The sequence below is a fragment of the Pricia antarctica genome (assembly GCF_900101815.1).
In the GTDB taxonomy this organism is placed as follows: Bacteria; Bacteroidota; Bacteroidia; order Flavobacteriales; family Flavobacteriaceae; genus Pricia; species Pricia antarctica.
The window spans coordinates 1-57671 of sequence record NZ_FNAO01000008.1; the positions used below are offsets into that span (position 1 = coordinate 1).

The following is a 57671-nucleotide window of genomic DNA, read 5'->3' on the forward strand; positions in this document are numbered from 1 at the left end:
AGTATATCCAATCAAGACCGGTCCCCCTGAAGGCTCCGTAAAAACAGCCTACTCGGGTCAATATCTTACGCACAGAGCACTTCTGCAACGGCCACATTCGCTTCATTGAAATTTCCAAACCCAAGAATTCAAGCCTAAATTGGGGTAATAAAAACAACATTAATGATTTTGAACGTAGGTTTTGTTTATATCATAAATATTCATAATATTTGTTAATAATCTCTTAATGCTAGTGTTTCAAATTTGCTTATACTTTAAATAAGCGATAAAATTATTTTGAAAAGTGTTTTCTATGGGTTCAAATTGCACCAATGCAACGGAGTTATGGGCTGGCGTCCAAAGTGGTAACAAGAAAGCCCTTAGTGACCTATATGAAATGTACGCCGATGCTCTATACGAGTTCGGAAAGTCATATTCATCGGACAGTTGCCTAATTGAAGACTGCATCCACGACCTGTTCGTCGAACTATATATGCGCAGAAAAAGACTTCCCGTTGCCCGCAACGTTAAAAACTACTTGTTCACGATACTAAGGCGGAAAATAACGGAACTATCCAAAAGCAGGCCGCTTGTAATTTCCCCCGAAGATGACCATATCAGAAGAATCTACCGAAACCAAGAGGTTTCCAGGGAAACCGAAATAATTCATAAAGAGGAGAAAGAAGAACTGGGCCTACTCCTTACAAAAGCGATACATCGGTTGAGCCCAAAACAAAGAAAAGGGGTGACAATGCGGTTCTATGAGAACAAAACCTATGAAGAAATGGCCCTAAGCCTGGACATATCGATAGACACAGCGCGCACCTTGATCTATCGGTCCTTAAAAAGCATGAGGGGAAATTGGCCCTGATTACCTTGTTTTTTCGACTGCACCTCACAAAAATGTAAAATAATTCAATTTTTTTGTCTATAAAATCCTGTTTCGCCATACTATATAATACAACGGTTTGTTGAAATGTAGTTTTTGATTGAAATCATCCTCTCCGTCGATACTTTTTACAAACCTTAGAAAGACATTTTGAGCGATAATTTTGACCAAGACCGAAAACAGCGGTTGAACGATAGAATCCTTACCTCCATTGATAGGTACGATAGCCGTATGCGGATCAAAAGGATATGCTATATTTCATCCATAGCCGCAATTTTGGTCATGGGAATATTTACCTACGTCTACTTTGACGTGGCGGGCTCCCCATCAATGTCAATCCAAAAAACGGCTTCATCAACGAAGTTGTTTCCTTCCGGCAGCGACGTTCGGTTGATACTTAATAATCAGGAGGTGGTCAATATTGCCGAGGAAAAACCGGAACTGGTATACTCCAACACAGGTAAAACGGTCAACATCAACAATGGACGAAGTTTAACTCTCACCTCATACCAAACGGACAGAACAGGTTTCAATACCATAGTGGTCCCCTTGGGTAAAAAATCCCAGCTCACCCTTTCGGACGGGAGCAAGGTCTGGATCAATTCGGGTTCGAGACTTACGTATCCCACCATTTTTGCCAAAGGCATAAGAGAAGTGGTTCTGCAAGGGGAGGCGATCTTCGACGTTGCCCATGATGCCAAGAGCCCTTTTCACGTACTGACAGACGATAACGATATAAAAGTCCTGGGGACCATTTTCAATGTGAGTAGCTATGCTGATGACGATTACGTAAGCACGGCATTGCAGAGCGGGAGCGTTGAGATTACCTATACCGGTCAAAATCGATTCCTGAACACTAAGAAATCCATAAAAATAATTCCCGGCACCTTGGCATCCTACAATAAAAAGAAGCAGAAAATAAATACTAGAAAAACCGATCTCACTCCCTATTTCTCCTGGAGGAACGGAGAATTGATCTTTCAGAACAACGACCTGCAATCTATCATGAAGAGAATATCCCGACACTATGGAATCGATATCTCTATTGCGGACGGTGCATTGGCCCGGCAGACGTTTTCCGGAAATTTGGATATCAATACCGACTTGGATACAGTAATGGAGATCATGAAAAGGACTTCAAAATTCGAATTCGAAAAGAAAGACAATAGAATCATTATCACCAACCCTAATATCGAACGCCGATGAGGAACGAATGAGTAACAAAAAAAACCGGAAGATGCTCCAACATCCTCCGGCGGTTTCAACATTACGCTCACGTAACATTAAAAAACAAAATTATGAATAAAAAGGTTAACTCCCTTCTATCCCTATTTTTAGGTCGAACGAACAACATTTTTCTAATCGGCATGCGAGTATCCACGTTACTTTTATGTATAGGCTTGACTAGCGTTTACGCCCATACCTCAAATGCGCAAAATATTGATATCGACCTGAAAGACGTTCCCATCACAACTTTTTTCAAGGAAGTGCAGGAGAAGAGCGATTATGTGATCATCTATAGGGACGAGGTCATTGCGGATACTAAAAGAGTTACGGTACGGGCCAGCAGCGCTACGCTGGAAAAGATATTGACCGATGTGCTGGGGCCCCTCGGCCTAGGGTACGAAATTATCAACAGACAGATTATCATCAACAAAAAGGGGCCAAGCATCGATGATAACGGCGCGAATATTATAAAAACCCCTTTCCAGCAGTCCGTGAACGGCACAGTTACGGATACAGATGGCGTGCCCCTTCCAGGCGCGAACATAGTCGAAAAAGGGACATCAAACGGTGTAACCGCCGACTTTGACGGTAATTTTTCATTAAATATCGCAGACGAAAACGCCATCTTGGTGGTATCCTATATCGGGTTTTCGACAAAGGAAGTGGACGTTAACGGACAAAGTACAGTCAACGTTTCCCTTGAGGAAAGTGCCCAAGGGCTGGACGAAGTGGTTGTGGTGGGATACGGAACCCAAAAACGAAAGGATATTACCGGTTCAGTAGCATCGGTGTCTAGTGAAGATATAGCGGACATACCCATGACGAACATCAATGATGGTCTGGTCGGGCGTATACCAGGTCTGGACATCGTTTCATCAGGAGGTGGTCCAGGATCCACCAATCAATTGCAACTGCGCGGGCAGCGATCATTTACAGCTTCCAATGACCCGTTAATAATTTTGGACGGCTCGCCCTATTATGGTAGCCTAAATGATATAAGTCCCTATGATATAGAAAGTGTAGATGTTTTGAAAGATGCTTCTTCCACGGCCATATATGGTGCTAGGGGTGCGAACGGGGTCATCATCATTACCACAAAAAGGGGAGTTACCGGCGCGCCCAGATTTACCCTTGAGAGTTACACGGGCCCAATGATAGCATACGGAACAATTCCTTACGCGGACGCCCAACAGTATGCTGAAATCGGCAGGGAAGCCTATCGGGCTATAGACGGGTACCCCGAGGGCGGGACGAATGCAGAGGCGGATGAAATAATATTCGATGAGATAGAGATACAGGCGATCAAAAAAGGCGGCAAAGGATTAAATTACCAAGATTTGCTTTACCGTTCGGGTACGCAAAAAAAACATCAGCTGACCGTAACGGGAGGGTCAGAAAATGTAAAATACAACGTAAGCGGAAGTTACTTTAATAATGAGGGTATAATCCCTGGGGAATCTTTTGCCCGTTACAGTCTTCGAACCAATTTGGATTTTACCTTTTCCCCTATATTTACTGCAGGGACCTCCATTCTTCTAAACAATACTCTCAATCAGAGAAAGTCGAGTGGCGCATTATTCCAAGCTTTCCAATCCAGTCCTCTTGGAAAACTATACGAAGATGATGGTTCCCCAAGGTTCACGGCAACTGCCGACGGTCTAGTTCTAAATCCCTTTGCAGACTATTTATATGATTCATACCGTTGGGACAATAAAAGCTGGGGAGCGGTTTTGAACGTGTTCGGGGAAGCAAAGATTTTACCAGAATTGACCTACCGAATTAATCTGGGAACGAATTTTAAACTAAGGACCATAAAAGAATCCGCAGGGTTTTTCTCCCTGGAAAGAAACCTAGGTACCCCGACCGCGGAAGTTGCGAATTCGGTTGACAATCTCCTATTGTACGAAAGCATCCTAACCTACAACAAAACATTCAATGAGAAACATCAACTGACGGTAACCGCCATACAGGGATCACAATCAACAAGGATCGAAACGACTGGAGCTGGCGTCAGCGATCTGCCGTATGAAGAATCACGGTACCATAATTTGGGAAGCGCTACCTTGGTTAATTCTGTAAGTTCGGATTTGGTGGAGACCAACCTACTGTCCTATGCCGGTCGTTTGTTTTATGGCTATGACAGTAAATATTTGCTGACATTATCGATGCGGGCGGACGGGGCATCACAATTTTCGCCCGATCATAAATGGGGCTATTTTCCCTCAGCGGCCTTTGCCTATCGGCTTTCTGGAGAGAACTTCATGAAAAGTACCGAAAATTGGTTGAATGATCTAAAAATCAGACTTAGTTATGGGGCTACCGGAAACCAGGGAATAGGCCCCTATCAAACACAGGGGGGCGTTGCAAGAAGTGCATATTCATGGAACGAGGCTCCTGGATTTGGGTATTATCCAAACGAACTGCAAAACCGGGACTTAAAATGGGAAACCACGTCGGTCTATAATTTGGGTCTTGATTTCCGATTGTTCAAGGGGAGACTTTCCGGAAGTATGGATATTTATAAGACCGACACCTATGACCTGCTAATGTTTAGGAAGCTTCCGATAATCTCTGGGTATGACCAAGTCCTTCAGAATGTTGGGAAAACCAAAAATAACGGTTTCGAGTTGGCTTTGAGTTCCGTCAATGTCATTGGGGCCAATTTTAATTGGAAAACCGATTTTACCTTTTTCCGCAATCGAACCGAAATTGCGGAATTGTACAATGGAAAGGTGGATGATATAGGAAACAGATGGTTTATAGGTGAACCGATAGAGGTTTTTTACGACTATAAAAAAATAGGGATCTGGCAAGAAAATGAAAGAGCTGAGGCCGCTAGCTATGGCGAGGAACCAGGCCAGATCAAAGTGTTGGATGTGGACAATGATGGAGCCATAACGGACGAAGATAGGATGGTATTGGGTAGTCCCCAACCTGATTTTGTAAGCAATCTCACCAATAGTTTCAAATATAAAAATTTCGATTTATCCATTCAGACCTTTATACGCTGGGGAGGTATGGCATCCATCGGCGCATTCGAACCCTTCTCGAAAAAACGGTACAACAAGTTGGTGTTCGATTATTGGACGCCGTCCAATCCAACGAATAATTACCCCCGACCAAACCAGTTATACGAGGATGGTGGTCTGTATGGTACCACACTTACCTATAGGGATGCCAGTTTAATCAGTCTCCGACAGGTTTCGTTGGGATATCGTTTCCCCGCCTCGGTATTGGACAGGTTACCACTTACAAATTTAAGGCTCTATTTATCGGGTGAAAATTTGGCCTATTGGACCAAGTCCGAACTAAGGGAGTTTAATATGAAAGGGGATTTAGCGGGAACAGTCCCAGATGGGGGCGGTACCCGGGAAATATCTCCGTATCCTGCAACAAGAACGGTTATTTTAGGAATTAATCTTCAATTTTAAAATAATAATAATAATGAGAAAATTAATATATATTTTACTGTCTATCAGTCTGGGCTCTATTCTATTAAATGCCTGTTCTACCGATTTGGACGAGGAAAAAATCGTATCCCCTCCTGTCGATTCCTATTTCAAAACAGAAAAGGGATTTAACGATTTGGTGAATTCCAATTATACTTTTACAAGGTCTTTATTCCCTGGTGGAAACAACTATGCACCGTTGGTTTTTTTCGGAACCGATCTTTGGACCAATGGTTCGGATGGTACTTTCATTGAATTCAATGCTTATAATACGGGTATCCAACCAGCAAATCCAGTACTTTGGAATTTGTGGGCTCCTTTTTATCAGGGTATAGCTGCTTGCAACACCGCCATTTCTAGAGCCAGTGAGGTTAACGAATTGACGGAAAATGAGGTCAACGCTAAAGTTGCAGAATCCTATTTCCTAAGGGCGTGGTACTACCATATTTTGGTCGTACATTTTGGCGATCTGCCTTTGGTGACGGAAGAGGTTACTGAAGTAGTAACCACGGCGACCCGAAACTCTGTAGAAGAGGTCTATGCCCAAATAGAGAAAGACCTTTTGTTCGCTGAACAATATCTTCCCGCAACCCAATCCGATTTCGGTCGGGTTACAAAACCCGCGGCACAAGCATTGTTGGCAAGGGTCTATCTTACACTTGAACAGAACGATAAGGCAGCAGCGTATGCCAAAAAGGTTATTAATGATTATGATTTCGCTCTATTAGAAGACTTTTCAAGATTGTGGGATGTGGATAATAGAGTCAATTCGGAAGTAATTTGGTCTATTCAATTCTCCCAAGACGAGCGTTTGAACGGAGATGGCAACGCATACTTCTTATATTTTACACCACGTTATGATTTGCAGCCGGGAATGACCAGGGCATTGGAGAACGACCGGCCTTGGCCTCGCTTTGTGGCGACCCGTTATTATTTTGATTTGTTAGCCTCTAACAGGGATATTGATTCACGGTTCGCCAAATCATGGAAAACCGCTTGGATAGCAAACAATGAAGCGACTCTATTGCCCAACATGCAAATTGGCGACACCGCCTTTGTTTATGTACCATGGGATATCCCTGCAGAGGATGAGGCCGAACGAGAACTAAGATATGGCGTTTTCGATATCAATGATTTATATGACGGCGAAAATCCCATAGGTTCCCGCGAACTCTTTCCGCAAATGCGAAAATATAAAGATCCTCTGCGTTCCTCGATAAATAGTGGGGTGGGCACAAAGAATGTTATAGAAATCCGGTTGGCCGAAATGTATCTGATTGCTGCCGAAGCACTTATGAAAGATGGCAATATTGCGGAAGGGGTTGACTATATCAATACGGTACGGAAAAGGGCTGCTTGGCCCGGCCAAGAAGATAACATGGTCATTACCGACGATCAATTAGACCTTGATTTTGTTCTTGAGGAAAGAGCTTTGGAACTGGGAGGCGAAAGATTTCGCTGGTCCGATTTGAAACGAACAGGAAAACTTCTAGAAAGGGTAAAGTTGTACAATACCCTAGGACGCGACAATATTGAAGAAAAGCATTTGTTGCGACCGATTCCTAGCAATATGATAGATAGACTTACAAACCGTGACGAGTTCGAACAGAACCCCGGTTATTAATTTGCTAATTGAAATATAAAAATAAAGGCATGAAAAAACAATTGATTTTGAAATTCGCCTTAATACAGATAATCCTTCTGGTGTTTGGCTACAGTTCATTTTCTCAAAATATGGAAACCCCATGTAATGAGGCCAGTATCGCCAATTGGTACGAAACAGGTGCATGGTTAAACGGACTACAACTCGTTCCCCACATGTCCATTGATCAAGGTGAACTGGCCAGTCAGTATTGCAGGAATCCGGACTGGTGGAATAAAGCTTTTGAATTCTTGAGGTCACATGATTTGGACAATATGGAACCTGGAAAATATGTGATCGACGAGGGCAATGTCACCGCCTTCGTTTCCGAGACACCTACCAAAGAAAAAGAAGAAATCAAATGGGAGACCCATAAAAACTTTAATGATCTTCAGTATGTAATAAAAGGAAAAGCAAAAATGGGAGTTGCCTCCGCAACCGATTCCAAATTCACGTCAACAATGGCGTACGATTCCGAAAAGGACGTAGAGAATTATTCCGTTGAAAACGGGAAATATTTTGTTTCAACGCCTGGGACCTTTTTTATTTTCACTCCGCAGGACATTCATCGACCTGCCATTCACGTTGAGGGATACGATACAATAAAGAAAATATTGATTAAAGTAAGAGTCCCCTAAAAATCGAGTGATAGTAAAGTAATTTAAGTTAATAATTTAATAAGAGCATCATGAAAAAAACCGTTTTATCACTTTTTGCATTAAGCTGTGTAATTTTTTATTCCCACGCACAAAACGTGGTCTGGCAACCAGAAAACGTTAAGGCGTTAACTTCCGAATGGATAGGTGAACGTACACCGGATGGAAGGCCCAAGGTATCCGACGAGCTCCTGGAGCGGTTAAAAGCGCTCTCCATGGAGGAAGTTTGGGGAACTTTACGCAGAAATGGATATGAGAATCAATTTGAAAATTTCGCAAGTACACATCAAAACGGCTGGCAGATTCTGCATCCAGATCAAGTTATGACCGGCAGAGTGCTAACCGCCCAGTTCATGCCCTTAAGGGAAGATTTTAATAACTATGTTCAAAATCAGGCAAAAAAGGAAGGCACTCATACACCGATTACCAATTATGCGCCAATTACGGAATTGTTGGACGGGGATGTTTATGTGGCGGATAGTTATGGGAAAATGGCGGATGGTACCTTGATAGGAGACAATCTTGGAAACGCAATCTATAAAGCAGGGAAAAGAGGGATTATATTTAATGGTTCGGTGCGTGATGTTGAAGGCCTATCAAAAATCGAGGGGTTTAACGGTTGGATAAGAGGTTCGGACCCTTCGGCAATTAAGCAGATGATGACGGCGAGCGTCAATGCGCCGATTCGAATAGGTCGGGTTTCCGTTCTACCCGGTGATGTTGTTCTTGCTAAACCCACAGGTGTAGCCTTCATTCCCCCTCATCTGGTACAAAAAGTGGTAATAGCTGGCGAGTTTACAGCACTTCAGGATGAATTCAATCGATTTGCCATGGATACGAATAAATACAAATATGTTAATGAACGCTTTGATGTAGATGAAGCCGTTTTTGAAAAAGATTTTAAAGCATGGTTGAGCAGTTATTCAAATTTACCAATGTCCAAAAAGGAATTGGAAAACTATATGAAGGAGCGAGATGAAAGGAGAAAGGCTGCTGAAAACGAGGAGTGATAAAGACACCAGTAAGCTTTATTGAAAATTAACGGAAGGCTTTGAAAAGAAGAATAAATATTTGGCCAATCAGGCGATTTATTTAAGGCGATGCTTAGGTTATACTTTGTTTCCAAGAGAAATATGACGGCGTATTGATCCGTCCGGGTCTCGTCCATAAGATTTTTATCAAAACTGGATAGGTGGGGGGTAATTTTCTATGGATTTTTCACATGAATACGACTAAATCGGAAGTGGTATTCGGTGGATTCTCTTGAAAATCCAGCCCGTCTTGCGTATTTTGCCCCTGTAAAGCAGGCAAGATTAATATAAAATATCATCTCATGACAAAATTTATTCCTTTTGTTTTTACGTTAGCTTGCCTTTCATTTTTAGCGTGTAAGGATGAAAATAGAAATACCGTACCGCTTACTGCTGAAAGCGAAAAAGAAGCACCCGCGTTAACAAAAAGCGAAGTCGAAAATTCGGTCGTGGCCCTTAACGCTGCTTTGGTGGATGCGAAAAAAAACAGTCTGCAAGTCTTGACATCCGAATCCCTCACCTACGGACATTCAAGCGGAAAGGTCCAGGACAGGGAGGAGTTTATCGATGACGTAATAAACGGCCCCTTTGATTTCCTATCCATCGATACCTCTGATGAAAGCATCCATATTTCAGGTGAAACTGCCATAGCAAGGCACGTATTTTCGGCAAAAGGTATGAACAATGGTAAATCGGCCGACGTACACATCGGGGTTATACTGGTCTTTCAAAAGCAAAACGACAAACTGCATCTTTTGGCAAGACAGGCGTACAAATTGTGAAGCCTGAAGTTCCTTCCTTTTGGAAGAACAACCTTCCAAATAACTTTCCCAACAACCGATAAAGCAGACCATGAAGAAGATCAACCTGTATTCCCTGAGCCTAGGACTCGCAGCCTTACTTTTACTCGTTATATTTGGCATAATCCTTACGGGAAATATTGCTAGTGCCGGGCCATTTATCTTGGTATTTTTTGCCGTATTGGCCCTCGGTTTTAGCGGATATAAATCCTTGAACGGCCTGGTATTTACCACGATGATCTTTGCCGGGGTATCGGCGGCCTTGTACTATCCCCAACTTTTCACTTATATCGGGGATTTTAAGCTGACCATTTTGATCATTCCGCTGATCCAGATCATCATGTTCGGTATGGGCACCCAAATGGGCCTAAAGGATTTCGCCGCGGTCTTCAAGACCCCTAGGGGCGTTGTGATCGGTGTTGCCGCACAGCTGCTGATCATGCCCCTGGTCGGTTTTGCGTTGGCCAAGATGAGCAATTTTCCGCCCGAGATAGCGGCCGGCATCGTATTGATCGGATGTTCGCCCAGCGGGGTCGCCTCGAACGTCATGGCCTATCTGGCCAATGCGAATTTGGCGCTCTCCATTACCATAACCTCCATTGCCACGTTATTGGCGCCCTTCCTGACCCCCCTGTTGATGAAGTTGTTGGCCGGGGAATTCGTGCAGATCGATGTGCTCGATATGATGTGGAGCATTACAAAGATGATCATTATCCCCATCGGGGCGGGACTGTTGTTCAACCGTCTCTTTAAGACGAAATGGCTCGACAGGGCCATGCCGGTAGTGTCCATGCTGGCCATTGGCATTATTATTACCATTATCACGGCCGCGGGCAGGGACAGTCTTCTGGAGATCGGGGGGATTTTGATGCTATTGGTCCTTGTACACAATATATTCGGCTACACCCTCGGATATTGGTTCGCCCGTCTATTCAAAATGCCAGAACAGGATGCCCGCACCATCGCCATCGAGGTGGGCATGCAGAACGGCGGACTTGCCTCGGGCATCGCTAATTCCTTAGGGAAGATCGCCACCATGGGCCTTGCCCCGGCAGTTTTCGGACCCTTAATGAACGTTACGGGATCAATTCTGGCGTCCTACTGGCATAAAAGACCAACTGAAAAAATCGAAAACATTGAGGCCAACGAATTTAGTTGTACTTGAGGATATTTTGCTGTTTACTTTAGCTCTGATGATGACTACTGGGAAACCTGTGGCCATATATAACATACTGTGATGTGGTAAGTATAAGATTTTATGGGTTTCTTCCGTTATCAAGCGCCTTATCCTAAAGGTAGATTTAATCTTCAAATCCCAAAGCTCAGAAACTGGGTTCCATTACTTTTTAATGAGCGATTTACACTATTGGCAATAGTGTAAACCACGCCCTCCTCGATCGTTGTCGATTTGCCCGATAAATGGCCCCATTGTTGATAATTCCTTCAAAATAATCCCGTCTTAAATTCATTTGGTTGACAAAATCCTTTAAATTCGTCCCATATGGCCGAAATGAGGATTTTTGACAGGGAGGGGAACAGGCTCTACTGCACACAGGAGGAGGTCGCGCTTTTCCTTAAGAAAGCGAGGGAAAGGGACTCCAACCTACGGACTTTTGCCGAGACCTTGGTCTATACCGGCTGCAGGATTTCCGAGGGGCTGAGCTTAACGCCAAAGGGAGTTAATAGGGACAGCTGTCAGATTACTTTCAACAGTCTTAAGAAGAGAAGGGGAGATCTATACCGTACCGTGCCTGTACCGGTGAATTATATCGATACCCTAACAGTGGCCAATAAAATCGTCGAACGGCAGAAGGTCAAGAAAAAAGCGGAATCGAGAATATGGACCTGGAGCCGGCAATATGCGTTCAGGCTTATTAAGGAACTGATGATTGATGCGGGAATCCCCGAAGGCAAGCATAGGTCGCCTAAAGGACTTAGACATGCCTTCGGGGTCAATGCGGTAGTAAAGGGCGTGCAGCTCAATATGATAATGAAGTGGATGGGCCACGCGGATATTTCCACTACGGCCATTTATGCGGACGCAATTGGGAAAGAAGAGGCCGAAATTGCTAAAAAAATGTGGGTTTAGGTATATATCGGTTCAATTTATTTATAAATATTACGGCATAAATCAGAAAAATATGATTAATCCATGACCAAAAAACTGAATTCTGATATCATCACCTTCAAAGGCATTCCTTCGGACCACTCATACCAGGCTTATAAAGATGGTTATTATTTTGAAGCTATTGTAGTTTTGCATGGACATATAGAAGGAGAAATGAAGTCCTTGTTTCATATGTATTCTCTTAATAAATGTAAAGAATCAATTCCAAAGAACTGGTTTGCCGAAACGTATGATGCAAATGACAGACTTTCTTTTATTATGATAGCTCACGTATTATTTGTAGTCAGTCTGATTACCAAGAACGAGTATGATGTTCTTGTCGGCTTTAATACTTTAAGAAATACCATGATGCATCGTTTTTATAGTGCCCCTTATGAAGGGATGAACAAAGGGGTCAGCAAGAAAAAATTTCATTCGTGCATCAAATCTGCAGATCGTGTACTATGCAAAATATCGGAAAGAGCAGAGAATCTATATGATGAAGTAAATTCAAATTCTAAATAAACGATGCAAACACTATCACAATTTAACCCTAGTCCAGAACTAATGAAAAAGGTCTATTGGACAAATAGGTATTCCGATAGAATCATGAAACTTCATGATGAAGCTCATGCTGCGTTCATGAAAGAATCTGAACATTGGGGTAGTGAAAAACATTTATTGTCGCAGCAATTGAATAGGCGTATTGCTTTTCGTGTAAATGTGCTTGCTAGATACAGTTCGCTTTTAACAACAGCAGCTTTAAAATTTAAATAAACGATGGTGAAAGAAAAAATAGTAAAAACGGTTGAACAATTTGCGTGCATGACTAGTTCTGAAATTGTTAGAACAGTTTCAAGTGATAGAAATTATTGGATAGTTGGTAATGTGTCAGGAAAGGATAGACGAATAATTGTTAAATCTAATTAAACGATGACAAGAAGTGGACCATTGGATTAAAATTCTAATAGCTTATCGCGAAGGGAAATTTGCACGATACTTCTACGGGCTTACTCCAAGACTTATAGTTGGAGCCAGTCAGATTCCGCTTGGAGGAGAATTTGAGAATCATGAAATCGCCTATAATGCTACTGAGCAAATATTCGAAGAAATGAAGCATTATAATGAGAAAGGTTTAATTGTTACTTCAAACCTTTGTGACATTCATAAGGGACCTGTAATGCAATTTATAGAGGCGAAATGGACTAAAGATTCAATCGGAACAGATTTTGGTATTGTATGGAAGAGATATGGAAACGAGATTGTATCCGGCAACTTTGGAATAACTCCATATGATCTGCAAATTTTAAATACTATTTTTAAATAATTAATATTAGCCCCATAATAAAGAGCTGAAATAAACGAAAGTTCAAATAAGCGATGTGAACGTAGACGAAATAATTTTACAAAACTGGGAAGAAATACCAGTCAATTATTGGGATATCGAGGATGTAGCATTAAAAATTCCGACAAAGCCAGGTATTTATCAAATCCGTACGACAGCCCCAAAAAAAATACTAAGTCTATTTGGAACAAGGGATGACAAAAACCATTACAATCTGAATAAAAAGATTACAGAATCGGATAAACTACCAATTCCATTTAAGATTTTGCAGGAGGAATCTGAAAAATACACTGTTTATACCGGACATAGTTATAACCTTAGACAGCGATTTAGAGAGCATTTTAGAGGCTCAAAAGGAACTGGTTGTCTTGCACTTTTTCAATTGGAAAGATTGAGGCATTATGAATGGTCTTATGAGTTTAATCAATTAGTTGGGATCGAAAACTATTCTGATAGCAAATTATATCGAACATTTCTTGAACAAAAATATCGGTCAAAAATTGGCTGGCCAATATTATGTAGTCAATGAGAAAGTATAAATAACCGATGAAATATTTTACAAGAATTATAATATTTAATCTTTGGATTGGTTCTTGGATGCCTTTTTTATGGATAGCTATTAAGCTAAGTACTATCAATAATTATCAAATAGAATGGTATATAATGGCTGGTTTTTATGTTGTTGCTCTTATTTTCTTTGCACTTGGATGGGGATCTACCATATTTCTCCATAAAGTAAAACAACATGATTGGTTTAAGTACCTAGAATAGTTAGAGTCTAATTAAACGATGAGATTATATGCGTAAAATGTTATGCTTAAAGTTTTTATTTTTATTGATTTTCCTTTCTCCATTTTATGTATTTGCACAAGATTTAATTGAAATGGAGAAATCAAATGGCATATACACCATTCCGTGCAAAGTGAATGACCTTAAATTAGACTTCATATTTGACACGGGTGCTAGTGATGTCTCAATCTCATTATCTGAGGCTCATTTTATGCTGAAGAATAAATACTTAAAAAAGAGCGATTTAAAAGGGTCCACATATTATCAAATAGCTAACGGCGATATTGTTGAAGGAACTACAATTATTATTAGAGAGCTTGAGATTGGAACAAAAAAAATTCATGATGTTGAAGCTTCAATAGTTCATTCGCTTTCTGCACCATTATTGTTAGGCCAGTCAGCTTTAAGGAGGTTTGGAAAATTTACTTTCGATTATAACAACAATACGCTGGTTTTAGGAGGGTCTAACGTAATTACCAAGAAAGAGGCTGCATTCGACATTAAACCCAAATCATCTGTCTCTACATCAACATATAAAAAAAAAGGGTATCCAAAAGACAATTCGTTCATGTCGCTTACAAAAAGAAAAACGAAGGTATATGCAGAAATTGAAAATAGGCCAAACGGCTCTACGGGTTTTATAAATCAAAACTACTTTATTATTAAAGGCCAAAAACTTTTAGTAATTCAAAAAACCAAAGATTGGTGCCAAATTGAGACTATTGATAAAGCTAAAAAAGGGTATGTAAGAACAAAGGATATTTGGTAATATCGAATCTGTTTTCAAATGTGGTTTAAAAAGTCTAAATAGACGATTACTCAAACTGAATAGTGGTTCAAAATGAAAATTACTAAAACAACAAATCCAATACATTTCGAGGATTTAGAGCCTTTGCGATTTGAAGACTTAGCATTTAACTTGCTCTACCGTCAGAGTAAATGGCATTCCATTAATCACCTTGGTCGCTCTGGAAGTGATGGTGGAATTGACATAGAGGGAACCGAGATAGATTCTAAAACAGAATTGAAATCATGGATAGTTCAATGTAAAAGATATAAGTCATTTAGTCCTGGAGAAGCTGAAACTATAATTAAGGAGCTTAAAATAAAATATCCAGCTAATAATAATTTTCTTCTTATTATTTCATGTCCTTTAAGTAAAACAGGACACGATAGATTAAAGGAACTAAGGAAAAACCTTGGAATTGAAGAATTACAGATTTGGACAAACTCAAATTTAGAGGCCGAGCTTTATCACAACCACCCTGATCTACTAAACATTTATTTTGGGATTTCAATCGGGACGTCATTTAATTTGAGAGTTGAATTGATTGAAAAAAGGAAAGAATTTAGGAACGATTTAAAAAAAGCACTGTTGAAAAAGTTTGACCCATCTAAACCTCTTATTGGTTCTCATAGATTCCATGACAAAAAACTCATTGTGAGATCTGTGATGGATGATGACCACGAGACTTATCAAGATAACTTTGGATGGTACAGTTATTTTGGAGTGCAACCTCATTACATAGGTGATTTTGGAATAACTGTTAATTTGGAATTTGACTATGGATATCTTGATGAAAATCAAAAATTTGTAAAATCATCAGCTGTTGAAGGAGAGGAAAAAAGAACTATTCTAAAGAGAGGACATCTCCCTTATGAAAATATTTTAACCTACGATTTGGAAAATGGTGAATGTAGACCAATGTTTTACTGTATTTATAAAGGTGAAAAAGGTCCGTTCGATAAAATAGAATGGGAATTAGAATAAAATTACCCCGGTGCTATATCGATAGTGGACACTAGCTTCAAGGCTAGTAGAGGGGGTCTTGGAAAATTTAAATCAAGTCAGAGGTCTAGACACTCTAATTTTGAAAGATAAATTATCGCATCAAAGTTCAATTAAACGACGGATTATGTATGGGGAAAATTAATTTTTTATCAGCTATAAATATTGTACCATAAGTGGCCTTATGCCAAACAGACCTGCCAATCAAGCTTCAAATTATTGAAAGCTAACCTTGAAAGTTTAAATAAACGATTAAATTTTAGTGAGAAGAAGTGGACTAAATTAGAAAAAGTATGACAAATTGGTTAAGAAAGGCTCGTGAAGGCTGGGACCATAACGGTAATGAAAGACCGCCATTCGCAATAGAGCCGAAAGAAGGGCAACGTTCTGTTTGGGATTTTCCGCGTCCCCCGATTATCGAAAGAGTTAGCAAACCAATTGTAGTGAGTATTCAAGGTATGAAAATCGTAGATTCCATTGCCGCTCTTGCAGTACTAGAGACGGCTAGTCCACCAACATACTATATACCGCAATGTGATATAGATATGAGCGTACTTATGAAATTATCCGGCAAAACCTCAATGTGTGAATGGAAGGGTCCTGCTGTTTATTGGGCCTTGAAAACCATGGACTCCCGTTCGATTGCCTGGTCGTATCCTAATCCTTTTCCAGAATTTATACTATTAAAGGATTATTTAGCCTTTTATCCCCAGCATCTTGATTGTTATTTTGATGGTAAAATTGTAAAGGCACAGGCGGGCGAGTTTTATGCAGGTTGGATAACCCCTGACTTAAGCGGGCCTTTCAAGGGTGAAAGCGGAACAGGAAATTGGTGAATTATTTGTTTTGAAATAAATATGACCAAGAGTTTAAATAAACGATTAAAAATTGAGGAGAGTTTTTAAATTTCGAATTGAATTAGAAGGCAGTAATCCCAAAATATGGCGCGAATTATTGGTGCCATCCGATATCACATTTTATAGACTTCATCACATCATCCAAATCGTTATGGGATGGGAGAACTATCACCTATACGAATTCGCCTTGGACAGCTATCGTATCGGTCAACGATTTGAGGACGACGGCTTCGATGGTCCTCATGAGATCATGGACGCGCAAAGGATAAAAATTGGCAATGTTCTGAAAACCAATGGACAGAAAATGGACTATATATATGATTTTGGGGATTACTGGCAACATTCCCTTATCTTGGAAAGGATTATTGAGGACCTTGGGCTTCCCTTTCCTGTCTGTTGTTCGGGTGAACTGAGCTGTCCTCCGGAGGATGTAGGCGGCATTCCGGGGTTTTATGATTTCTTGAAGATAATGTCGAAGCCCAGGAATCCCGAGCATAAAGAACTTAAAAATTGGGTAAGAAGTAAGCTAGTGGCCATTGATGGCAAATATGATCCTCAAAAATTCCATATGGAAAAAGTAAATTGGGTACTACTCCGATTGGATGTCTATATCGAGGAATGGGAGAATGAGGGTAACCAACAGTAAAAGTTCAAATAAACGATGGGAACTTCCAAACTTTATTCGGATAGAAGCATTAGGCAGTTTTAGCTCGGTTGGCATTTGTAGTAAAGGTGAGCTCTTTCTTTACCTTAGTATTTATACGCTTATATAATCGGGCAACTTCCGTCGTAGGTTTCAAAGAGACTTCATCGGAGTAGGTTTTAACAGTCACTGTAATTTCTATGGCATCTAACTTTACCGTTTCTTCCGCAGTCCTCGCTAGTGCGGTTACTCCGATGAAAAGAACAAAGATTAAAGTTGCGATAGTTTTCATGACTTACGTTTTATATAAGTATAACGCAGCATAACGCATCGAACAGGGTTCTAAAACGCTGAACAACACCTGATTTTCGTCAACCTGCACTCACTCGGTCAAGGTGTAATTAAGCATCGATGAACGGATTCTGGATTAAAAACACTTCACCGAAAGAAGCAATCTTTTGGCCGTTTAAAAGGGCCATAGATTTTGAGTTTCTGGAAGTGACTTGCCAGTAGTGATAGATTTTAGTGAAGCTTACGGGTTGCGAATATCGGAAAACTTCTAGTATCTTCAATCATAATTCAGATAAACGATAAGCCAAATTCAAACTAGTCGGGGATAGTGTAATCACGCACCGGAAATGCCTAAGTTAAATAAATGGTCGGTCGCCTGAGCATTGACCAACGTTCCGATATCGAGTACAAAGATTTATTCGTATTAATCATCATTCCTTTATGTTCGAAATTTGGTAATTTGATTCAATATTAATCGATGAAAATAATAGTAATCGGCGGTACCGGTCATATAGGAACCTATCTAGTCCCCAAATTGGTAATGGTAGGGCATGAGGTAGTCTGTATCAGCAGAAGGGAAAGTCGACCCTACCGGAAGGATTCGCCCTGACGATCCGTCGAGCATATTGCGATCGACCGTATCGATGGCGATCATAAGGGTACTTTCGGCAACCAAATCAATGAGTTGCATGGCGAAGCGGTAATAGATCTGATTTGTTTTACACCTCAAAGTGCGACCCTGCTTGTGGAGAACCATTGAAATTATTTTTGGAGCTATAATAATCCTAACAGAGTATAAACCGTCCGAAGTGCAGTCTGAAAATTAAAAAAGTTCAAATAAACGATGAAGGAATGATACAAATGGCTATACTATTCATAATCATTGGTGCCGTGGTTAAATATGGCAAGGCATATTTTTTAATCGCTGGCTATAACACCTTGCCAAAAAAAGAGAAGGCAAAATATAATATTGATGGTATTGCCACTGTTTTCAGGAACACCTTTTTCGCCATGGCAATAGGTTTATTGATGGGATATTTCTTATCTGATTGGATTAATATTCAAAATTTTGAAAACATTGTAGCTATTAGCTGTATAGTTATTGGTGTTACATACTTGCTTATTAAATCCAACTCCAAGAAATTTAAAATTGCCAAAAAACAAAATTGAATTCTAAATAAGAGTAGGAAGGGAGATTAAGAAAGGCTTATAGATATTATAAGTTCAAATAAATGATGTTATTTGACATCAAATAGCTTTGAGAAACCTTCCTAGATATTAAAAGTCACCTATTCGGTGAGCATAAAAGTTCAACTGTCTGAAAAGGCCAATCTACAGGGCTTCCCAGCCCTAAGTTCTAGACCCTCCGGGATTTGCAGGCTTTGGAAAATTTGGGGGAGTGCTAACCCAAGTTCCGACCTCGCCGGTTGGAACATAAGGAGGATTAGTGTTAGCAAATCCATCAGTAGCCGCCCAATCATATACTTTTAATGCTATCTCTTTTCCGAATCTAATTGACCTTTCTAAAATACCTGCATCAACCTCTTTTGTATACATTGAATTCATGGAATTTTCCAGACTGTCAATTCTTGATTTATTAGCATCTGTGCGTAATACTTAAAAATTGTTGCTATGATTTTTTCGAGCTGCTTACCCTGAATATGGCCAGACAAGGCTTTTTTGGCGAAATTATTCATTGCGAAGGTGCTTACATCCATGATCTGCTGGAAGGCAATTTCTCCAAAGAGAAATATTATGATATGTGGCGGCTGAAAGAGAATATCGGAAGAAATGGTAATCTGTATCCTACACACGGACTTGGACCTATATGCCAAATCATGGATATAAATCGGGGGGACCAAATGGATTATCTGGTGTCCATGTCCAGTGATGATTTTATGATGGGAGAAATGGCCAAGAAATTGGCTGTGGGAGATGACTTTTATAGGCCGTTTGCAGACAAGACATTCCGCGGAAATATCAATACAACCACCATCCGTACCCATAAGGGTCGTACTATCATGCTGCAGCATGATGTAACATCACCACGGGTCTATTCACGGATACATCTTGTGAGCGGAACAAAAGGTATGGCAAGAAAGTATCCCGAACCGGCAAGAATTGCCAAGGGACATGAGTGGTGTGCCCCTGAGGAGTTCAAATCATTGGAAGAAAAATACACACCTGAAATCATAAAAAAGCTGGGTGAGATGGCCAAGCAAATCGGGGGTCATGGTGGTATGGACTTCTTAATGGACTGGCGACTGAGTGATTGTCTGCGTAACGGCTTACCGGTGGATATGGATGTATATGATACAGCTCTATGGAGCGCCATTGCGCCATTGAGTGAAAAGTCGGTATCCAATCGCTCCAACTCATTGGATGTGCCGGACTTTACAGATGGTGCATGGAAGAGCAATAAACCCATGAATATAGCACTTCAGGATGGAGGATCTACAAAAGTCAAAGTATTTTAAAGGTTGGTGATTAATATATAAAGATATAAATATACCTTTTGCAGATTTCAAAGATAGAATATGTGTAGAAGGAAGTTCAATAGATATTCCCCGAGGCAGGACCGTCGAAGTATTCACGACCTCTTACAAATAAATGTAACAAATTAGGATAAATCTTTTAAAGGAAATCTTGGTCAAAACGGAATTGAATTTGGCGGTTATTGCGGAAATTTTGAGATTGATGATATTCCTATATGAGCTTTAAGAAATTTAATGCCTATTTAGTAAACTGACGATTATCTAGACTTTCGAAAGAAATGTCGATTATTTCTTATAATAAAACGTTTAATAGTTCTCCATTTGGTCCGTTCTGATAAGACCAAATGGCGGCAGGTGACAGCTACCTTCAAATAGGCCCGGTCGGTGACTTTTTTGAACTATCTTTGTAGCGTCCAAAGGAATAAGTTGTGATGGTGTCATAATTCATCCAGTAAAATACAAATCAAATAAAAATGGAAATCTATCGACAAGTAACTTTGCGTTCAATGATATCATTTTATAGAAAACTTTTCTGTTGCGGTTTGATTTCCTTTGTGTTCTTTTATTCCGCAACGGCACAGAATGGACAAGGGTCAAAAACATTACTTCCACCTGTGGAGACCCAGCCTCCCGTCTCAAAAGGACAAGAGCCGGCCTTTAAGGGCCAAACGAGAATTAGGGGAGTAAAAACCAAATCCAAAATAAAAATAACCTCGATTGCGGACGGACTGAAATTTCCATGGGGACTTGATTTCATGCCGGACGGAAGAATGATCGTTTCAGAAAAACCGGGAAATATCCGCATTGTTTCAAAAGAGGGTGTAGTGGGCGCCAAAATACAAGGAGTGCCGGCAGTCAGACTGAAAGGCGACGGTGGAATGTATGACGTAAAACTTGATCCGGATTTTGCCAAAACGCGTTTGGTCTTTTGGAATTTTGTCGAACCCGTTACCGGTGGTGGGGTCACTTCCGTAGCAAGAGGGAAACTCGCAAGCGATGAAAAAAGTTTTGAGAATGTAAAAATTATATATCGTTCCAGTCCGGCTTACGAAGGCCCAAATCACAATGGGTCAAGAATGCTATTTGATAAGAACGAAAATCTCTTTGTGAGTTTTGGGGAAAGATTCGATGATGAGATCAGAAAAAAAGCACAGGATCTGGGCTCCTCATTGGGGAAAATCGTTCGAATAGACAAAGAAGGAAAAGCCGTCAAGGGCAATCCGTTCGAAAATAACCCAGATGCCCTTCCTGAAATTTGGTCATTGGGCCATAGAAATCCGCAAGGCTTGGCCTTTAATCCCACAACCGGCGAATTGTGGGCTAGTGACCTTGGCCCGGATGCAGGAGATGAAATTAACATCATAAAGGCCGGAGCAAATTACGGTTGGCCCATTATCTCCTATGGTATCGAATATAGTGGTGAACCGGTGAACGGTGGACTGACCGTGAGGAAAGGAATGGAACAACCGGTGTATTATTGGGATCCTACAATTGCACCAAGTGGGATTACATTTTACATGGGAAATCTAATTCCCGAATGGAAAGGCAACTTGTTTGTCGCTGCTTTACGTGGTTCCCACATTGATAGATTGGTCATCAAGGATAATAAAGTTGTAGGTGAGGAAAGGTTGTTTACCGACTTAAATAAACGATTTAGATATATTACCCAAGGTCCTGACGGTGCACTTTATGCTATAATCGATGACCCGGACGGTAAAATTTTCAGGATTTCCAATTAATCCGCGCATGGGCGATGGATGGCAAAAGGATGCCTAAATGAACCGACAGCATTAGTTCGGAAAAATATATCTGTCGTTCATCTACGGAGGCGACGAGACACAAGTTTAAATAAATGGCATTATCGTTTTGAACTGAACCCCTTTCTTTTTCCGATATATCCCAATGTACCATTTTGCACACGAAAAGGTATACTCATGGAAATATGGGAAAGAAATAACTCCATGGCCCAATTCATAAGAAAATGGCGAAAATAACTTAAGTCTACTCAAGTCAAATTAGCCGATACCGCTGGAGTACGGTTACAGTTTATAGGCGAATTGGAGCTAGGAAAATCTAACTTGATGATCTAAAAGATCAATCAGGTACTACTCTTTTTTCGCAATGAACGAACCCCAACACCGTTTTGCGATGACACAAGAAGAAGTTTGAAACTTTAGTTTGAACGTCTAAATCCAATACAATAACAATTTTAATTGCTTCCTAGTGTTTAAAGTAGGGCTTTTGCTGCTATAATTTCTCTAATCTGAAATCATAAGTTTATTGTTCTTGTAAGAGTTTTACCCTAAACCCTGGACCGACCCGTCACCAAATAGTCTAAAAGGTTCGACGGGACAGTTAAAGAAACAGCTTATAAAGAATTCATATAAGCGGCCATTTTCTCCCGGCCCTTGGTATCTGGCAAAGCCCCATAGCCCGCCCCCATATTATCGATGGCATGGTTAGGTTTTGAAGTACCGGGAATCACACAGGTCACCGTTTCATTGGAAAGAATAAACTTTAGAAAATACTGACCCCAACTTTTAATACCATACTCCCCTACCCAAGCAGGCAATTCTTTGTCCTTTACCGTTCGAAAAAGGGAACCGCTCTCAAAGGGCTGGTTGATAACGACCGCCGTACCGTATTTTTCGCAGGTGTCAAATAGGTATTGCTCGGCATGACGAGCCCGAATGGAATAATTGAACTGTACAAAATCAGGTTTTTCCTGTTGTATGATCTTCTCGAGTGTAGCGTGTGCCGAATCTAAATAATGGGTAAGGCCCCAGTAGGTGATTTTGCCTTGTTCTTTCCACGCTTTTAAAGTTTTTACATGGGTCTCCCAATCGACCAGGTTATGGATCTGCATAAGATCCATCGCCGAGCGTTTCATTTTTTGAAACGAACTGTTCATCTGGTCGATACCCGCCTGTTTGCCAGAGATCCAAACCTTGGTAGCAAAGAAAAATTCGTCTTGGCTCGGCAGGGCCGCCGTTAATTGCCCCACGGTAGCTTCCGAACTACCGTACATAGGGGACGAGTCGATGACGGTTCCGCCTAATGAATAAATTTCGTTGAGCACTTGCTTTAAAGTGGCCATGATTGCCTCATCACCGTCGACATCAAAGGTTTGCCAAGTGCCAATGCCTACCACGGGCAATTTTTTGCCCGAACTGGGAATAACTCGTTGTCGTATGGTTTCGTTTTTCATAAATGAAAATAATGAAGGAGTAATGGCCAGACCTACGCCCGAAAGCCCATAAAATTGTAAGATTTGCCTTCTGGAATAGTGCATCGCATTGAATTTTTTCATTGACGGATATTAAAATAGGTATTTCCTCTTAAAATCGGTGTTAAGAGTTTGAGAAATGGGTTTATTTGGGAATAGGTTTCCGTCCATCCGTGGCACCTCTCCTTACTTAGGTGTGACTTACATGAACGCCTGGTTCTGTCACGATAGCTATAGTTTGAAATAAGTACCCGGAAGTTTTTCAATAGTTACCTCAACGCCGCCTTTAAATTGGACATGGACCAACACATGCTCCGTTAAGGGTTCTATCCGGGAAATATTTATCTGTTCAATAGACCCGTGGAGAAGTATACCTTGGGGAGAAGAAATGCCCGGTACCAACCTTTCATTTAACTCGGTTAGGTATGGCCCAATTAGCTCGTTTACGTTGATGGTGGCTCTATCCAATACTTTGCGATAGTACATTCGATTGGCCAGTATTTGCAAGGTTTTGTTCAACAAAAAATTCTTGCTCTTGGCATCTATTTTAAAGTCGCCGACCGAGAGGATACCCGTATTAGTGTCATAAGTTAGGGAAGCATGGATACCTAAGGTCACTTCTTTGGTTACTAAAATTTTACGTAAAATATGCATCTTTAGCACTAAAATGACATCGAATTCCGGCAAAGGGCTTGCTTCCAAGTTAGTATCCACTATTCTGCCTTCTTTGCGCTTGCCCGTACCGATTTCCATTCCGATAAGATTGCGGTCCGTAAGCTGCTGCAAGACCTCGTACGGAATTTTAATGGGGAGGGTCAGATTTATATTTGCGCTTTCCATCTTTTAGATAGTTCGATTTCATGTAAAGATATAGGGATTTTAACCTTTTGACCTCCTCCCCTTAAACTGTCCTATTTTTAGGGAAGGCTACAGCCTTTTTGACAATCGGTACGAAATATAAGTGGAGTTGCGGCCACATAGAATTTATAATCGTTGGCCAAATCAGCAAGCCCGAAATACATTTATAAGAAATTATGAATACATTTGAGTAATATCATCTTAATTAATACTTTTTCTCCCTATTTGAAAGAAGACTATTCGAATTGTTCCCTTCATACAGTAACAGGCCTAAAAATGAACAATTTTTGGGGAAGGCTACAAGTTGACATATTTTTATAATAGACAAGTATTCATACGCAATGCTGTTTTGGCCTATAAGATATGTGTTACAATGAAAGATTCAGATGAATTTAAAGGATTAATTATAAAAAAAAATTAGATTTTGGAGTGAAATCCTACAGTCCATTTAATTTCGACGAAAGCGAAAAAACGGTTAGGATCAACAAACCTGATACTAGCAAAATATAGACCGCGAGCCTCCTTAAATAGCGGACTACATATTTTGAGAGGTATGACCAAAGTTCAATTAAACGATTGTTCATTTTGTCGTCGATACCATGAACATCACAAAATTGGCACAACAGAATGAAAACAAAAAATATAGCGATTATAGGTTCCGGTGCAACTGCCCTTTATCTGTTGAAGCATATCGGTGATAATATCAAGGTCCTTAAGGACCAGTTCAATCTTATAACGATATTCGAACGTAGCGACCATATGGGAATGGGAATGCCCTACAGCCCCGAGACCACCGACATCTTCAACCTTGCGAATATTTCGTCCGTGGAAATCCCGGAGCTACCGGAAACCTTCGGTGACTGGTTGAGGGAACAGTCCACGGAAGAACTTGTTTCCCTTAACGTGACCGATTTTCCAATAGACGATGCGGAGGTTTACGGCCGATTGGCCCTTGGACGTTACCTGCACGAACAGTACCGGAATATCCTCCTAAAATTAAAGGAAGGGGGAATCCGTACACGTGAGGTACGGGGCGTCCATGTCTCCGATATTGTCTACAACGGCGCCTCCAAGACAGTTACGATAGCTACCGACAGGGGTGAACATACCGATTTTCTAAAGGTCGTAATTGCGACCGGGCACCTGTGGAACGAAGCGGACCGCCCGGACAAGGGGTATTTCGGTTCCCCATGGCCAATAAAAAAACTTCTGCCTGCCAAGGGCGGGACCCACAACTTCAAGGTCGGCACGTTGGGCGCGTCATTGAGTGCATTCGATGTGGCGACCTCGCTGGCACACCGACACGGTAGCTTCAGCAAAAACGGGAAGCGCCTCTCATTTAAGCTCAGGGAGGGTGCCGAAGGCTTCAAACTGGTCATGCATTCCTCTGAAGGCTGGTTGCCCCATTTACAGTATGAACAGATGGAGCCTATGCGCGAAATATATCGGCACACCGATAAGGGCGCTTTATTGTCACTAGTGGATGAGAAAGGCTTTTTGAGTATTGAAACCTTTTTTGATAGGGTCTGCCGCCCCGCCTTATCGATAGCCTTGGAACGTGACGGAATGGGTACGATGGTCAATGAACTAAACTCGCCCAACTTCACGTTCAGGAATTTTGTGGAGATGATGGCGAAAGACCATGAATACAGCGATTCTTTCGAAGGGATGAAAAAGGAGATGTTCAAGGCGACGGATTCCGTGGAGAACAACAGACCTATACATTGGATGGAAACGCTTGACGATCTGATGTACTGCTTGAACTTCCATGCCGAGCTACTGCCTGCGGAGGACCATTTGTTCTTCAAAAGCGAGGTCTCCCCGTTCTTGATGAACGTCATCGCCGCCCTCCCACTCCAGTCCGCCGATATCTTAATTGCGCTCCATGAAGCGGGGTGCATCGAGCTTATAACAGGAAAGGTCACTGTATTGGAAGGCAACGATACGGATAAAAGGACCTTTATAGAGGTCGAAAGCGTGGACGGCGAAACCACCGTTCTTGGGTATGATATGTTCATAAACTGCGCCGGCCAAAAAAGCATTGGGCTTGACGACTTTCCGTTTCCGTCCCTTGTCCGGGATGGACATTTACGCAGGGCACGTGCTAAGATCAAAATGCCACAGGAATTGCAATCGGGTGGCAACGGGTCCGAAAGTCGCGACATAATCGAACAGGATGGCCAGGCGTACCTGGGTATAGGTGGTATCGATATAGATGCAGCCTACCGGATAATCGGCACCGACGGAGTATCCAATGAGAGAATAATGGATATTACGTTCACCCATACCTCCGGTATCAGGCCCTATTCATATGGCCTGCAGGCGTGTAGTGCAACAAGCAAGATACTGGTAGCTTCATGGACGGCCCGGACCGAGGGCCAGTTCCAGGCCGATGTCGAGAACATGGCCACGCTTTTTAAGGATAACGGACTTTAAACCGACAATTTTGGCAACAGAGGTCACGCATTTATTCGCGTACCCGCTCAAATCATCGATGGCAAAACTCAGGAGCCCCTACGGATTGCCCATTACTTTCGGGTTGGACCTTGTCCCCATCGGCCACGGTGTCCTGAACGTAGTTGACCAGATTGAGTATTCTGATTAAGGTCTAAATGGAAAAGAAATCCGCAATGGAACCCTTGGACTAAATCGCCCTTCGTCGATAAACCTTCCGTTGAAAAGTATTGGTTCATAATTCAAAGTTTTAGTATCCCATTCGGTGATTTTCTATTTTCCGAGAAAGAGTCACATTCTGAATATAAATTTTGGGTTCTAATCTACCTAACTTACCTTTAGATAAATAGACAATTGTAGGAGTGGTAGGGTGTCATGTATAGTTGGTATGATTACATGATATTTTCTCCAATGATTTACGGTAATCTTATCAAAGACTTGCTGGAAGACCTATTTTAGATTTTAATTAGAATACATGTATCATAGACATCTTAGGAACCAAGGAAATAAGAAAAAATTCAAATAAACCATGAAGAAATATCCATCGAAAATTGGTTTCGGTCTCGTGTGTTTTATACTTGCCGTAGTGGTTGGAAGCACTATTCCGTTGATTTCGCCACCCATATGGATAGGGCTGATTGTCAACGTACTTTTATTGGTTTTTATAGCCCATTTGTTCAAGACCACCTATTACGTAATTGATGGAAATTCTTTAATTATCAAATCAAGCTTTCTAGTTAATAAGAAAATCGATATTAACAGAATCAGGAAAATATCTGAAACCAATAATCCCCTCAGCGCTCCGGCTGCTTCTTTAGATAGACTTGAGATTGCGTACGATAGACATGGCAGCATTTTGATTTCCCCAAAAGATAAATCAGGTTTAATAAATCATATTACACGACTAAACCCCCAGATTGAAGTTCAATACAAATATAGAAAATAGTGGCAAAGTTCAAATAAACGATGGCATTTGACCTGAAATAGCCTTGAGAAACCTTCCTTGATATTAAAAGTCACCTACGTGGTACATAAGACCAACAACCTCCGAAAGCCCCTTAATATAAGCATCTCATAAGCTAGGTTCTAGCCCTTCGGTTATATTCCGGCAGAGTAGCCTAAAGCAAAACCCGGATAAGGCCTCCTGCATTTCCTTGTAGGAAGGTCGTCTATTCTCTCCCGGCTAGTTCCCGTCGAATGCCCTCCAGTTCGGCCCCATCCCTCCGAAAATCCCTATATATTGGAGCTATAGGTTCTAGACCCTCCACAGGGTACTAGTGACAGTGTACTGCAATGCAAACGATACATGAGGCATATTGGTAAAAATCAAAAAAGGCTGGCATGTTTCGAAGAGGTACAAAATAGGTTCCTGAAGGCCAGAATTTTCAAGGCAAAGTTGAAGTTCTTAGATTAATATTGCCTTATATTTGAACCGATAAGGTCAAAAGGATCGAAATGATATCTGCCCTGTTTGTCTAAGGGTTGGATATTCCAAAAAAGGATAAAAATGAAGGATGTCAAAATACAAAAACCAGACCGATTTTTATCGTTGGATGTATTCCGGGGCTTGACCATCTGCCTAATGATTTTGGTTAACTCACCAGGTACGGGAGCCGAAATTTATCCCTATTTGGCCCATGCCCAATGGTTCGGTTTTACCTTGGCTGATCTGGTGTTCCCTTCCTTTCTTTTTGCGATGGGCAATGCCATGAGCTTTTCGATGGGCAGGTTAAGGAGTGCACCTTCCAATGAATTTTGGAAAAAGGTACTTAAACGAACCACTTTGATTTTTTTATTGGGGTTCTTGATGTACTGGTTTCCTTTTTTCCAGCAGGGAGCGGAAGGTTGGGAGCTAAAGCCCTTTTCAGAGACCCGGATCATGGGCGTTTTGCAACGCATCGCGCTCTGCTATTTTATAGCTGCCGTACTCTTCTACTACTTATCGGAAAAGAAGGTTCTGATTATCTCGGCCATTATTTTATTGGGGTATTGGGCCATTCTCTATGCTTTTGGAGTGCCAGGGCAAGAACTGGCTATGGCAACTAACGCCGGTACCTTGCTCGATTTCCATGTTTTGGGTGACGGCCATATTTACAAAGGCGATGCCATACCCTTCGATCCAGAGGGAATTTTGAGTACGTTACCTGCCGTCATAAATGTCGTTGGCGGATTCTTGGCGGGCACCTTCATCCAAAGAAAAGGGAAATCTTTTGAAGGAATCGCCAAGTTAATGATTGCCGGGGGCCTTTTGACCGTTCTGGCATTATGGTGGGATTTGATTTTTCCTATTGGGAAAAAACTATGGACGAGCCCTTTTTCCCTCTATACCATTGGAATAGACCTATTGGTGATGGGAGCTCTTATCTATTTCATAGAAATGAAAAAGCAGCGTTTCGGCATACGGTTCTTTACTATTTTCGGGAAAAATCCGTTGGTAATCTATCTCTTCTCGGAACTGTTTTACATCTCTCTTCGTACAATTCAGGTAGGTAACGGCAAGGATGCATTTGAATGGGTAAGTGAGGTAATTTTCCAAAGTATATTTCCGGGCAGTTTCGGGGCTTTTATTACCGGCATTGTCTTTATGCTCGTGTGCTGGGCCCTGGGTTGGTGGATGGATAAAAACCGTATCTACATCAGACTTTAATCCATCAAGTTTACTATCATTGTAGGAAATTTACCCTGAATCTCGGACTGCATCGTCTCCCAATAGGTAACACATAAGGTGTTTGGAAAACGCCTTTTGGGAGGCCGATGAACTCAAATACCAAAATATGATAAAAAAGAGCAGTGTTTTGATTATTGTAATGCTAATTAGTATTGGTTTTGGTGTTGGTATATACCTACAGGATGTAAAACACCAAGAAAGCACAACTGCGTACCGACAAGCGAACAGATACAATATACAAAGATTCAAGGCTGTTGAAAGATTTACGCATCAAATGAATTCGGATAACTGGCGGACTATGCAAGACAGTATTTATAAGCAATTGGACACCTTGATAATTCTGCGGTTTAGAAAAGAAATGGATAGTTTGAATGATCTTCAGAAAAAACCCTAGCGACAGAACTGTACACATTTAAAACTGTAAAGTAGGTTTGCACCGACTTCAAAAACATTAGAACGCCCTTGTTCACTCCTTGATTTTCTAGGTCAACTTCCCCGTTTTTCGTTAAGCGCACACTGACTGCCCTTTGAACTAACAAGCACGACCTTGAACGACAAGTTTACCATAAAAATGGGATTCTTTCCACCTTTGTATCAAACAAAACGGTATGAAAATTTTACTAGTCCATATTAAAAGAGAGTTTACTAAAGAAAACCTGATTGCCGCGATGAGCTGTTTGGTGCTCTCCCTATCCATCTTCTTTATTATGAAGGTCATGGGACGCTAACTTTAGAAATTGACAATCGGCCGACGATAGGCCAACCACGATCCTACCGCGGATGAAGATCAGAAAGTCCATATGGATTGCCGAGGCTGCATAGGCTACTTTAGTTTCGTAAATTTATAACCGACCATTCCAATTTTTCCGTATATTTATTCAACTTCCCCCGGTTATATTTTATTGCAACCTAAAACCAACCTTATGCTCTCTAGATGGTTCAACCAAGGGACGAATTCTCTTATCGCCGGATGGATTCTCATCACATTATCAATTCTTGTTTGCAACGGATTCTTTTGGATCAATGATTATATATCTTCCCCGCAACACGGTCTATTCGATAATTTCAATGAAGTTTCAGAAGTAATTCGATCGAAAAATGTCCTGTGGTATCGGCTCTATTTTCTGCTCGATTTCTTTTGGGGCCTTTACCTTCTAATCATTATTGGCAGTGTTGTTAAAGACGATAACGGGATACCCCTGTTGAACTATAAAGAGTATATCAGTACAACGGCGTCGACGCTCTATGTTGTTTTTGCCTCTGTGGCTTTCCTGTTCGATTGTATTGAAGGTATTTGCTATCTGTTCTATTGGGGCAAGTTTCTAGAGGCTATATATTTCATCAAAATGCTATCTTATTCAGTTTGCCTGTCCTTTTTAGTGTATTGGTTATTGAAAACGCAAGTATTGCGCTACTTTAAGGCGTTCTTACGCTTTGTCTGGACTTCGCTATTCAGTATTCTATTTCTGGTCGTCATCTATTTATTGATAACCATAATGCCCCAGGGTGGCACTATCATCGTAGACCTGTTCTATAATCCGTGGAATATTCTACTCTTGTTTTTCTTACTTGCCTTTCTTGCCATTATGATCTCGCACTATCCCATTTACGCCGATATCTGGATGAATGGCGACAATACCTGTGTACATCTTGAGATGGACAAGAAAATCCGATTTCATGGGTTTGGAATTATCTACTATAAAGGGGTCGGGGCAACTAATGCCGAGAATCGGTCTTTCAACAATGTTATTGTACAGGCCATGCGAAGAAGCCTTGGCATCATGCTCTACCTAGCCCTTTTCAATATCCTGTTAGGTGTTATTTCACAGTTTTTCGAGGTGCAGTTCGATGTCTTGACGCTCACCATTTTTATTTTGGTAGCGACCCTCTTCCTATATTATTTGGAGGGTAAGAAATATGACGATTGGAAAGTTACGTTAGCTAAAACGGATATCCCGGCAGCCATCAAAAAACAAACGGTGGAAAAGATCGTATACTATGTAAAATGGTTTCCCAGATATTTTCTCATCTGTACATTCCTTGTGGTGATAACCACTTTATGCGCCTATTTCCTAAACTGGAATCGGTGGACAATCATTCTATTTCTATTGACTTTGGGTTTTCAGATGTTCCTATATATCATGTTCAAAATTGCCAGATCCTATTTTAAATACGTATACCGGTCTGAATTCATGGTAAAAGAGCATGAAGAAATGTACGACCCAAATACCCTCGCCTTTTTTAAAACTTACGATGCCGATCAATCTAGGGGCGAAACCCGATTAGGTAGGTTTATGGCAATGCTTAGTCATAACGTGAGGTATTTGAGACTTATGCAGATAAGTGGTCTCATCTCGCTTGTAGCCCTAGTTTTAGCCAATTCGTTTTTTGAGGTGGCCACCTTTTTTAACCCTTTGGTCATTATATTACTTTACATTATATTTTTTTATTCCTTGTTCGTTATTATTTTCAAACACCTACTCTATTACCACCGCCGCCCACAAAGCACCTATAAGCATCGCAATTTTTTTAAGTACGGCATACCCTTGGTTTTCTTTTTTCTTGTAGGATGGATGGTTTTTACAGCAATGTTCAACAACGATCTGCACCAACTGAGCTTGGTCGATCGTGAACTTCCCGAACCACTTTCGTATGAATCTTTTCTCGCTTCGATGACGAAAAAGAGTAACAACGGAAAGGCCGAAAATTACTTTTTGGTGGGGTCGTATGGCGGAGGGTTGAAAGCCAATCTCTGGAACCTATTGTTGCTTCATCGACTGGAAATTGCCTCTGACAAGGAATTCTTTAACCGGACACTCGTTATGTCGGGAGTTTCCGGGGGCGCAGTGGGCATTGGCAATTTTGCATCCCTTCTATATGAGCAAAAGGATAGTGCTTCCATTGCAAGGCAAATTGAAAAGATAGGAAGATCCAATGTGCTGTCGAACGAACTGACCTACTTATTGGGTCGAGATCTGGTTCGGGAATATTTGCCCTTTTGGAGTTACGCGGGCAGGGACCGTTCGTACAAGAGTATGCAACAGCATGCCAAAAACACGGGGATGAAAACCTACAATACCATTGCCTTTGATGAGTATTGGAGAAAAATCTACGATAGCAGGGCAGGTACTTTTCCGGCTTTGATCATCAATACCACGGCGGTAGGCGGCCAACAGGGGCTAGCCACCTCGGTACAATTTCCGGAAAATACGTTCGCAGGTGCAAAAATCATCAATGAGTTCACTGGTGATCTAAGTAATAAGACGCTCACCTATTTCGGCGCTATCTCCACTACCAATCGATTTCCCTTTTTCAGTCCTACGGCCAAAATTCCGAACAAGGGGAGTTATTTGGACGGCGGCTACTTTGACAACTCCGGGATGTTAAGTACGCTGGAAGTCTTTGATGCCGCTATCCGGGATACCACGCAAGACTTTGCATCCAAAATCAATCCTGTTTTTATCAATATTATTAATTCCGAGGATTTTTATATCGCCCAAAAGATAAAGGAATATGGCCTAAAGCCTAAGAGCATCAACGACGTCAGTGAAATCGGCTCAATTATCGGAACGGTCGCCTCTATTGATAAATTCCCAAGATTTGTGCTTGAAAAAATACGAGCAAGGGGCTATGCCGTCGAACTGATAATGATGCCGCATAAGCTTAGCTATGAAAAAATTAAGCAGTCCCTTAACGGGGAAATAGCCAAACCTTTGGAATTAATGGAAAAAATAGCCTTGCACAATGACTCCATTGATGCGGCCCTTCGCGATTATAAGAACTACGACCTAGAAAAGTGGGGCGTAATACAGCCCCCTTTAGCTAGATTATTGAGCATACCGGCAGTTCGATATCAAGAGGCCATGATAAATAAACATGCGTCCGTAAAAAATACTTTGCAAAGAATCTTGGACATCTATATCAACACGGAAGAAGTTATTGATACCGTTTTCCAAAATAAGGCCAAACGAAGGGCGGTTTCGAAATATCAGAAAGAAAATAGTGAAGTTCTCGATACCAAAAAGAGGGATTGAAGTACGTGCTATCCTATCAGATTTTATCACATTAATAACCCTTATCATCCAAGGTCCCGATTGTATTTCAAATATCTGAATATTCATTGATTGCGGCACCCAACTCCGTTATAATGTGTTACCTATTTCTAATCATAATCCAACCCATCCAATCAGGAGTTCAGTATATTTAACGCCTCTAATTGTATATTATGAAAACCAAAGTACGGCTTAGCACTCCCTATTTCTTACTCGTATGCACCTGTCTCGTAATCGGGTCCGGCTGTTCTTCAAAACAAAAAAACGAATCGGATGACACCAAGACGGTCGCCAAAATCTACATCACGACGTTGGACAAATCCCAACGCTTAAAGGAACATAAGATAGCTGCGAACAGCACGGATACGCCGGATGCAATCCTACAGGTAGATCCCACCACCACCTATCAAGAAATGGATGGTTTTGGGTATACCCTTACCGGGGGTAGCGCCTTACATTTAAGCAAAATGTCCGCACCGGCACGAGCGGCCATTTTACAGGAATTGTTTGGTACGGACTCCACTAGTATTGGGGTAAGCTATCTTCGATTAAGTGTTGGCGCCTCTGACCTCGACGAGCGGCCTTGGTCGTACGACGATTTGCCCCATGGCGATACCGATGTCGAGCTTACCCAATTTTCCATGGCGTACGATACGCTGTACCTGATTCCCGTGCTGCAAGAAATCCTGAATATTACCCCGAATATCAAATTAATGGGTTCCCCTTGGTCTCCCCCGGCCTGGATGAAGGACAATAAAGACACCCGAGGCGGAAGTTTATTGCCGGAGTATCAGGCGGTTTATGCCAACTATTTGGCCAAGTACATCCAAGAAATGGCCAAGCAGGGCATTCCCATCGATGCCCTTACCATACAGAACGAACCCTTGCATCCGGGAAACAACCCGAGCCTTTTAATGCTTGCCGACCAACAGGCGGGGTTTATCAAAAATAATTTGGGGCCTACTTTTGAAGCCTTGGGCATCCAAACCAAAATCATCATTTATGATCACAACGCGGACCGGCCCGATTATCCCATATCCATTTTAAACGATACCCTGGCGGCCCAATACGTAGATGGCTCTGCCTTTCATCTGTATGGCGGTAAAATCGAAGCCTTGTCCGAGGTACATGAAGCACATCCTTCCAAAAACCTCTATTTTACGGAGCAGTGGGTAGGCGCACCCGGTAATTTTGCGGAAAATGTGGCTTGGCATAACGAGACCTTGATTATCGGTGCAACCAGAAACTGGAGCAAAACCATTTTGGAATGGAATCTGGCCGCCGACGAAAACCAAGAGCCGCACACAGACCGCGGGGGGTGTGACCGTTGTTTGGGAGCCCTGACTATTATGCGTGATAGTGTTGTACGGAATCCTGCCTATTACATCATAGCACAAGCTTCGAAGTTCGTGCCCCCAGGTTCGCTGCGGATTGCCTCTACTACCTTGACCGATATACCCAATGTCGCCTTTAAGACCCCCAAAGGTGCCTTGGTCACCATTCTCCAGAATAAAAATACTGCGGATAAAACCATTGATGTGCAACTGGGTGAAACCTCTGTTGTTATAACCTTACCCGGAAAATCGATCGGCACCTTAATCTATGAGGACGACCGTGAATTTTGAGAAAAGGCGTAAAGGGGTTTTATACCCCAAATCATTCCACTTACAAAGAATTGACATCCAAACATACAATAGGTCCTTTTAAAAAGTCAGAAATATTTTACGTTTGTAGGGTTGATGGTCGCATTGGATCGCTAACGTTTGAAAGCAAACCTGATTTCCTTCCCCCACCAGACTTTGAAGTCATTTAGACTTTTTTATCAATAAGACAGCTTCAGCGGTTGGGCGCATTATAAAAATAGCATAAAGGGATTAAGCAATGGAATTGGTTATTATAACGGCTGTTGGTAAAAAAGACCTTCTGGAAAATATCTTAGGAAAGGATGTGCTTGCCCCCTTCAACCCTTCCCCCAGTAAAAAATCGCTTTACCTCAACGACAAGGCATACCACTATGTAGTGATAGATGACAACGCGCCTTTGGAACGTATTATCGATACCCTTATGCAGATAGATGGCGTTGAATCCGTTTACGAAAAGCCCCTCGACCTTCCCCCAATATAAGGTTCTCTCTTTGTCAAGCGCAGTCCAAAAGACTGTTCTGGGAAAACCCGTTTGTATCTCCCCCTCAGTAGACCCATACGTAAGTATCATTTATTAATCGGGTTGAACGGCAGACCGCCGGTATCAGCCAATAAATTCAATCTAATGGCAACAAAACAGAGTACAAAAAAGATCATTGATTCGCCATCGGGCTCTCCGCCCGAGCTCATTGTAGTCTCAAAAAGCGTAGAGGCCCCTCATGCAATGGAGGCAATGAACGCGGCAAAATCGAAGTCCAAACCTCCGGAAGACACATTGGCGGGTTTCGTGGTCGGAAAAAAACTGCAGCTTGTTCCTTTATTTGGGGATACCGATGCCGAGGTGGCCGAGATAGTTTCAAGGTCGAGTGTCTTGGGAGGTGCTAACGACCTTTCAAAAATGCGGCAGTTCTATAAAGTGGAAGCAGCCGCGGACGAAAACCTGGAAAAGTTAGCGGCCTCGTTGAACAAACTTGACGAAGTCGAAGGGGCTTATGTGAAGCCCGGCTGTATGCCGCCAGTCTATTTTGGCGACGATGGAACGGACGATGCACCAGACAGCGATGATGTGCCGATTACCCAAAACCTCACCAACAACCAAGGTTATTTGAATGCGTCTCCGCAAGGGGTAGATGCACGCTATGCGTGGACGTTGCCCGGCGGACGTGGTAACGGGGTGCGTATTATCGATATCGAAGGGGGCTGGAACTTTAGCCATGAAGACTTGCGCACCAATGTAGGTGGTCTTCTGGGCGGCACTAACACTACCGATGACCTCAGATGGTATAATCACGGTACCGCCGTTTTTGGTGAAATGTCGGGTGACAGTAACAGCTTCGGAGTAACGGGTATTTCACCCAGTGCCAATGTCAGGGCCTATTCTATTTTTGATGGGGGTAGCGCAGCGGCTATACGACAGGGGGCCGATAACCTTTCTGTAGGCGACGTGATGCTTATAGAGCTGCACAGGCCTGGCCCTAATTATCCGGGAGGCAACACGCAAATGGGCTATATCGCCATTGAATGGTGGCCCGACGATCTTGCGGCCTTACAATATGCTACCAATAAGGGAATTATTGTTGTAGAAGCGGCCGGAAACGGGTCCCAAAATCTAGATGCCGCCGTTTACAATACCAGACCCAGCGGATTTCCATCGAGTTGGCGAAATCCCTTCCGAAGAGGTGCCGGCCATGACAGCGGATGCGTTCTGGTGGGTGCCGGTGCACCTCCGCCGGGCACCAATGGTGGTAATTGGGGCGTAGATAGAAGCCGGCTAGGCTTTAGCAATTATGGTTCTTGCATAGATACGCAAGGCTGGGGCCAGGGGGTGACCACCTGTGGATATGGAAATATTACGGGTACGGACCCCAATAACAAAAATGAGTGGTACACCCATTTCTTTAACGGTACAAGTAGTGCCTCTCCCATTGTTACGGGTACGGTTGCCTGTTTGCAAGGCATTCAAAAAGCAGCGGGAAGAGCCTTACTTACCCCTAGTCGAATGCGCCAATTGTTTAGGACTACGGGCTCGCCGCAACAGGCCGGTGCCAATCCCGTATCCCAGCGCATCGGAAACCGACCCAATCTCAGGGCCTTGGTAGCGGCCAACGCTTCTAGACAGCCCTGGTGCGGCGTACAGTTTACGGGTAGCCTTCCACAGCAATCCACACGCAGATGGTTTACCCATAGTTGGCCCGACCATTGGCACGTTATATGGACCGTGGTACCCACCGCGCCGGCCATTGACGGATCTGAACAAATAGAGTTCAAGGTAAAAACTACCAGACAAGCTTTCGGTCTTATCAAATATTTTATAGAGATAAAAAACCTTAAAAACTATCCGGTAAGTGTTGAAGCCCGTTTCTGCGTCATAGCTTCTTAAGTAACTAAAAATGGTACTAATCCGGAAAGGTCTAAAAAGATGACCTTTCTATAAAATCTTAATATTATGAGAGTAGGTGTTCAATTTACTGGCAGTATTCCTGCAAATAGCACACGTAAATGGTTTACACACAGTTGGCCTGAAGCTTGGCATGTGGTATGGAACTGTGTGCCGAAAAGTCCCGTTCATGACGGACCCGCCCAACTAGAGTGGAAGATAATGGTCTGTAGACAGACCAGTACGAAAATCAAGTATTTCATTGAGGCCAAAAACCTTACGGGGCAGACCCTGCAGTTTGACGCACGATATGCCATTATGAACCGGTAGATTATAGGATGAATTACTAAAAAATTTAATTATGGATATACATATTAATTTTAATGAGAAATCCGCTGACATGGATTTAAAAACGGATGGTACTGCAGGGGACGTTAGTTTTGCCCCTGATGGAGGATCCCCTCCTACAGATGTGGAACAATCGGCAAACCAGAATCTCGACCAAGCCGATAACTCAGTCTCTTCAGAAGCCGAAAACCTCGATATCGGGGGACCTGCCGAATGGCTAATTCAGGCCATGGCCAGCACTACGGCGGAAGATGAAGGCCTATCGAATAAACCTATCAACGATGATACCAATGATATCGATGATGGGGGCAGTGGGCCCTTGGAGTAAGTGACCGTACTATTGACCCGCAGGACAAATGGCTTGCGGGTTTTCACTTTTTTCACATCAAGACGATTCCCCCGACCGTAAAGAAATAAGCGTCTAAACTATTTTCTCGAACCTATGCCTACCGCTTCTTCAATAACCAGCAATATCCGAAAGCCCTTTACCGCTAACAAAAGGCTTCTAGGCCTACTTACGGTCGCCCTGATCGTTATCGGCCTTTTCTTCGCCATTTACTACTCCCATATAAAAAACAACGAACACCACTTCCGGGAATCAAAGCTTCAAAGTCTAGATTCGGATTTCGCTATTATTTCAAGGCAATTGGACAATGATATTCAAACTTACAATTCGCAAAATAATATACAGCCCAAAGATGCCAAAGATCAAGACTTACGGAATCAGGTCTATTCGATAAAACAACGCATTGATTCTATCTGGAAAAAGCCGGGAAAATCCCTAAAATTAGATCAAGCGTTCGACGAGTACATGGTAACTATCAAAGACCCTTCTAGAGCCATATATTCTTCGAAAACAAAAGATTCCACGAAATCAATAGACGATATCTATAAAAGTTCGCTCAAAGGTGCGATCAAACCGCCCGACACATTATTTAATTCCAACATGCTGAACATGGGGATTTCAATGGCTATACCGGAGGAAGGAACCAATTATCAACTCTTTGGACGAGAATACAATTACGAGACGGCCTTAAATTCACATGTCAAGCTAAAAATTGAGATCATTGGGCTGATTAAAGCCGATCACTATAATGAAAGTATCCGAAAGATCGATCCTTGGATCATTGCCTTGCTCACCACTTTTTTACTGCTCTCACTCTTCGGCCTGCCTTATTTCAAAATGCTTTTTATCGCGGAAGACGAACGTCTCTCGAGTAAAGATGTCATCTTGTCGGGCATATCGGTGGTCGTGGGCGCGCCGATTATCATGATTGTATTTCTCTCTTTAGTGAGCCATTCTTACGATTATTATCATAAAATCCCGAAACAGCTGAGTGGATTGAGCGCCGAAATTGGAAAGCGTTTCGAGATAGAAAATAGCGAAAATGTGACCCGACTCTATGAAACACCTTTAAACACAGAAGATTCAACACCTGTTCCCGATGCTACGCCCTATTTCAGGATTTCGGATACGAACGCCCCACTACTAGAAAATTTTAAGTTTGTTTCTAAAATCGATTCGGCAGGTAAAGTCTATTATCATATTGCGTTGATAAATAAGGACGATATTAGAAATACCAAGAACTTGAGTACCAGGCCCTATTTTAAGGATTTTGACGCATCGGCAAACCTTTGGCACTTCGAAAAGGGCATCGATTATGTTATGCGACCCGTAGTTTCCATTGAGGACCAAACGGAAGAAGCCGTATATATTCTAAAAAACGTATCCGACAAACTTCCGGGCTATAGGGTCGGCGCTTCCCAATTAAAATCGATACACGACCCCATTTTACCCTTTGGATATCAGTTTGTCATTGTCGATCAAACCGGCGAGGTATGGTTTCATTCAGAAGAAGGAAGGGCAACGCTGGAAAACTTCTTCGAGGTATGCAGACAGGTCAGTGATGTAAAGGCAGCGGTACTCGGAAGAATCAATGCCCACGGCCTGGTCAATTATCGTGACCAAGGCAAAATTTTCAATGTTATGCCCATCAAGGGAACTAATCTAAATGTCGTAGCCCTATACGATATAGGCCTTCTCCGCACCCGTATTTCGGAAATACTGACCCTCGCCTGTATTGCCGTTATACTGGCCATTTTGCTCATGCTCGTGATTACGGTCCTTTCCTTGATTATAAGAAATCCCAAGCTTGGTCTGTACAAATACGATACATTTCTATTCGAATTCCTGACCCCAAAAAAGAAGGATAGGGATATCTATATTCTCTTGTCAGTTCTCTTTATAGGTGCATTATTGATAGCAATAGGTAGTACCCTCCTTCCCGAAATTGAACCGAAAAAAGTATATATTATCTGCCTTCTTTTGCCCATGTGGGCCTATTTGATCGTATACTATACCCTGCATCCGCATAGAAATGAGCCGGAAATAAAATTTAGGATACGCGATTTTCTGTTGCTATCGGTCATCGTTTTTTTAAACATCATCATGATTGAGCTAAACCCAGAAAATTACGGCTTCGCAATTGTTGCCGTTCTATTGCAATTGGGGTGTATGTTCGTTATTATCCGCGGACAATTTTTTTCTTTGCCCGAAGGGATTAAGAAAATCTGTAGATACAATACACTGAACATCCATATTGCCTATCGCTATTGGTATTCCATATTCCTGTTCAGTTGGTTGCTGTTGGTCGCCGTCTTTCCCGCATTTTTGATTTTCGAAAAAGTCGAAAATCTGATCCATACCATTTGGATCAAAACCGATCAGATTTCCATGGCACAAAAGTATATGGCCAAAGAGAAAGCACTTGAGAAAAATCTACCCGCATTTCAAGATTTGAGGGCCGAGTATGACAAACTATATCAAAATCACTTGAAACAGGGCCTGTATCCCGTATATGCCGAATCCGTTACAATAAGGTCCGGGGAAGGCCCTTTTTTAAACGTCAAGGGCGACAATGGCATTTTCCAAGAATTTCTTTGGAATACACGGCCTATTTATGATGAGCGGGTGAGCCAGTTTCAGGCGCTGGTGTACCGACATGCCCAAGATAATTCTTGGATCAGTGATACCGCATCGGATACGCTAGCCTTAACATATTTGGATAAGAAAGGAGTGGTAAATGTAATGCGGGACAGGGTTCAAGAAACCATAGCAGAGACCTTGGGCTTTCGAACTTTAAAGAGTACTGGTATTGTGCTCATATTGGCCATTCTATTTTCCTTGATCCTATTTTTTATCGATCGCTTCTTTGCTTTCCGTTTTCGGCATTTGAAGCCCAATGATTTTGATACGAACCAAAAGGAAAACTACGTCGAAAAATTTGGACGGATGCTGCTCGACGAAAATTCCAACTCCGGCCTGCTATTGATCGGCTTGCCCTTTTCCGGAAAACGGACTTTCGCACTTAAAATACTGGGATCCGTAGGATATACCAAAGTTGTAACGCTCTCCATGCTTAGACTGGACCATATTGATCTCAATGCCGATATTTCGGATATTCTAGGTCTTCTGGCTGGGTTTAGCATAAAAAATCAAGACCCATTCGATTTTGAGGTTTACGAAGTGTTCATCATCGAACATCTGGAACACACTATTAAATCTTTCAATGCCAATCATATAAAACTTAAGGTCATTTCTTTTTTGATCTCTAAGAGAAAACGAGTGGTATTGATATCCGAGGTATATCCGAGCCAGATTTTTGCATTTTATGAAAATCCGCCGGAAGAATCGGGTTTGCCATGGGGCAGCTTTGAAGACGACTTTAACTCTTGGCGGAATATTCTGAGTGCTTTCCCTCAAGTGCTTATCGGCATTACAGAAAATAAAGAAAAGGTATATCGGGTATTGGGGCTTAGACCACAAAAAAATCCCACTAGATATGAAGAGACCATAACCCCTTTAATTGAAGAATTGGGCCACAGCAAATTTTTACCCACATTGGCCCCGATTATAGTGTCAAAAACCCTGTACGAAACAGAAAATTCCAATCCCAAATATCATCAGCGGTTAGATAGGCAACGTATGGTGATGCATACCCAAAACATGGGTCACGGCTATTATAACGACATCTGGAACGCGCTGCCCACACGGGAACGCTATTTGCTGTATGATCTGGCCAAGGACGGCTTTCTAAATATCAAAAACAGGAATTCCCTCTTTTCGCTAATGAAAAAAGGGCTAGTGGTGTGGAGAGATCGCCCTGCCATTTTTAACTATAGCTTTAAAAACTTTATCATCACCTCCGTTTCGATGAACGAGGCCCTTCGACTCGAAAACAAGAACCGTGGCAAAGGTACCTGGGGCAACGCGCGAATCGTTCTCTACCTTATCATTATTACCACCATCGTTTTTATTGCTTTGGGAAAACCGGAGCTGATAAAGGATTTTGAGGCACTTATCGGCACCTTGGGCGGTTTGGGCGTCGTTATTCCCTTGGTCAGTAAATTTTTAGCTTCGGGGGGGCAGAAGTAATGGCCCTGACTTCCTTTTTTTTTAGTGATTATTTTGAAATCACTGTTAGCCGGTAAACGAGCCAACATTTAGTCTTGGCTCAGGTTTCTGGAAGCGCAGCGGTCTTGGTTCGCTGTCGGACACTAATGATTTCAAAACAATCTTAATAAGGCTATAAATCTTCCAGTTCGGGGTACATATTTCTTGCGGCTTTGGCAATACTGGCAATAGCCGGTTTCGGTGCCATTCCCTCCAAAACCATGTTTTCCGGTGTCATGGCCGCCATAGTTTTTTCTTCCTGTATGGCCATTGCCCCGAGCATAAGGCCCTTCTTTTTTTCATCAAACATTTGCTTTTTGGCCACCTCTTTTTCTTTGTCCGCCTGTTTCTTTTCCTCTTCCGCATTCTTGGCCCGCTTTCTGTTGACCTCCCTGCCGAACAAAAATCCCGCGGCGGCGAAAACTATGGCTTCGACACCGGAAAACAAATATATGAGCCTACTCCATTCGGGTTCCTCGGCACCTGCCCTTCCCGTCAGGAAATGAATAAAAAAGCCGTACGCAATCAGCACTCCTATGGCTATCACATACGTAATTAGGCCGAAACCATCCTTAGTATTCTTCTCCGGATTTTCGGTAGTTTCAGTGTTGACAATAGATTTTTCTTTCATAATACACAGTCCTATTTTGCAGGTTCACGTTTTTTCTCTTCAGCTCTTTCGGAAACAAATTCATTGGCTATAAATTCCCTGCCATTCTCGTACAAAATCGCTTTAACGACCTTTTTCAGGACTTCCTTTTTCTTGGCAAACTCGAACAGATCGGCTGTACCCCCATTTTCCTTTTGGTATCTTTTGGCGGCTACCGGCAGCCATTTTAATAAATTGGATTCAAGTTCTTTCATGTGCCGACTGTCACTACAAATTTTCAGGGGCTCGATAAACCCGTCAAAATCACTACCGACACAAATATATTTTTCGGGTGCCATTTTAGGGGTTGCCTTTAGGCCGATAACCGCCAACAAATGAACGATATTGAAACAAAAGCTTAGCGGATGCATTTCTTTTTTGACCGGTTTCAGCCAAGCTTCTTCCGACTGTATTTCTTCGGCATTGGCATATTCAAAGGATTGTATGCTCGTATATGGAAAATGGGTCATAAAATCGGAGGTTGTTATAAATTCCGAGGTATCGATTTGAGGCATCGCGCGCGACTCATACCCCAGAATCCGTACATCGAGACTTACCCCGATAATACCTTTACTATTGACCACGGCAATGATATCTTCATCCATCAAATTCAGGGTGTTCGGGTTAAAAGTGAACTGTGTTTTGACATCTGACCCCCAATAACCGGCCACTTTTGGGGTGGTATACATTTTGACCGTCTTGATGCCTTGGTCTACATGGTTCACACATTTTACGTTATCGAGGTTGTCCTTCCAATCATTGATGGAGTAGCCCGTTACCCCGACGTGGCTGGCAATTATTGGAATATTTTCATAGCCCTTGTCCTTGCGATACTTGTAAAAGTCCAAACGCGATTTCAGGCTCATGTGCGTTATGTCGATAAGGACGGGATTAGATACTTTGTCCTTATTTTTATCCGGACCATCTTTCTCCACACTACCGAGGGAATAGGCTTTGTCGATAACTTCCAATCCCAACTCGCTAATGCCATTGCCAAAGGGATAAAATGAAGGGTGTTTTAACGCCTTTGTGGCAAAGGCATGGGTCGCCAGATGTTGCTCGGGAATATGGGTCAAGTGGGTGAGGGTAAGATATAGGACCTCCAAATCTTTTTCCCGAAATGTTTTTACCAGTTCTTCCAACACCGTTGCCGGGTTTTTGGAAGCTACTGTTTTTGGATCGAAAACGGCACTTTTATCGAAGTTCTTGAATTCATCATATTTCAGGGCATTCCCGATTTTTTTCATGCAGAGATTATGGCCACCCTCGATGGCAAACGTCAAATTGAGGGATTTTTCATTCAACTTATGGATGTTCTTACGATTTAAGACGGCTATGACCCCGCTTTCCTTTAGTGCCCTATATTGCTCGACTTCCCTTAAAAATAAATTGAGATAGGATACTTGCCCTTCCCGTACCACATCGAAATAGTGTTTACTAAAAGGCAGTGTCAAATTGCTTTTCAGAAGAGAGAAAAAGAAACCCTTGCTTGACGCCACGCCGAACTCAAGAGCCGCAATGGCAGCAACCCCTAAACTCACCTTCCCGCCTTTTAAGTAATCAATACAGCATTGGCTCTCTAAGGTGTGCAGTATGGTCTCGTCGGTAAGGTCTTTGAACGCTTTTGACATTTCGATCGCTTTCGTCAATTCGTCAATATCCCTTTTAGTTGATATATCGTCATTATAACGAGCAAGGTGATTTTTACTTACCGGATGAAAATGAAGGTCAAAATAATTATCCATACTATTTATTTTTATAGGGACCGTTTTGAATGATGTCTCTTAATTAAAACTTTCAAAATATACTTTCAGGAGCCGCTCGGTCTGGTCGTCGTCAAACTCAGCGTAACTTTCGAACACCTTGTTTACCGGTCTTCCCGTCATTGCGGCCACACTTATCCGGGCCCTTTCGGTCAGCGAATCCTGCACCGTTGCACTCTCAAAGCCCGGTGTCAGCTTCTTTCTTGCCGTATTCCATAAAAAATGGATGGTTTCGCGAACCCCGAGATCCCAAGATTCAGGTTTTTCCTTGCCTTCGTACGCGTTCTCAAGTCCGTTTAATAGGGCTTCCACTTTTTTCTGGTCATCAATGTCAGGCATTTCCTGTCTTAATAATTTGTCAACATCCAAAATTCCTGCACCGAATCTATCGGTATCCCACTCCCTTCCATTAGGTTTGGTATTGGCCGATGCCTTTAAATGGGTTCTGAACAGTTCTACGGTCTGCCAAGGTTCTTTCACATGTCTTTTAAGAAAGTTCAGATGTTTGGCTTTCCATAAGGCAGCTGCAGAAGCCACATGAGGCGTGGCATAGCTCGTACCCGATCCGAAAACCATAATATCTTCCTGTTTTTTATTCTTAAAAGGCACATAGACATCTTCCCCGGGGGCGGTAATATCGACCGACGTTCCATAGGACGAATACTCCCAAACCTCATTATTAGGGTTAGAGGCCGCCACGGCTATGGTGCCCGGATAGACTGCAGGCGCTATGACCGATTCTACTTTGTTGCCTGCGGCACAGACCCAAATAATGCCCCGTTCATAAGCGGTTTTGGCGATACTATAGATCATTGGTCTTGGATAGCTGCCCATGCACATAAAAATGATATCGGCATTGGCATTTATGGCTTGTGAAACGGCATTGAATAAGTTACGCCCACGGCCGATCAAAATGACCGATTTCGAAATGCGATAGGGAATTACCTTTACTAAGGGTTTTCCTGTTTTGTCTACTGCAATACCTGTATTTCCGTCGTTTTTTATGCTGCCGTTGGCGTGTTGACCGACAATAATACTGGCGGTTCGGGTGCCATGCCCCGGATGTCTCAAAACGCCCATGCTCATTTCGTCGCGCGCATCCTCGCCATCAATAAAATCTTCGTCTTGTAAAAGGTCGAAGCCTCCCAAAACTTTATGGTGGTCGGTATACCCCGTATCCAATTGAACAAGGCGTATTTTCTCGATATTTCCCTTGAATTTCGTGAACGGTTCTTCTTCAGGGTTAATCTCCAATAGATTTACCGCTCTCCTGTTCCAAGCCCGGTAGTCTTGATTCTTGTTTCCTTGGATAAATTCTTTGACCAACCCTGCATTGGCCCATCTGAGCTTAAAATCCCTTTCGCTCTGGGCCCAATCGGCGGTGCCGTCGTCTAGCGATTCAAGGCTTTCTGTGGTGGACCACCTATCGTAATGGCCCGGTCTAATATCGGTAGACATTTCAAGGTCAGGGGTACAGGTGTCGATTTGCGGAAGGCCTTCGAGATCGGCCGCGATTTCCCAAGGACTTTTATCCGATTGTACCTGGATGTAGTAAAAATTACGATGTGATGCCTCCGTTGACATGGGATAAAGGGGCTCGCTGAGTAACAGTCCCGGGACTAGACTGGCCGCGTTCTCCTTCCAATCATTTTGCATTTCTTTGACCCCTGATAACTGGATCTCAAAATGTTGGGTTTCCGAATTTGTGCTTTCTGAACGGTTCATAGCATAATAATTAGGTGAGACAAGGGTTCTCACTGTAATGGGCTCTACACTTTCGGCCGGCCGAACGGTACCCAGCAGATCGGTCTTATTTTTTTCCATGGATTTTGCGACAGGTATGCTTTTGATCATGTTCAAAATACTGCTGACCCGAATACCTTCGTTGCCCATCCAGTCTATAACATTATCCGCATCTCCGGGCTGTACTACCGATCCGTCTTTTCGTAGCCATTGCCCATGTCTGTTTTTTCTCGGCACACCACTATGATGCAGGGCGACGACTTCTCCGGTACCCAACCCAAGCACCATACTGCCCGAAGAGCCCGGCAGAGTATCGGATTCGTAGATGAGGAAATCATCCTTAAGTACCAACATGCGAATATCCCTCATGACTATTTTTTTATAATCGCCTTTGGGATGTTGTACGATAACGCAATTTTCACCATCGATGATCTTCCCCAGTTTTTTATCTAATCGCGCTACGGGGAAATCGGTAATCGGTGTACCGGTATTTGAGATTTCCGATACGGCGACCACCGTAAAATCTAGTCCGCTATACAGATCATCAGGATTTTTTTTATAGCTCGAGGTAACAAAAAACTGGTCCGGCTGCAAATTGAAACTTTCCGACTTCGCCGGGTTACCGTGCTGATCCAGCTCATAATTGAACTGTATGGTAGAATTGCTTGCAATTTGGGGATCGGAAAGCACATGATTGTTGGTAAGTATCAGGTTTGGCCCAATCAAGAATCCGGTACCATAGCCCGTATTTCCCAATCTGGAATTAGTCGTAATTCTTCCGACCGCTTTAGAAAGTTGTACTATTCTTTGAATAATGCGGATGTCCTGAAAGTTAGCTTCGCCATTGATACGCTCCAAGGCCTGTAATTCGGCGGTTCCTTCGCGTGAAATTCTGTTCGACAGTCTTTTTTTGTCTGTCTGTATTTCCGATAGCTCCACTTTTCCCTGCCGGACATGGGTGATATCCGTTTTTATTCGGTCTATGTCGTTCAAGACACTTGAATAGTTTGAATGCGCCTGTTCGGCCAATTCCCTGAGTGTATCTTCCATAAAAAAGGATTAAAAATAAATGATCGGCCTTGCATAAACGAGTATTGATTCAGCTAGCGGTCAGTGAATTAAATAAACGAATTTTGCAAATTCTTGGAGGGGGAAGATATATTACTACCGCACGCGAAAATGGGTGTTTATGAATTTTCCCTCATAAAGACTTACAAGCGGCAAGAATATAGGTTACAAAATACATCTATTTTCTGATTTAAAGGTAAGTAGAATCAACTTATTGTATGGTTGGTACTAAAACCTGTGTAAAGGGCATTGGTAGCAGCCGGATATACATGTTAGACGCCCCCCAACCCGCACCAACTATACACCTCCTATACCCATCCATACAATTTTTAGGGCAATGGAGATTGGAAATCCCTACATTTAAATCCTCCCCCTTTTATTCATAATGAAATAGGCAACAAATAGTATAGTTCACTGTGGGCAGTACCATCCCAAATTCAGAAATCAAAGAAAAATCGGCTTGTTAAAACCAAAATCCAATGAAACTGCATCATCTCAAATTCATGGCCTTAGTGCTAATTCTAACACTTCTCCCCTCTTCCTGCGTGAGCACCCGGGTAGAGGCCAGCCCGTATCAAGATAGCGTTGAAAATCTGGAATGTCGAAAAGAATCGAGTTGGAGCTATTATTGGGGATTGAAGCAAAAACGGATCGATGCCAATCCAGACGTGTCCGGCAACGCCTGCCCGTGTCGCGAAGGGGCACTTTCTTGGGTGGTGGTCAAAACCTCGTTCACCGATTTTCTCTTAAGTTCCGTTACACTGGGTATCGTCAACCATAGAACGGCCACCTATGGCTGTGCAAGGCCCCAAAATGGCGAAGTGGATATGGACAATTAAGACACGTTTCAAATTCCAAGCACCAAGTTCCAAATTGAAAAAAAATCGAAATAATGACACCCACAGGTATAGATACACTCCCGATTCGACAATGGACGAACAAACATGAGAATTTTACCCACCAACTGGTGGCTGATGCCTCGTTCAAACTATGGAACCCACCGGCTGAAAAATATCGGGACCGATATCTGGCGACCACCAAAAACTTTCAATGGCTGATCGATCATGCGGTTACGAATAATCTTAAACTTCGGGCCATCGGCAGTGGATGGTCTTTTACCAAAGTGGGCGTAACCGATGGGGGATTAATCGATACGGCAGGCCTGAACTTTTCTTTTCCTATTACTCAGAATTATGTAAGTCCGCAATATGCCCAAAAGGCCGAAGACCTTTACTTTTTACAATGCGGAACCATTATTCACGAGGTAAACACCCGCTTGGCGGCCAAGGAACCCCAACGTTCCATCAAGGCTTCGGGGGCGAGCAACGGGCAGACCATTGCGGGGGCGCTTTCCACGGGAACCCATGGTGCAGCCATACACTTTGGGGCGATTCCCGATTTTACGGTCGGGCTTCATATCATAACCAGTGGCGATCGGCATATATGGTTAGAACGGGCTTCCTACCCTGTAGCTTCGCAAGAATTTGTGACTTGGTTAGATGCGGAGCGGGTACAAGACGACGCCCTTTTCGATGCAGCCTTGGTGAGCTTTGGCAGCTTCGGTTTTATTCACGGCGTGATGATCGAGACCGAACCGCAGTTTCTACTTACGGAACACCGTTTGGGCAAGGTTGCCTATGACGATACCCTTAAAAATGCGATGCGGACCTTAGATTTCTCTGGTCTCAATCTTCCAGGTACGGGACAAAACGGTGACATGTACCATTTTGAGGTACTGTTTAATATCCACGATTTTGAACCCGGCAATCCCGATAAGGGGGCGTTCCTAAAATATATGTTCAAAAAACCTTTTGCACTGCCCTATCCACCTTTGCAACGTAACAATGAGTTTACGTACGGCGATGACTTATTGGGTATTATTTCTACTGTATTGGACAAGCTGCCCGGTTCTGGTAAATTGATTCCGGCAATGGTTAACCTCATGTTCGGAATGGCCTTTAAACCCGAACCACCACGCACCGGAACCATACGGGAAATGTTCAACTACACCAAGTTTAGGGGAAAAGTGGCCAGTGCGGCCGTAGCGATCGATATTTCCGATTCTCCCCGCACCGTAGAACTCATCATCGAAGTGAATAAACAGCATCCGTTTCCGGGTGGCCTTGCCCTTCGCTATGTAAAAGGCACTAAAGCGACTTTGGGATTTACCAAATTTCCCAAAACCTGCGTACTCGAAATGGACGGAATGGACGGCCAAGCGGCGAGGGATTTCTTTCAGGCGGTGTGGCTTCGGTTGGAGCAAGAGCAGATTGCCTATGCCCTGCATTGGGGTAAGATCAACTTTAATCTCGACGCTGACCGTATCAAACGGATGTACGGGCCCACCTCGGTGAAAAGCTGGATCGATGCCCGAAACACCTTGCTCGAAATTCCGGTAATGGGCGTATTCGACAACCCGTTCATGGCGCGATGTGGACTGAACAAAATCCATGGGGCCATTGTATAATCTACCTAACCCAGTCATATCCTATCCAACTAATCCAGTCATCCCTATCCAAAAAAATTCGGTTTAGGAATGCTATTATTTTACGGATACTACTTTTATAGGGTAGTCTATTTTTCTTCACCAACACATATTTTTTTGCGTACGTCGTTAAACCTTTTGCTCTAGATCAAGTCTAACTTGTAAATCGACATTTGTATCAACAATAGTTGCTTTGGTTATCAACGCCCTTGCGATTAACCGATGGGGCTACACCAATGTCCTGTAAATAGACATCTGCAAAGAAGCAAAATCCAGAAGTATGCGGCGATTTCACCTTGCCGGTCTCGCTAAAAAGAATTATTTTAGGAAATCAGTGCCATATAATCCTTAAAAGACTCCAAAAAATCCTCCCCAAAAAAATGAACAGTACACCTAAAAGAGACATAAAAACCTTGTTATTTCATGGCTCGGCTTTGGTGCTTTTATTTTTAGGATGCTCGCCCAAATTTTCGAATGTCGCCGTACCTATTAAAGAGGTGCAAGATTTCTCGTATACGGGAACGGAAGTTTTGGAGGAGAAATGGTGGACAGCCTTTCAAGACGAAAACCTCAACCAATTGATCGATAGCGCGATGCAGTCCAACTTTGACCTCGCCGCGACCTGGCAGCAATTTTTGGCCGCAAAGGCTACGGTCAGTCGCGAAGCCGGGAATAAGTGGCCGCAAATAGAAGCCTCGGCGCAATCGGCGGTCAATTTTCCGGAGAACGATTTTAGGGGCGGGGAAAATACGCAGTTGGGACTATCGGCATCCTACGAACTTGATTTATGGGGCCGGGTTCGCACGGCCGTGCAGGCCGAAAAGTTCCGGGCCGAGGCAAGCCTCTACGATTACCGAACCGCGGCCATCTCCCTTTCAGCAGAAATCGCAACTATCTGGTATCAGCTACTGGCCGCAAAAAAGCAGTTGAAGATCACCGAAACCCAGATTACTACCAACGAAAATATTATCAAACTGATACGCTCGCGATTCGTGGGGGGGCAAATCCGGGCGGTCGATATTCTACGTCAGGCGCAATTGTTGGAAAGCACCAAAGAACAGCGCATTATCTTCCGCACCGATGTAAACCTCTTGGAAAATCGATTGGCCGTACTGTTAGGACAGCAGCCACAAAATAAGCTGGAAATGGAAACCACCGATCTGCCCGGACTAGCGGAACTTCCCGAAGCGGGCCTTCCGTTGGAACTACTGCGCCGCAGACCGGACCTCCAGCAATCTTACGCCCTTTTACTGGCGGCCGATCGGGACATGGCATCGGCGGTTAGGAGCAAATACCCTACGATTTCCATTTCTGCAAGGGGGCAGCTGCGCGCCAATAATTTTGCCAACCTTTTCGAAAACTGGGCCTATTCCCTAGCTGGGAATATTCTGGCGCCCTTGTTTTACGGCCGACAACTGAGCGCGGAAGTGGACCGAACCGAAGCCATCAAACAACAACGTCTTTACGCCTACGGTCAGACCACCCTTGAGGCGTTCGAAGAAGTCGAAAACGGCCTGGTTCAAGACCGGATGCAAGGGCAGCGGCTGGAGAACCTCGGCCGACAATTGGAACTTGCGGAAAAAAGCAACAAACAATTGCGAGTAGAGTTTCTGAACGGTTTTAGTCCGTATTTGGATGTGCTGATCGGCCTTGACGGCGAACAGCAGTTGCGGAGGGATTATATAGCGGCGCAATCCGAGCAAATTTTAATACGTATCGGCCTGTATCGCGCGTTGGCCGGTGGATTTGAGACCGGAAGGGATTTGGAGAATTAAACCGCTATGCGCTTAGCACTGTACGCTAGAAATTTATCGTTTTTCTTTTTTTGCGTAGAGCGCAAAACCAACGGCAAATAAAACTAAAATGTACATCTATTGATTAAGTTAAGGATTTTACAGTCCAAATGACACATGAAGCAATAAAAAAATGAGCAATAAAAAAATAATTGTTATCTGTATCGGCATCCTCTTCATCGGTATGGCCATTACGGCCGCCATTTTTCTTACGGAACCCGAGGCGAAGTCGGAAGGTGCAACCGTTGAGACGGCCATGTTGGTTGATGTTGAAATGGTGGAAAAAGGCACTTTTGAACCCCTGATAGTAGCTACGGGTACGGTACGACCGGTCGAGGACGTAAATTTGAGTCCGTTAGTTTCCGGACAGATCATCCGTCGTGACCCCGCTTTTGCGCCAGGCGGTTTTGTCAAGAAAAATCAGGTGCTATTGCAGATAGACCCTTCCGATTATCGCAATACCCTTGAGATGCGGAAAAGTGAATTTATGCAATCCCAAACCACTTTGGATACAGAAATGGGCCGGCAACAGATTGCGGAACAAGATCTTCAACTGATTACCGACGATTCCCTCTTCGGCGGTAATCCCTTAACGCAAGAAGAGCGGCAATTGGTACTCCGAAAACCACAGCTCAATGCAGTCAAGGCCAGTATTGGAGGGGCCAAAGCCTCCATGGAACAGGCTCGTCTGAACCTCTCCCGCACGACTATCCGCGCGCCCTTTGACGCCCACATTCTAAGTCAAAACGTGACCAAAGGATCCCAAGTGGCGCAAGGCGATGAACTGGGCCGTATTGTGGGCACCGAGTATTATTGGATTTCGGCGACCCTGCCCGTATCGAAACTGCAATGGTTGAGTTTTCCCCATGGCGATTCGGAAAAAGGTTCCCCGGTACGGATCACAAATCGCACCGCTTGGGGCGTCGATGGCTTTCGGGAAGGCTATTTGGATAAACAGATAGGTGCGCTCGAAGATCAAACACGCCTGGCGCGGGTGCTGGTAAAAGTGGCCGATCCCCTCTCCAATACAACCGAAGCCAAAGGAAAGCCCAAACTAATGATCGGAACGTTCGTCGAAGTGAACCTAATGGCCGATCCAGTAGCCAATGTGGTACGAATCAATAGGGATTACGTTAGGAGCAATAAAACGGTCTGGGTAATGATGGATGGAAAGCTGGAAATCCGCGAAGTCGATATCGTCTTGACCGATGATGTGTACGCCTACATCAGAAAAGGACTTGAAGATGGAGAGAAAGTTGTCATTACCGATTTGAGTACCGTAAGTAACGGGGTCGGATTACGGACCGAAGGGGCTACGCCGGAGAAAAAATAGACCATCCCCGGAAAGCACAGGCTTCGCAAAATTGCATTAAAGGAATTGATGCAACGTTTTTAGTCGGCAGAGACAATGTAGTATGCGCAAACTGCAACTGCAACTGCAACTGCAACTAAAAAAAGCTAAGTTGTTTCAACTTAAAAGCTTACGTGTTCGAATGGATAATTGAAAAGCGAATAACATGAAGGAGGAAGAAAAAATAGGAAAGAAACAGTCCAGAAAAGAAGGCGTTATCGGCTATATGGCGCGAAACTCCATTGCCGTCAACTTGCTGATGTTGGTACTGCTCGCCGGGGGGATCTTTACGATGTACAACATCCAAAAAGAAGTATTCCCAGAATTCCAGCTTGATTTTGTGGAGGTTTCCGTGGCCTATCCAGGCGCCTCACCCGCAGAGGTCGAGCAAGGCATTCTACAACCTGTTGAAGAAGCAGTGCGTGGCGTTCAGGGCATCAAGGAGGTCGTTTCGGAGGCCGGTGAGGGATCCGGAGATATAACCATCGAACTGGTCGCCGGTACAGAACGCATGAAGGCCTTTCAGGATATCGATCAGGCCATCAACCGCATTCGCACCTTTCCCGACGATATCGAACAGCCCGAAGTACGCCTGCAATCACGACAGCGCGATGTAATCCAGATCGGACTCTACGGCGAAGCGGATGTATGGACGATGCGCCAGCTCGGGGAACGTCTCCGTACCCTTCTTTTGAGCGACCCGGCCATCACACAAGTGGAATTGGGCAACGTACCCGAATACGAGACCCGTGTCGAAATTACCAGCCAAGTTCTTCAGAAGTACAATCTGACGCTGGGTCGAGTGGCCGAACTTATACGACAGAGCAGTAATGACGTTCCTGCGGGGGCGGTACAGACCCAAAGCGGTGAAATTTTGTTGCGGATGCAAGAGCGAAAACAATGGGCGGAGGAATTCGGCAATATCCCCATTATCTCGTCCGAATCGGGGGCTAACGTTCGCCTAAAGGATATTGCCGAGATTACCGACGGTTTCGAGGAAATCGGATTCTATGGCCAGTTCAACCAACAGAATTATGTAGAACTGCGCATATTCCGCATAGGGGATCAGTCCCCCCTCGACATCGAGGAAGCGGCACTTGCTACCCTTGACGAATTTCAGTTACCGCCCGGGGTCGAATATCGTACCGATAGCAACCGCGCTTCCGATTATCGGGAACGGTTGTCCCTGCTCACCGAAAACGGGGTGCTCGCAATTGTCATCGTCTTGATTATTTTGACCTTGTTTCTAGAATATCGTTTGGCGTTCTGGGTCATGATTGGCATGATGGTATCCTTTGTCGGGGGCATGATGTTGTTGCCGTTGATCGGCATCAGCATTAATATGATTTCGATGTTCGGCTTTTTAGTGGTATTGGGTATCGTGGTCGATGACGCCATCGTGGTCGGGGAAAACGTGTACGAATACCGACAAAAGGGCATGTCGCCCATGAAAGCGGCCATTGCGGGCACTAAAGACGTTTCCTTTCCCGTTATTTTCAGTATCGTCACCACCATTATTGCCTTTGTGCCCCTACTTTTTATGCCTGGGGAAACGGGAAAATTCTGGCAGCCACTGCCTGCGGTCGTCATTGTCATTTTAGCCGTTTCGTTATTGGAGGCCCTGTTTATTTTACCCTCACATTTGGGCCATCTCAACAAGAAAAAGAGTAAAAACAGATGGGTGCTCAAGCTGGAAGGCTGGCAACGGATCTTCGCCAAAGGCTTTGGCCGTTTTATCGAAAACCGGTACAGGCCCTTCCTTGACCGCTGTCTAGAATACCGGTACATCACCCTAAGTATTGCCGTGGCCCTTTTGATAATGGTAGGCGGTTACGGCCTTAGCGGACACATGGGCCTAATTCAGATGCCGGAGGTAGCTGCCGATGAAATCGAGGCGGGCGTAAGACTTCCTGTAGGTACAACTCCCGACAAAGCGGCCAAAGTAGCCCGTGATATATCGGCCGCCACCCAGCGAATGTTTGAAGAGCATGACCTTTACAAAGTCGCCGAAGGCATAAAGACCAACGTACGGGGCCAGAATTTTATCGATGTCGAGATTGTGATGTTGCCCCCTGATCAAAGGGATATCACCGCTGCAGAAGTTATTGCCCTCTGGCGCGACAATATAGGCGATATCGAAGGTGTCGACCAAATTACCTTCGAAGCAGAACGCGGTCCGGGCGGGGCCAGACAGGCCATCAGTATCGACCTCAGTCATGCCAATATCGATATGTTGGAAAAGGCGACCGCCGCTTTCGTCGAACGTATGGAGGCCTTTACGAACACCCGAGATGTGAGCGACAACTACAACAAGGGCAAAATGCAGTACGACTTTAAATTGTTGCCGCAGGGTCGAAACCTCGGGCTGACTTCCGACGAGGTAGGCCAACAGGTACGCGACGGTTTTTTCGGTGCCTTGGCCATGCGACAACTACGGGGGATGAACGAAATCGAGGTGCGTGTGAAACTGCCCTTGAAGGAAAGAAAGGATATTAAAAACCTTGAAAATTTCTTGATACGCACCCCCGATGGCATCGAAGTCCCGTTAATGGACGTAGTTGATGTAGAACAACGGGAAGCCTTTACCAGTATCAACCGAAGGGATGGCCGAAGGGTAGTCAATGTGGGTATGGACGTAGAACCGGCCAATGCCGTAAACCGGGTAATCGCCTCCGTGCAAGAAGAAACACTTCCCCAATTGCGGGCAGATTTCCCTGGTATCACTTGGAGTTTCGAGGGCAGCCAGGCCGATATGCGCGAAAGTACCGACACCTTGAAAGCAGGTTTTGGTATCGCACTGTTTTTAATTTACGTCTTGTTAGCTGTCGCGTTCAGCAGCTACATTCAACCCCTTATCGTGATGACGGCGATACCCTTCGGCATCGTAGGCGCGGTAATCGGGCATATTTTATTGGGATACGATCTTTCCTTGGTAAGCTTAATGGGCGTTATCGCGCTATCAGGAGTGGTAGTCAACGATTCGCTGATCATGATCGATTATGCCAATAAGCGCAGAAAGGCCGGCGATGCCATCTATAAAGCTATTCATGAGGCAGGCCTACGAAGGTTCCGACCCATTATTTTGACGACCATGACCACTTTTGGCGGTCTGGCCCCCATCATTTTGGAGAACTCGAGCCAAGCGTTCTATTTGATTCCTATGGCAATTTCTCTTGGATTCGGTATCGTATTCGCCACCGCTATCATCTTGGTCATCGTACCCTGTTTGTATCTGACCCTTGAGGATGTACGATTGTTCATTGAAAAAGGAAGGACGGTAAAACAAGTGGATGTTTCCAATACCAACCCGGCTTTAGCGGATAAGTAAATTCCTGTTCCGGTTTTCCATGGCGTTTAACGTTCAGCACTACTATTTTTTCCAAATGCATTACTGGATATTTCTTGAAACCAGTATATTCAAAGAATAAATTAATCCTAGGAAAAAATGACAAAAGAAGACCTATTGGGCAAAGAGCTCAGCAACCTCTACGCCATCTCAAAACAAGTGAACCACTATTTTAACGACAGTGATATCAGTTTTCTCTCGGAACGGGAACAACAACTTTTAATGACCTATGTAGCCTTCAGTTGCTCCAATGAGGCAGAGACTTCCGAAAAATTGCGCGCGTTGCATGTAAACCCTGGCAACACCATCGATTCGATTGTTACGGAAATTACAGAAAATCTGCATCATATCGCTACCGAAAAAGGGGTGACCAAAAGAGTGCGTGAACTCGGTTATATGATGTCGTTCAACCGATTGGTGGCCTATCATACCGCAAATATGGAGAATATCGGTTATTTGTTGGAGGATTGAGATTTCGATTTTAGCTTATCTGGAGTACTTCGGCTGCGCTTAGCATAAAATAAAGCCGAAAGGCTCGACCTGACATTGGGCGGCCCGACCCCCGCGCTGGTTTAAACTTCAATCTAAACGGGTCCGCTTTTGTAAATTTAGACGGTTAGGCTGGCAAAAACTGGAAATTATACCAATGTGATGTCAGACAGGAAGGCTGCCCTTTTAAGGTTACAGGCTGATTAAATAGCCCAATGAAGTATATCCGCTAATCTTGGTCGCGTTCACCAAAAAGTCTTTCGGCAAACTGGTATTTCCTTCCTGTGTATACGCCTTGCTCAAGGTATTATAGTACATGTGAATCGCCCCAAAATCGATAAACAATTTGTTCTTGTTGCCAAACGCAAGTCCGGTGCCGGCCATGAGGCGGGGTTTAAATTTTTGCTCGATGCTGAGTCCGGCTCCGAAACCGAAGTGCCAGAAAGTCGGGGTATCGAAAATTTCGCCTACTCGCCGTCCGTAGCGGATCATGGTGTTGATGCCGAGTTCTACACTGGCGGTATCCTCTTCTAGAAAATCGTAAAGGGATTGGCCATTTTCGACACGTTCGATCACAGAATAATTGGTTTCGGGATTAGCGGTTACATAAAATCCGGTGCTGACCCCCCAAAATGATTTCTCGGTATCAGGAATACGGAGCACGGTCGAATAACCGGATAGTTTTGCGTTTTTATCCCTAGGTTTTAGACTGATTACCAATTCGTTCACATCGCTATATCTTTGGATGGGCAAGGTGGTGTAACTAAAATCCAGATTATTGAGTACCCCTATAAGTACGGCCGAAAATGTACCATAGTTTTCCGCCGATAACTGGGCGATAAGATTGCTCGATGCCTTTATCAAGGCCTCGTACACTTTTTTGATTTCGGCGCTCGATGCTTTTACATCCTTGTTT

General features: G+C 43.3%; 44 protein-coding genes (1 of these 44 running past the window's edge). 37 read left to right on the forward strand and 7 right to left on the reverse strand.

Features of this window, described 5'->3' with window-relative positions:
• The first annotated feature begins 292 nt into the window (after nt 1–292).
• The 17 genes from BLT07_RS15475 to BLT07_RS15560 all read left to right on the forward strand — a co-directional run bounded on the left by BLT07_RS15475 (nt 293) and on the right by BLT07_RS15560 (nt 17206).
• Nucleotides 293–850: an RNA polymerase sigma factor gene (locus BLT07_RS15475; protein ID WP_091871101.1), complete on the forward strand. Its 558-nt coding sequence runs from the start codon at nt 293–295 to the stop codon at nt 848–850.
• 168 nt (nt 851–1018) lie between these two features.
• Nucleotides 1019–2074: a FecR family protein gene (locus BLT07_RS15480; protein ID WP_091871105.1), complete on the forward strand. Its 1056-nt coding sequence runs from the start codon at nt 1019–1021 to the stop codon at nt 2072–2074.
• Between the two features lie 92 nt (nt 2075–2166).
• Nucleotides 2167–5526: a TonB-dependent receptor gene (locus BLT07_RS15485; protein WP_091871108.1), complete on the forward strand. Its 3360-nt coding sequence runs from the start codon at nt 2167–2169 to the stop codon at nt 5524–5526.
• A 13-nt stretch (nt 5527–5539) separates the two neighbouring features.
• Nucleotides 5540–7168, forward strand: coding sequence for a RagB/SusD family nutrient uptake outer membrane protein (locus BLT07_RS15490; protein WP_091871112.1), 1629 nt, complete (start codon nt 5540–5542; stop codon nt 7166–7168).
• 29 nt (nt 7169–7197) lie between these two features.
• A complete protein-coding gene (locus BLT07_RS15495; RefSeq protein ID WP_091871115.1) occupies nt 7198–7824 on the forward strand; it encodes a NanQ anomerase/TabA/YiaL family protein in 627 nt (208 codons plus the stop codon).
• Between the two features lie 50 nt (nt 7825–7874).
• Nucleotides 7875–8852: an RraA family protein gene (locus tag BLT07_RS15500; RefSeq protein ID WP_175455353.1), complete on the forward strand. Its 978-nt coding sequence runs from the start codon at nt 7875–7877 to the stop codon at nt 8850–8852.
• A 323-nt stretch (nt 8853–9175) separates the two neighbouring features.
• On the forward strand, nt 9176–9655 hold the full coding sequence (locus tag BLT07_RS15505) for a nuclear transport factor 2 family protein (protein WP_091871123.1): 480 nt from the start codon (nt 9176–9178) through the stop codon (nt 9653–9655).
• Nucleotides 9656–9725: 70 nt separating this feature from the next.
• Nucleotides 9726–10838, forward strand: a complete 1113-nt coding sequence (locus BLT07_RS15510) for a bile acid:sodium symporter family protein (protein WP_175455354.1) — start codon at nt 9726–9728, stop codon at nt 10836–10838.
• Between the two features lie 336 nt (nt 10839–11174).
• The gene (locus tag BLT07_RS15515) at nt 11175–11762 is read left to right on the forward strand and encodes a tyrosine-type recombinase/integrase (RefSeq protein WP_091871126.1); all 588 of its coding nucleotides are present in this window, start codon (nt 11175–11177) and stop codon (nt 11760–11762) included.
• A gap of 63 nt (nt 11763–11825) precedes the next feature.
• Nucleotides 11826–12305, forward strand: coding sequence for a hypothetical protein (locus tag BLT07_RS15520; RefSeq protein ID WP_091871129.1), 480 nt, complete (start codon nt 11826–11828; stop codon nt 12303–12305).
• Nucleotides 12306–12308: 3 nt separating this feature from the next.
• Nucleotides 12309–12557 (forward strand): hypothetical protein, encoded by a 249-nt coding sequence (locus BLT07_RS15525; protein ID WP_091871132.1) that lies wholly within the window; start codon nt 12309–12311, stop codon nt 12555–12557.
• A 166-nt stretch (nt 12558–12723) separates the two neighbouring features.
• Nucleotides 12724–13107, forward strand: coding sequence for a hypothetical protein (locus BLT07_RS15530; protein WP_091871135.1), 384 nt, complete (start codon nt 12724–12726; stop codon nt 13105–13107).
• Between the two features lie 55 nt (nt 13108–13162).
• The gene (locus BLT07_RS15535; protein ID WP_091871138.1) at nt 13163–13654 is read left to right on the forward strand and encodes a hypothetical protein; all 492 of its coding nucleotides are present in this window, start codon (nt 13163–13165) and stop codon (nt 13652–13654) included.
• A 270-nt stretch (nt 13655–13924) separates the two neighbouring features.
• On the forward strand, nt 13925–14683 hold the full coding sequence (locus BLT07_RS15545; protein ID WP_091871145.1) for a retropepsin-like aspartic protease family protein: 759 nt from the start codon (nt 13925–13927) through the stop codon (nt 14681–14683).
• 72 nt (nt 14684–14755) lie between these two features.
• Entirely contained in the window at nt 14756–15685 is a 930-nt protein-coding gene (locus BLT07_RS15550; protein WP_091871148.1) for a restriction endonuclease, read from the forward strand.
• A gap of 311 nt (nt 15686–15996) precedes the next feature.
• Nucleotides 15997–16539 carry a DUF427 domain-containing protein gene (locus BLT07_RS15555; protein ID WP_091871152.1) on the forward strand — a complete coding sequence of 181 codons (543 nt, stop codon included), beginning with the start codon at nt 15997–15999 and terminating at the stop codon, nt 16537–16539.
• Nucleotides 16540–16591: 52 nt separating this feature from the next.
• Nucleotides 16592–17206 carry a plasmid pRiA4b ORF-3 family protein gene (locus tag BLT07_RS15560; RefSeq protein ID WP_091871155.1) on the forward strand — a complete coding sequence of 205 codons (615 nt, stop codon included), beginning with the start codon at nt 16592–16594 and terminating at the stop codon, nt 17204–17206.
• 49 nt (nt 17207–17255) lie between these two features.
• Here BLT07_RS15560 and BLT07_RS15565 read toward each other — a convergent pair whose 3' ends face one another.
• On the reverse strand, nt 17256–17495 hold the full coding sequence (locus tag BLT07_RS15565) for a hypothetical protein (protein ID WP_091871158.1): 240 nt from the start codon (nt 17493–17495) through the stop codon (nt 17256–17258).
• 477 nt (nt 17496–17972) lie between these two features.
• Here BLT07_RS15565 and BLT07_RS21755 point away from each other — a divergent pair, with 477 nt between their 5' ends.
• The 4 genes from BLT07_RS21755 (at nt 17973) to BLT07_RS15590 (ending at nt 21728) form a co-directional block, all read left to right on the forward strand.
• On the forward strand, nt 17973–18104 hold the full coding sequence (locus BLT07_RS21755) for an NAD-dependent epimerase/dehydratase family protein (protein WP_139205157.1): 132 nt from the start codon (nt 17973–17975) through the stop codon (nt 18102–18104).
• 242 nt (nt 18105–18346) lie between these two features.
• Nucleotides 18347–18664 carry a DUF3784 domain-containing protein gene (locus BLT07_RS15575; RefSeq protein ID WP_091871165.1) on the forward strand — a complete coding sequence of 106 codons (318 nt, stop codon included), beginning with the start codon at nt 18347–18349 and terminating at the stop codon, nt 18662–18664.
• A 491-nt stretch (nt 18665–19155) separates the two neighbouring features.
• On the forward strand, nt 19156–19971 hold the full coding sequence (locus BLT07_RS15585) for a hypothetical protein (RefSeq protein ID WP_217633329.1): 816 nt from the start codon (nt 19156–19158) through the stop codon (nt 19969–19971).
• Between the two features lie 491 nt (nt 19972–20462).
• A complete protein-coding gene (locus BLT07_RS15590; RefSeq protein ID WP_217633330.1) occupies nt 20463–21728 on the forward strand; it encodes a PQQ-dependent sugar dehydrogenase in 1266 nt (421 codons plus the stop codon).
• Nucleotides 21729–22357: 629 nt separating this feature from the next.
• Here the strand turns inward: BLT07_RS15590 and BLT07_RS15600 are convergent.
• Nucleotides 22358–23299 carry an aldo/keto reductase gene (locus BLT07_RS15600; protein WP_217633331.1) on the reverse strand — a complete coding sequence of 314 codons (942 nt, stop codon included), beginning with the start codon at nt 23297–23299 and terminating at the stop codon, nt 22358–22360.
• 147 nt (nt 23300–23446) lie between these two features.
• Nucleotides 23447–24055 carry a DUF4403 family protein gene (locus tag BLT07_RS15605; RefSeq protein WP_091871175.1) on the reverse strand — a complete coding sequence of 203 codons (609 nt, stop codon included), beginning with the start codon at nt 24053–24055 and terminating at the stop codon, nt 23447–23449.
• A 645-nt stretch (nt 24056–24700) separates the two neighbouring features.
• On the opposite strand from BLT07_RS15605, the gene BLT07_RS15610 reads away from it, so the two are divergent.
• From BLT07_RS15610 to BLT07_RS15665, 10 genes are all read left to right on the forward strand, one after another.
• Complete coding sequence (locus tag BLT07_RS15610) at nt 24701–26509, forward strand: FAD/NAD(P)-binding protein (RefSeq protein WP_091871178.1); 1809 nt, start codon at nt 24701–24703, stop codon at nt 26507–26509.
• 547 nt (nt 26510–27056) lie between these two features.
• Nucleotides 27057–27473 carry a PH domain-containing protein gene (locus BLT07_RS15615; RefSeq protein WP_091871181.1) on the forward strand — a complete coding sequence of 139 codons (417 nt, stop codon included), beginning with the start codon at nt 27057–27059 and terminating at the stop codon, nt 27471–27473.
• A gap of 561 nt (nt 27474–28034) precedes the next feature.
• A complete protein-coding gene (locus BLT07_RS15620; protein ID WP_091871184.1) occupies nt 28035–29174 on the forward strand; it encodes an acyltransferase family protein in 1140 nt (379 codons plus the stop codon).
• 944 nt (nt 29175–30118) lie between these two features.
• Complete coding sequence (locus tag BLT07_RS15635; RefSeq protein ID WP_091871195.1) at nt 30119–33229, forward strand: hypothetical protein; 3111 nt, start codon at nt 30119–30121, stop codon at nt 33227–33229.
• Nucleotides 33230–33420: 191 nt separating this feature from the next.
• Nucleotides 33421–34872, forward strand: a complete 1452-nt coding sequence (locus BLT07_RS15640; protein WP_091871198.1) for a glycoside hydrolase family 30 protein — start codon at nt 33421–33423, stop codon at nt 34870–34872.
• 256 nt (nt 34873–35128) lie between these two features.
• Entirely contained in the window at nt 35129–35371 is a 243-nt protein-coding gene (locus BLT07_RS15645) for a hypothetical protein (RefSeq protein WP_091871201.1), read from the forward strand.
• A 144-nt stretch (nt 35372–35515) separates the two neighbouring features.
• Nucleotides 35516–37270: a S8 family peptidase gene (locus BLT07_RS15650; RefSeq protein WP_217633332.1), complete on the forward strand. Its 1755-nt coding sequence runs from the start codon at nt 35516–35518 to the stop codon at nt 37268–37270.
• A 66-nt stretch (nt 37271–37336) separates the two neighbouring features.
• Nucleotides 37337–37597 carry a hypothetical protein gene (locus BLT07_RS15655; protein ID WP_091871204.1) on the forward strand — a complete coding sequence of 87 codons (261 nt, stop codon included), beginning with the start codon at nt 37337–37339 and terminating at the stop codon, nt 37595–37597.
• Nucleotides 37598–37628: 31 nt separating this feature from the next.
• The gene (locus tag BLT07_RS15660) at nt 37629–37943 is read left to right on the forward strand and encodes a hypothetical protein (RefSeq protein ID WP_091871208.1); all 315 of its coding nucleotides are present in this window, start codon (nt 37629–37631) and stop codon (nt 37941–37943) included.
• Between the two features lie 114 nt (nt 37944–38057).
• Complete coding sequence (locus BLT07_RS15665; protein WP_091871212.1) at nt 38058–42050, forward strand: hypothetical protein; 3993 nt, start codon at nt 38058–38060, stop codon at nt 42048–42050.
• Between the two features lie 151 nt (nt 42051–42201).
• Here BLT07_RS15665 and BLT07_RS15670 read toward each other — a convergent pair whose 3' ends face one another.
• The 3 genes from BLT07_RS15670 to BLT07_RS15680 are packed head-to-tail and all read right to left on the reverse strand — an operon-like array spanning nt 42202 to nt 47273.
• Entirely contained in the window at nt 42202–42699 is a 498-nt protein-coding gene (locus BLT07_RS15670) for a hypothetical protein (protein WP_091871215.1), read from the reverse strand.
• A gap of 11 nt (nt 42700–42710) precedes the next feature.
• Nucleotides 42711–44462, reverse strand: coding sequence for an amidohydrolase family protein (locus BLT07_RS15675; protein ID WP_091871219.1), 1752 nt, complete (start codon nt 44460–44462; stop codon nt 42711–42713).
• 39 nt (nt 44463–44501) lie between these two features.
• Complete coding sequence (locus BLT07_RS15680; protein WP_091871223.1) at nt 44502–47273, reverse strand: S8 family serine peptidase; 2772 nt, start codon at nt 47271–47273, stop codon at nt 44502–44504.
• A 497-nt stretch (nt 47274–47770) separates the two neighbouring features.
• On the opposite strand from BLT07_RS15680, the gene BLT07_RS15685 reads away from it, so the two are divergent.
• The 6 genes from BLT07_RS15685 to BLT07_RS15710 all read left to right on the forward strand — a co-directional run bounded on the left by BLT07_RS15685 (nt 47771) and on the right by BLT07_RS15710 (nt 56737).
• A complete protein-coding gene (locus BLT07_RS15685; protein ID WP_091871227.1) occupies nt 47771–48130 on the forward strand; it encodes a hypothetical protein in 360 nt (119 codons plus the stop codon).
• A 53-nt stretch (nt 48131–48183) separates the two neighbouring features.
• Nucleotides 48184–49758, forward strand: coding sequence for an FAD-binding protein (locus BLT07_RS15690; protein ID WP_217633333.1), 1575 nt, complete (start codon nt 48184–48186; stop codon nt 49756–49758).
• Nucleotides 49759–50156: 398 nt separating this feature from the next.
• Nucleotides 50157–51551, forward strand: a complete 1395-nt coding sequence (locus BLT07_RS15695; RefSeq protein ID WP_091871234.1) for a TolC family protein — start codon at nt 50157–50159, stop codon at nt 51549–51551.
• Between the two features lie 151 nt (nt 51552–51702).
• Nucleotides 51703–52902: an efflux RND transporter periplasmic adaptor subunit gene (locus BLT07_RS15700; protein WP_091871236.1), complete on the forward strand. Its 1200-nt coding sequence runs from the start codon at nt 51703–51705 to the stop codon at nt 52900–52902.
• A 184-nt stretch (nt 52903–53086) separates the two neighbouring features.
• Entirely contained in the window at nt 53087–56248 is a 3162-nt protein-coding gene (locus BLT07_RS15705; protein WP_091871241.1) for an efflux RND transporter permease subunit, read from the forward strand.
• A gap of 117 nt (nt 56249–56365) precedes the next feature.
• Nucleotides 56366–56737, forward strand: a complete 372-nt coding sequence (locus BLT07_RS15710; protein ID WP_091871244.1) for a hypothetical protein — start codon at nt 56366–56368, stop codon at nt 56735–56737.
• 210 nt (nt 56738–56947) lie between these two features.
• Here the strand turns inward: BLT07_RS15710 and BLT07_RS15715 are convergent, their stop codons facing one another.
• Nucleotides 56948–57671 carry the 3' portion of a hypothetical protein gene (locus tag BLT07_RS15715; RefSeq protein ID WP_091871250.1) on the reverse strand. The gene runs 746 nt beyond the window's last position, so only the last 724 of its 1470 coding nucleotides appear in the window; its start codon lies beyond the right edge, outside the window; its stop codon occupies nt 56948–56950.

Bases quoted from the DNA above. Each gene is read 5' to 3' on its own strand.
- BLT07_RS15555 (WP_091871152.1), top strand. From the start codon at position 15,997: ATGACAAATTGGTTAAGAAAGGCTCGTGAAGGCTGGGACCATAACGGT.
- BLT07_RS15640 (WP_091871198.1), top strand. From the start codon at position 33,421: ATGAAAACCAAAGTACGGCTTAGCACTCCCTATTTCTTACTCGTATGC.
- BLT07_RS15565 (WP_091871158.1), bottom strand. From the start codon at position 17,495: ATGAAAACTATCGCAACTTTAATCTTTGTTCTTTTCATCGGAGTAACC.
- BLT07_RS15695 (WP_091871234.1), top strand. From the start codon at position 50,157: ATGAACAGTACACCTAAAAGAGACATAAAAACCTTGTTATTTCATGGC.
- BLT07_RS15475 (WP_091871101.1), top strand. From the start codon at position 293: ATGGGTTCAAATTGCACCAATGCAACGGAGTTATGGGCTGGCGTCCAA.
- BLT07_RS15705 (WP_091871241.1), top strand. From the start codon at position 53,087: ATGAAGGAGGAAGAAAAAATAGGAAAGAAACAGTCCAGAAAAGAAGGC.
- BLT07_RS15690 (WP_217633333.1), top strand. From the start codon at position 48,184: ATGACACCCACAGGTATAGATACACTCCCGATTCGACAATGGACGAAC.
- BLT07_RS15510 (WP_175455354.1), top strand. From the start codon at position 9,726: ATGAAGAAGATCAACCTGTATTCCCTGAGCCTAGGACTCGCAGCCTTA.
- BLT07_RS15525 (WP_091871132.1), top strand. From the start codon at position 12,309: ATGCAAACACTATCACAATTTAACCCTAGTCCAGAACTAATGAAAAAG.
- BLT07_RS15575 (WP_091871165.1), top strand. From the start codon at position 18,347: ATGATACAAATGGCTATACTATTCATAATCATTGGTGCCGTGGTTAAA.
- BLT07_RS15505 (WP_091871123.1), top strand. From the start codon at position 9,176: ATGACAAAATTTATTCCTTTTGTTTTTACGTTAGCTTGCCTTTCATTT.
- BLT07_RS15610 (WP_091871178.1), top strand. From the start codon at position 24,701: ATGAAAACAAAAAATATAGCGATTATAGGTTCCGGTGCAACTGCCCTT.
- BLT07_RS15495 (WP_091871115.1), top strand. From the start codon at position 7,198: ATGAAAAAACAATTGATTTTGAAATTCGCCTTAATACAGATAATCCTT.
- BLT07_RS15485 (WP_091871108.1), top strand. From the start codon at position 2,167: ATGAATAAAAAGGTTAACTCCCTTCTATCCCTATTTTTAGGTCGAACG.
- BLT07_RS15645 (WP_091871201.1), top strand. From the start codon at position 35,129: ATGGAATTGGTTATTATAACGGCTGTTGGTAAAAAAGACCTTCTGGAA.
- BLT07_RS15590 (WP_217633330.1), top strand. From the start codon at position 20,463: ATGGAAATCTATCGACAAGTAACTTTGCGTTCAATGATATCATTTTAT.
- BLT07_RS15650 (WP_217633332.1), top strand. From the start codon at position 35,516: ATGGCAACAAAACAGAGTACAAAAAAGATCATTGATTCGCCATCGGGC.
- BLT07_RS15550 (WP_091871148.1), top strand. From the start codon at position 14,756: ATGAAAATTACTAAAACAACAAATCCAATACATTTCGAGGATTTAGAG.
- BLT07_RS15615 (WP_091871181.1), top strand. From the start codon at position 27,057: ATGAAGAAATATCCATCGAAAATTGGTTTCGGTCTCGTGTGTTTTATA.
- BLT07_RS15670 (WP_091871215.1), bottom strand. From the start codon at position 42,699: ATGAAAGAAAAATCTATTGTCAACACTGAAACTACCGAAAATCCGGAG.
- BLT07_RS15635 (WP_091871195.1), top strand. From the start codon at position 30,119: ATGCTCTCTAGATGGTTCAACCAAGGGACGAATTCTCTTATCGCCGGA.
- BLT07_RS15700 (WP_091871236.1), top strand. From the start codon at position 51,703: ATGAGCAATAAAAAAATAATTGTTATCTGTATCGGCATCCTCTTCATC.
- BLT07_RS15520 (WP_091871129.1), top strand. From the start codon at position 11,826: ATGACCAAAAAACTGAATTCTGATATCATCACCTTCAAAGGCATTCCT.
- BLT07_RS15665 (WP_091871212.1), top strand. From the start codon at position 38,058: ATGCCTACCGCTTCTTCAATAACCAGCAATATCCGAAAGCCCTTTACC.
- BLT07_RS15600 (WP_217633331.1), bottom strand. From the start codon at position 23,299: ATGAAAAAATTCAATGCGATGCACTATTCCAGAAGGCAAATCTTACAA.
- BLT07_RS15710 (WP_091871244.1), top strand. From the start codon at position 56,366: ATGACAAAAGAAGACCTATTGGGCAAAGAGCTCAGCAACCTCTACGCC.
- BLT07_RS15585 (WP_217633329.1), top strand. From the start codon at position 19,156: ATGGCCAGACAAGGCTTTTTTGGCGAAATTATTCATTGCGAAGGTGCT.
- BLT07_RS21755 (WP_139205157.1), top strand. From the start codon at position 17,973: ATGAAAATAATAGTAATCGGCGGTACCGGTCATATAGGAACCTATCTA.
- BLT07_RS15605 (WP_091871175.1), bottom strand. From the start codon at position 24,055: ATGGAAAGCGCAAATATAAATCTGACCCTCCCCATTAAAATTCCGTAC.
- BLT07_RS15655 (WP_091871204.1), top strand. From the start codon at position 37,337: ATGAGAGTAGGTGTTCAATTTACTGGCAGTATTCCTGCAAATAGCACA.
- BLT07_RS15675 (WP_091871219.1), bottom strand. From the start codon at position 44,462: ATGGATAATTATTTTGACCTTCATTTTCATCCGGTAAGTAAAAATCAC.
- BLT07_RS15680 (WP_091871223.1), bottom strand. From the start codon at position 47,273: ATGGAAGATACACTCAGGGAATTGGCCGAACAGGCGCATTCAAACTAT.
- BLT07_RS15490 (WP_091871112.1), top strand. From the start codon at position 5,540: ATGAGAAAATTAATATATATTTTACTGTCTATCAGTCTGGGCTCTATT.
- BLT07_RS15685 (WP_091871227.1), top strand. From the start codon at position 47,771: ATGAAACTGCATCATCTCAAATTCATGGCCTTAGTGCTAATTCTAACA.
- BLT07_RS15500 (WP_175455353.1), top strand. From the start codon at position 7,875: ATGAAAAAAACCGTTTTATCACTTTTTGCATTAAGCTGTGTAATTTTT.
- BLT07_RS15660 (WP_091871208.1), top strand. From the start codon at position 37,629: ATGGATATACATATTAATTTTAATGAGAAATCCGCTGACATGGATTTA.
- BLT07_RS15620 (WP_091871184.1), top strand. From the start codon at position 28,035: ATGAAGGATGTCAAAATACAAAAACCAGACCGATTTTTATCGTTGGAT.
- BLT07_RS15545 (WP_091871145.1), top strand. From the start codon at position 13,925: ATGCGTAAAATGTTATGCTTAAAGTTTTTATTTTTATTGATTTTCCTT.
- BLT07_RS15515 (WP_091871126.1), top strand. From the start codon at position 11,175: ATGGCCGAAATGAGGATTTTTGACAGGGAGGGGAACAGGCTCTACTGC.